54 protein-coding genes and 1 tRNA gene (1 of these 55 only partly in view) are annotated in these 56,355 nt (G+C 63.8%); 19 read left to right on the top strand and 36 right to left on the bottom strand.

Annotation, left to right across the window (positions count from 1 at the left end; genetic code table 11):
- The 18 genes from nuoH to DDE20_RS16245 form a co-directional block, all read right to left on the bottom strand.
- A protein-coding gene (gene nuoH / locus DDE20_RS16330; protein ID WP_116559595.1) for an NADH-quinone oxidoreductase subunit NuoH crosses the window boundary here: on the bottom strand, positions 1-307 show its 5' portion. Its footprint begins 734 nt before the window's first position; only the first 307 of its 1,041 coding nucleotides appear in the window; the start codon lies at positions 305-307; its stop codon lies beyond the left edge, outside the window.
- Positions 308-316: 9 nt separating this feature from the next.
- On the bottom strand, positions 317-736 hold the full coding sequence (locus DDE20_RS16325; protein WP_116559638.1) for a hypothetical protein: 420 nt from the start codon (positions 734-736) through the stop codon (positions 317-319).
- Positions 737-743: 7 nt separating this feature from the next.
- The gene (gene nuoG, locus DDE20_RS16320) at positions 744-2,765 is read right to left on the bottom strand and encodes an NADH-quinone oxidoreductase subunit NuoG (RefSeq protein WP_116559594.1); all 2,022 of its coding nucleotides are present in this window, start codon (positions 2,763-2,765) and stop codon (positions 744-746) included.
- A gap of 3 nt (positions 2,766-2,768) precedes the next feature.
- On the bottom strand, positions 2,769-3,215 hold the full coding sequence (locus tag DDE20_RS16315; RefSeq protein WP_116559593.1) for a DUF5333 domain-containing protein: 447 nt from the start codon (positions 3,213-3,215) through the stop codon (positions 2,769-2,771).
- A 220-nt stretch (positions 3,216-3,435) separates the two neighbouring features.
- Complete coding sequence (nuoF, locus tag DDE20_RS16305; RefSeq protein ID WP_116559591.1) at positions 3,436-4,734, bottom strand: NADH-quinone oxidoreductase subunit NuoF; 1,299 nt, start codon at positions 4,732-4,734, stop codon at positions 3,436-3,438.
- Between the two features lie 3 nt (positions 4,735-4,737).
- Positions 4,738-4,971 (bottom strand): DUF5337 family protein, encoded by a 234-nt coding sequence (locus DDE20_RS16300; RefSeq protein WP_116559590.1) that lies wholly within the window; start codon positions 4,969-4,971, stop codon positions 4,738-4,740.
- Between the two features lie 46 nt (positions 4,972-5,017).
- Positions 5,018-6,271 carry an NADH-quinone oxidoreductase subunit E gene (locus DDE20_RS16295; protein ID WP_116559589.1) on the bottom strand — a complete coding sequence of 418 codons (1,254 nt, stop codon included), beginning with the start codon at positions 6,269-6,271 and terminating at the stop codon, positions 5,018-5,020.
- Positions 6,272-6,343: 72 nt separating this feature from the next.
- Positions 6,344-6,484: a hypothetical protein gene (locus DDE20_RS19060; protein ID WP_165814541.1), complete on the bottom strand. Its 141-nt coding sequence runs from the start codon at positions 6,482-6,484 to the stop codon at positions 6,344-6,346.
- Positions 6,481-7,131, bottom strand: a complete 651-nt coding sequence (locus tag DDE20_RS16290; protein WP_116559588.1) for a hypothetical protein — start codon at positions 7,129-7,131, stop codon at positions 6,481-6,483. The genes DDE20_RS19060 and DDE20_RS16290 overlap by 4 nt, the downstream gene beginning before the upstream one ends.
- Positions 7,132-7,133: 2 nt before the next feature.
- Positions 7,134-8,357, bottom strand: a complete 1,224-nt coding sequence (locus tag DDE20_RS16285; RefSeq protein WP_116559587.1) for an NADH-quinone oxidoreductase subunit D — start codon at positions 8,355-8,357, stop codon at positions 7,134-7,136.
- Positions 8,354-8,971: an NADH-quinone oxidoreductase subunit C gene (locus DDE20_RS16280; protein WP_116559586.1), complete on the bottom strand. Its 618-nt coding sequence runs from the start codon at positions 8,969-8,971 to the stop codon at positions 8,354-8,356. The genes DDE20_RS16285 and DDE20_RS16280 overlap by 4 nt, the downstream gene beginning before the upstream one ends.
- Positions 8,972-8,981: 10 nt before the next feature.
- Positions 8,982-9,527, bottom strand: coding sequence for a NuoB/complex I 20 kDa subunit family protein (locus tag DDE20_RS16275; protein ID WP_116559585.1), 546 nt, complete (start codon positions 9,525-9,527; stop codon positions 8,982-8,984).
- Positions 9,518-9,883: an NADH-quinone oxidoreductase subunit A gene (locus tag DDE20_RS16270; protein WP_116559584.1), complete on the bottom strand. Its 366-nt coding sequence runs from the start codon at positions 9,881-9,883 to the stop codon at positions 9,518-9,520. Before DDE20_RS16270 ends, DDE20_RS16275 begins: the two co-directional genes overlap by 10 nt.
- Before the next feature lie 453 nt (positions 9,884-10,336).
- On the bottom strand, positions 10,337-11,122 hold the full coding sequence (locus DDE20_RS16265) for a crotonase/enoyl-CoA hydratase family protein (RefSeq protein WP_116559583.1): 786 nt from the start codon (positions 11,120-11,122) through the stop codon (positions 10,337-10,339).
- Positions 11,119-11,988 carry a hydroxymethylglutaryl-CoA lyase gene (locus tag DDE20_RS16260; RefSeq protein WP_276308538.1) on the bottom strand — a complete coding sequence of 290 codons (870 nt, stop codon included), beginning with the start codon at positions 11,986-11,988 and terminating at the stop codon, positions 11,119-11,121. Before DDE20_RS16260 ends, DDE20_RS16265 begins: the two co-directional genes overlap by 4 nt.
- Complete coding sequence (locus tag DDE20_RS16255; protein ID WP_116559581.1) at positions 11,981-12,634, bottom strand: glutathione S-transferase family protein; 654 nt, start codon at positions 12,632-12,634, stop codon at positions 11,981-11,983. The genes DDE20_RS16260 and DDE20_RS16255 overlap by 8 nt, the downstream gene beginning before the upstream one ends.
- A 120-nt stretch (positions 12,635-12,754) precedes the next feature.
- Positions 12,755-15,298, bottom strand: a complete 2,544-nt coding sequence (locus DDE20_RS16250; RefSeq protein WP_116559580.1) for a penicillin-binding protein 1A — start codon at positions 15,296-15,298, stop codon at positions 12,755-12,757.
- 133 nt (positions 15,299-15,431) lie between these two features.
- The gene (locus tag DDE20_RS16245; RefSeq protein WP_240608147.1) at positions 15,432-16,739 is read right to left on the bottom strand and encodes an N-acetylmuramoyl-L-alanine amidase family protein; all 1,308 of its coding nucleotides are present in this window, start codon (positions 16,737-16,739) and stop codon (positions 15,432-15,434) included.
- Positions 16,740-17,435: 696 nt separating this feature from the next.
- Between DDE20_RS16245 and DDE20_RS16240 the strand changes: the two genes are divergently transcribed.
- Positions 17,436-18,260, top strand: coding sequence for a DsbA family protein (locus tag DDE20_RS16240; protein ID WP_116559579.1), 825 nt, complete (start codon positions 17,436-17,438; stop codon positions 18,258-18,260).
- Between the two features lie 718 nt (positions 18,261-18,978).
- Here the strand turns inward: DDE20_RS16240 and infC are convergent.
- Positions 18,979-19,434: a translation initiation factor IF-3 gene (gene infC / locus DDE20_RS16235; protein ID WP_240608146.1), complete on the bottom strand. Its 456-nt coding sequence runs from the start codon at positions 19,432-19,434 to the stop codon at positions 18,979-18,981.
- Between the two features lie 278 nt (positions 19,435-19,712).
- Here infC and DDE20_RS16230 point away from each other — a divergent pair, with 278 nt between their 5' ends.
- Positions 19,713-20,681: a hypothetical protein gene (locus DDE20_RS16230; protein WP_116559577.1), complete on the top strand. Its 969-nt coding sequence runs from the start codon at positions 19,713-19,715 to the stop codon at positions 20,679-20,681.
- Positions 20,682-20,978: 297 nt separating this feature from the next.
- On the opposite strand, the gene DDE20_RS16225 is transcribed toward DDE20_RS16230, so the two are convergent.
- From DDE20_RS16225 to DDE20_RS16215, 3 genes are all read right to left on the bottom strand, one after another.
- Positions 20,979-21,815, bottom strand: a complete 837-nt coding sequence (locus DDE20_RS16225) for a ferredoxin--NADP reductase (RefSeq protein ID WP_116559576.1) — start codon at positions 21,813-21,815, stop codon at positions 20,979-20,981.
- Positions 21,816-21,956: 141 nt separating this feature from the next.
- On the bottom strand, positions 21,957-22,394 hold the full coding sequence (locus tag DDE20_RS16220; RefSeq protein WP_116559575.1) for a DUF934 domain-containing protein: 438 nt from the start codon (positions 22,392-22,394) through the stop codon (positions 21,957-21,959).
- 140 nt (positions 22,395-22,534) lie between these two features.
- Positions 22,535-24,160: a GMC family oxidoreductase gene (locus DDE20_RS16215; RefSeq protein ID WP_116559574.1), complete on the bottom strand. Its 1,626-nt coding sequence runs from the start codon at positions 24,158-24,160 to the stop codon at positions 22,535-22,537.
- A gap of 158 nt (positions 24,161-24,318) precedes the next feature.
- On the opposite strand from DDE20_RS16215, the gene DDE20_RS16210 reads away from it, so the two are divergent.
- Positions 24,319-24,789: an Lrp/AsnC family transcriptional regulator gene (locus DDE20_RS16210; protein ID WP_116559573.1), complete on the top strand. Its 471-nt coding sequence runs from the start codon at positions 24,319-24,321 to the stop codon at positions 24,787-24,789.
- A gap of 132 nt (positions 24,790-24,921) precedes the next feature.
- Here DDE20_RS16210 and DDE20_RS16205 read toward each other — a convergent pair whose 3' ends face one another.
- Positions 24,922-25,230: a DUF4389 domain-containing protein gene (locus tag DDE20_RS16205; RefSeq protein ID WP_165814540.1), complete on the bottom strand. Its 309-nt coding sequence runs from the start codon at positions 25,228-25,230 to the stop codon at positions 24,922-24,924.
- Between the two features lie 182 nt (positions 25,231-25,412).
- Here DDE20_RS16205 and DDE20_RS16200 point away from each other — a divergent pair, with 182 nt between their 5' ends.
- From DDE20_RS16200 to DDE20_RS16175, 6 genes are all read left to right on the top strand, one after another.
- Positions 25,413-25,613 (top strand): hypothetical protein, encoded by a 201-nt coding sequence (locus DDE20_RS16200; protein WP_116559571.1) that lies wholly within the window; start codon positions 25,413-25,415, stop codon positions 25,611-25,613.
- Between the two features lie 231 nt (positions 25,614-25,844).
- Positions 25,845-26,453, top strand: coding sequence for a class I SAM-dependent methyltransferase (locus DDE20_RS16195; protein ID WP_116559636.1), 609 nt, complete (start codon positions 25,845-25,847; stop codon positions 26,451-26,453).
- A gap of 179 nt (positions 26,454-26,632) precedes the next feature.
- Entirely contained in the window at positions 26,633-27,049 is a 417-nt protein-coding gene (locus DDE20_RS16190) for a hypothetical protein (RefSeq protein WP_116559570.1), read from the top strand.
- A gap of 104 nt (positions 27,050-27,153) precedes the next feature.
- Positions 27,154-28,146 (top strand): LysR family transcriptional regulator, encoded by a 993-nt coding sequence (locus DDE20_RS16185; RefSeq protein ID WP_116559569.1) that lies wholly within the window; start codon positions 27,154-27,156, stop codon positions 28,144-28,146.
- A 27-nt stretch (positions 28,147-28,173) separates the two neighbouring features.
- On the top strand, positions 28,174-28,947 hold the full coding sequence (locus DDE20_RS16180; RefSeq protein WP_116559568.1) for a VOC family protein: 774 nt from the start codon (positions 28,174-28,176) through the stop codon (positions 28,945-28,947).
- Positions 28,948-29,065: 118 nt separating this feature from the next.
- The gene (locus DDE20_RS16175; RefSeq protein ID WP_205961691.1) at positions 29,066-29,557 is read left to right on the top strand and encodes a VOC family protein; all 492 of its coding nucleotides are present in this window, start codon (positions 29,066-29,068) and stop codon (positions 29,555-29,557) included.
- A gap of 119 nt (positions 29,558-29,676) precedes the next feature.
- Here the strand turns inward: DDE20_RS16175 and guaB are convergent, their stop codons facing one another.
- From guaB to DDE20_RS16155, 4 genes are all read right to left on the bottom strand, one after another.
- Positions 29,677-31,125, bottom strand: coding sequence for an IMP dehydrogenase (guaB, locus tag DDE20_RS16170; protein WP_116559566.1), 1,449 nt, complete (start codon positions 31,123-31,125; stop codon positions 29,677-29,679).
- A 132-nt stretch (positions 31,126-31,257) separates the two neighbouring features.
- Positions 31,258-32,337, bottom strand: a complete 1,080-nt coding sequence (rsgA, locus tag DDE20_RS16165; RefSeq protein WP_116559635.1) for a ribosome small subunit-dependent GTPase A — start codon at positions 32,335-32,337, stop codon at positions 31,258-31,260.
- A 123-nt stretch (positions 32,338-32,460) separates the two neighbouring features.
- A complete protein-coding gene (locus tag DDE20_RS16160) occupies positions 32,461-32,745 on the bottom strand; it encodes a hypothetical protein (protein WP_116559565.1) in 285 nt (94 codons plus the stop codon).
- Between the two features lie 612 nt (positions 32,746-33,357).
- Entirely contained in the window at positions 33,358-35,553 is a 2,196-nt protein-coding gene (locus tag DDE20_RS16155) for an NADP-dependent isocitrate dehydrogenase (RefSeq protein WP_116559564.1), read from the bottom strand.
- Positions 35,554-36,066: 513 nt separating this feature from the next.
- Here DDE20_RS16155 and DDE20_RS16150 point away from each other — a divergent pair.
- The 4 genes from DDE20_RS16150 to DDE20_RS16135 all read left to right on the top strand — a co-directional run bounded on the left by DDE20_RS16150 (position 36,067) and on the right by DDE20_RS16135 (position 42,744).
- The gene (locus tag DDE20_RS16150; protein WP_116559563.1) at positions 36,067-36,396 is read left to right on the top strand and encodes a DMT family transporter; all 330 of its coding nucleotides are present in this window, start codon (positions 36,067-36,069) and stop codon (positions 36,394-36,396) included.
- A gap of 227 nt (positions 36,397-36,623) precedes the next feature.
- Positions 36,624-38,444, top strand: coding sequence for a translational GTPase TypA (gene typA, locus DDE20_RS16145; protein WP_116559562.1), 1,821 nt, complete (start codon positions 36,624-36,626; stop codon positions 38,442-38,444).
- Positions 38,445-38,795: 351 nt separating this feature from the next.
- Positions 38,796-39,212, top strand: a complete 417-nt coding sequence (locus DDE20_RS16140; RefSeq protein ID WP_116559561.1) for a hypothetical protein — start codon at positions 38,796-38,798, stop codon at positions 39,210-39,212.
- 88 nt (positions 39,213-39,300) lie between these two features.
- Positions 39,301-42,744: a pyruvate carboxylase gene (locus tag DDE20_RS16135; RefSeq protein WP_116559560.1), complete on the top strand. Its 3,444-nt coding sequence runs from the start codon at positions 39,301-39,303 to the stop codon at positions 42,742-42,744.
- Positions 42,745-42,844: 100 nt separating this feature from the next.
- Here the strand turns inward: DDE20_RS16135 and DDE20_RS16130 are convergent, their stop codons facing one another.
- Positions 42,845-43,369, bottom strand: coding sequence for an alkylphosphonate utilization protein (locus tag DDE20_RS16130; protein ID WP_116559559.1), 525 nt, complete (start codon positions 43,367-43,369; stop codon positions 42,845-42,847).
- 347 nt (positions 43,370-43,716) lie between these two features.
- Here DDE20_RS16130 and DDE20_RS16125 point away from each other — a divergent pair.
- Positions 43,717-43,791, top strand: a tRNA-Gly gene (locus tag DDE20_RS16125).
- Positions 43,792-43,900: 109 nt separating this feature from the next.
- Here DDE20_RS16125 and DDE20_RS16120 read toward each other — a convergent pair.
- The gene (locus tag DDE20_RS16120; protein WP_116559558.1) at positions 43,901-44,572 is read right to left on the bottom strand and encodes a glutathione S-transferase; all 672 of its coding nucleotides are present in this window, start codon (positions 44,570-44,572) and stop codon (positions 43,901-43,903) included.
- A 321-nt stretch (positions 44,573-44,893) separates the two neighbouring features.
- Here DDE20_RS16120 and DDE20_RS16110 point away from each other — a divergent pair, with 321 nt between their 5' ends.
- Positions 44,894-45,559, top strand: a complete 666-nt coding sequence (locus DDE20_RS16110) for a GntR family transcriptional regulator (protein ID WP_116559556.1) — start codon at positions 44,894-44,896, stop codon at positions 45,557-45,559.
- Positions 45,560-45,632: 73 nt separating this feature from the next.
- Here the strand turns inward: DDE20_RS16110 and DDE20_RS16105 are convergent, their stop codons facing one another.
- The 6 genes from DDE20_RS16105 to DDE20_RS16080 form a co-directional block, all read right to left on the bottom strand.
- On the bottom strand, positions 45,633-46,499 hold the full coding sequence (locus DDE20_RS16105) for a dioxygenase family protein (protein WP_116559555.1): 867 nt from the start codon (positions 46,497-46,499) through the stop codon (positions 45,633-45,635).
- Positions 46,500-46,523: 24 nt separating this feature from the next.
- Complete coding sequence (locus tag DDE20_RS16100; RefSeq protein ID WP_116559554.1) at positions 46,524-47,840, bottom strand: TRAP transporter large permease; 1,317 nt, start codon at positions 47,838-47,840, stop codon at positions 46,524-46,526.
- The gene (locus tag DDE20_RS16095; RefSeq protein WP_240608145.1) at positions 47,837-48,403 is read right to left on the bottom strand and encodes a TRAP transporter small permease; all 567 of its coding nucleotides are present in this window, start codon (positions 48,401-48,403) and stop codon (positions 47,837-47,839) included. Before DDE20_RS16095 ends, DDE20_RS16100 begins: the two co-directional genes overlap by 4 nt.
- 3 nt (positions 48,404-48,406) lie before the next feature.
- Positions 48,407-49,495, bottom strand: coding sequence for a C4-dicarboxylate TRAP transporter substrate-binding protein (locus tag DDE20_RS16090; protein ID WP_240608144.1), 1,089 nt, complete (start codon positions 49,493-49,495; stop codon positions 48,407-48,409).
- Positions 49,496-49,572: 77 nt separating this feature from the next.
- Positions 49,573-50,244, bottom strand: coding sequence for a malonic semialdehyde reductase (locus DDE20_RS16085; RefSeq protein WP_116559552.1), 672 nt, complete (start codon positions 50,242-50,244; stop codon positions 49,573-49,575).
- Positions 50,241-51,119, bottom strand: coding sequence for a fumarylacetoacetate hydrolase family protein (locus DDE20_RS16080; protein WP_116559551.1), 879 nt, complete (start codon positions 51,117-51,119; stop codon positions 50,241-50,243). Before DDE20_RS16080 ends, DDE20_RS16085 begins: the two co-directional genes overlap by 4 nt.
- A 104-nt stretch (positions 51,120-51,223) precedes the next feature.
- Between DDE20_RS16080 and DDE20_RS16075 the strand changes: the two genes are divergently transcribed.
- The 3 genes from DDE20_RS16075 to DDE20_RS16065 are packed head-to-tail and all read left to right on the top strand — an operon-like array spanning position 51,224 to position 54,370.
- Positions 51,224-52,543 (top strand): malonyl-CoA decarboxylase domain-containing protein, encoded by a 1,320-nt coding sequence (locus DDE20_RS16075; protein WP_116559633.1) that lies wholly within the window; start codon positions 51,224-51,226, stop codon positions 52,541-52,543.
- Entirely contained in the window at positions 52,521-53,990 is a 1,470-nt protein-coding gene (locus DDE20_RS16070) for an AMP-binding protein (protein WP_116559550.1), read from the top strand. Before DDE20_RS16075 ends, DDE20_RS16070 begins: the two co-directional genes overlap by 23 nt.
- Entirely contained in the window at positions 53,987-54,370 is a 384-nt protein-coding gene (locus tag DDE20_RS16065; RefSeq protein ID WP_116559549.1) for a YciI family protein, read from the top strand. Before DDE20_RS16070 ends, DDE20_RS16065 begins: the two co-directional genes overlap by 4 nt.
- A 65-nt stretch (positions 54,371-54,435) precedes the next feature.
- On the opposite strand, the gene DDE20_RS16060 is transcribed toward DDE20_RS16065, so the two are convergent.
- On the bottom strand, positions 54,436-55,188 hold the full coding sequence (locus tag DDE20_RS16060; RefSeq protein ID WP_116559548.1) for an IclR family transcriptional regulator: 753 nt from the start codon (positions 55,186-55,188) through the stop codon (positions 54,436-54,438).
- Between the two features lie 178 nt (positions 55,189-55,366).
- On the opposite strand from DDE20_RS16060, the gene DDE20_RS16055 reads away from it, so the two are divergent.
- A complete protein-coding gene (locus DDE20_RS16055; protein ID WP_116559547.1) occupies positions 55,367-56,203 on the top strand; it encodes a cyclase family protein in 837 nt (278 codons plus the stop codon).
- Positions 56,204-56,355: the final 152 nt, after the last annotated feature.

Genomic DNA, 56,355 nt, shown 5'->3' with positions numbered 1-56,355 from the left:
TCACCGCCCAGACGACCATGGCCATGACAAAGGTGATCATCGGCGCCAAAAGGAACACCGCGCGGTCAATACCGGCGGGAAACACCACCTCTTTGACCATATATTTGATAAAGTCGGCAAAGCTTTGCAGCAGGCCGAAGGGGCCGACCACGTTGGGCCCGCGGCGCAGCATCACCGCCGCCCAGACCTTGCGGTCGGCATACATGAGGAACGCCAGCGCCAGCAATAGCGGCACCACGACCAGCAGGACTTGCCCGGCGGTCAGGAGGAGAATCCCCAGATTGGTGTTGGTAAAGAAGTCAGCCATATCTTGTCCTCAGACCGTCGGTATCCCCTGCTCCGTGCAATCGGCCACCGTCACTTCGGCGTCAATCGTCCGGAACCCACGGGGCAGTGCGGGCGAGACGGTATAAACCGCATCGGCCCGCCAAAGACCACCCTGTTCTGTTACATTGGTGCGCACATGGCGCGCGAATCCGTAGCCCCTGATCAGGGCGTATTGTGCTGCTGCACATCTGGCGTAGGCGATCGGGTCGCGCTGGTCCTCGGCGCCTTCCATGGCGACGATGAAATTGACCAGATCCTGTTCGAGCAGGCGGGTTTGCACCCCGCGATAGACCGCGTTTTCCGGCGCGCCCAGCACCCGATCATCCGGCTGGCTTGCCGCCGTGACACAGCCCGCCAGCCCGCTCAGGGCCAGCGCTGTCACGATCAGTAAAGGGGCGCGGCGGCTCATGTTCATCTCACTCGGCTGCCATCGGCTTGTCGGCGCGAGCAATCGCCAGCGCGCTGAGTTCGGCCATCAGGGTCGAGGCCCGTGCAATCGGGTTGGTCAGGAAGAAATCATGGATGGCAGGGCGGAAAGATGCATCCCCCAGCGTGTCCAGCGGTTCCGCCTGCCAGTCGTTTTCCGGCACCATATCAATCAGTTCGAGATGCGGCACCTCTGCGATCATCGCCTTGCGCAGCGCGGCGAGGCTATCCCAGGGCAGGGTTTGACCGGCTTCGGCAGACAAAGCGCGCAGCACCGCCCAGTTTTCTTTGGCGTCGCCCGGTGCGAAACCGGCGCGGACCGCGAGTTGCGGGCGGCCTTCGGTGTTGACGAAAATTCCGCCCTCTTCGGGGTAAGCGGCGGCGGGCAGGATCACATCGGCGCGGTGGGCGCCGCGGTCGCCGTGGCTGCCTTGGTAGATGACAAAGGGACCGGCATCGATATCGAGTTCATCGGCGCCCATGTTGAAGATCACATCGGCGCCCTCGGTCGCGGCCTGCAAGCCGCCCTCGGTGACAGCACCGACATCCAGCGCGCCGACACGGCCCGCGGCGGTGTGCAGCACCATGAATTTGCTCTCGGTCAGCTCGGCGAATTTCATTGCATGGGCGAGCACGGCAGCGCCGTCAGCCTCACGCAAGGCGCCCTGCCCGACGATCACCAGCGTCTCTTTGCCGAGCGCGTCGTCATGCGAGCCGGTGCTGAGTTTCGCCAAGCCGTCGCGGCCGGTGCCGAGGTGGTGGTAGTCATAGGTCAGATCGGCAGCCTCGCCGACAACGCCGATTTTCGCGCCGTTCAGCCAAGCCTTGCGGATGCGGGCGTTGAGCACCGGCGATTCAAGCCGCGGGTTGGTGCCGATCAGCATAATTGCCTTGGCGGTATCGATATCCTCGATCAGCGCATTGCCCACGTAGCCCGAGCGGTTGCCAGCGGGCAAACGTGCGCCGTCGGTGCGGCATTCCACCGAACCGCCGAGCGATTCCACCAGCGTTTTCAACGAATAGGCCGCCTCGGTGGTGGCGAGATCGCCGACCAGACCGGTGAGCTTCTTGGCGCCCTTCATCGCGGTGGCGGCGGCGGCCAAGGCCTCGCCCCAAGTTGCGCGGCGCAGCTTGCCGTTCTCGCGGATGAACGGGGTATCAAGGCGCTGGCGGCGCAGACCGTCCCAGACGAAACGGGTCTTGTCCGAGATCCATTCCTCGTTCACCCCGTCATGGTTGCGCGGCAGAATGCGCATCACTTCGCGACCCTTGGTGTCGATGCGGATGCTGGCGCCGAGCGCGTCCATCACGTCGATCGACTCGGTCTTGGTCAGCTCCCACGGGCGGGCGGTGAAAGCATAGGGTTTCGAGGTCAGCGCGCCGACCGGGCAAAGGTCAATGATATTGCCCTGCAGGTTCGAATCGATCACCGCATCGAGGTAGGTGGTGATCTCGGCATCCTCGCCGCGACCGGTCTGGCCCATCACCGAAACGCCCGCCACTTCGGTGGTGAAACGCACGCAGCGGGTGCAGGAGATACAGCGGGTCATCGTGGTGTCGATCAGCGGCCCGAGATCCATGTCTTCCGAGGCGCGCTTGGGCTCACGGTAGCGGCTGAAATCGACGCCGTAAGCCATTGCTTGGTCTTGCAGATCGCATTCGCCGCCCTGATCGCAAATCGGGCAATCGAGCGGGTGGTTGATCAGCAGAAACTCCATCACCCCTTCGCGGGCCTTTTTGACCATCGGCGAATTGGTGCGGACGACCGGCGGCTGGCCCTCGGGACCGGGGCGCAGATCCTTGACCTGCATGGCGCAGGAGGCGGCGGGTTTGGGCGGCCCGCCGACCACTTCGACAAGACACATGCGGCAGTTGCCGGCAATCGACAGACGCTCATGGTAACAAAAGCGCGGGATTTCGATCCCGGCCTCGTCACAGGCTTGGATCAGGGTCATCGCGGGATGAACCTCGATCTCGCGGTCGTCGATAATGATCTTGCGAAGCTCTGCCATGGCTTACCTTGCTCTCAAAAGTGTGCCCGCACGGGTTCCGGCCGCGATTTCGGCCTCTCCTAGCGCGCAAAACGTCTCGGGCGCGTCAAGCTGCACCCCATTTTGGTCGAAATACTGCATGACCCAGGTCCGCAGTAGCTCTTGATTCGCCTCGTCACGCCGGAACGTGTCGATCTGGTCGCGGGAATAGCCGTAATCGCGCGCCTTGCCGTAAAGGTCATACAGAAACCGCGTCGCGCGGAAGGTGCGCGCATCCATACGGGCGCATTCGTTGCGGATCTGGTCGGCCACAGCGACCGAAAACAGCCCGCTCCAGATGTAGTCATCGGCCATCAAGGTGGCGTTGACCTCTGCCTGCGGGGTGGTCTGCGCTTGCGCAGATGTCACTGCCAGCGAAAGGGCCAAGGTTGCGGTCGCCAATGTGGTCGGCAAGAAAGTTCCGAGTTTCATATGTTCTCTCCAATCCGCGGCAGATGCCGCAATCGGTTGAAAACATACTGCGCTTTGCCCTCTCCGTTGACCGCGCGCGCGGTCAATTGATCGTGTGAGCGCAGAGCCCCCCCCGCATCGGCGGGTTTCCGCACCGATGGCACAGCAGATGCGCCCGCCACGGGCAGAAACCCGTGGCCGGTCGGCATTTTGCTGGAGGTTGAGGGAGCGAAAAACATGGTTACTCCGCTGCCAGAGCCGAGGTGCGGCCGGCTTTTTGGTCTTTGATACGGTCTTCGATCACATCGCGGAAGTTGCGGATCAGACCCTGAACCGGCCAAGCCGCGGCATCGCCAAGGGCGCAGATCGTGTGGCCCTCGACCTGTTTGGTCACATCCAGAAGCATGTCGATTTCCTCGACCTCGGCCTCGCCGCGCACCAGACGGTCCATGACGCGCATCATCCAGCCGGTGCCTTCGCGGCAGGGCGTGCACTGGCCGCAGCTTTCGTGCTTGTAGAAGGCAGAAAGCCGCCAGATCGCTTTGATGATGTCGGTCTGTTTGTCCATCACGATCACCGCCGCGGTGCCAAGGCCCGACTGCAGTTCATTGCGCAGATAGTCGAAATCCATCACCGCGTCGCGCATATGCTCACCGCGCACCACCGGCACCGAGGAACCACCGGGGATCACCGCCAGAAGGTTATCCCAACCGCCGCGAATGCCGCCGCAATGCTTTTCGATCAGTTCTTCAAAGCTGATCGACATCGCCTCTTCGACGACGCAGGGGTTGTTGACATGGCCCGAGATCGCAAACAGCTTGGTGCCCGCGTTATTGGGGCGGCCAAAACCGGCGAACCACGCGCCGCCACGGCGCAGAATGGTCGGCACCACAGCGATGGATTCGACGTTGTTCACCGTCGTCGGGCAACCATACAGGCCAGCACCGGCAGGGAACGGCGGTTTCATCCGCGGCATGCCCTTGCGGCCCTCAAGCGACTCCAACAGCGCGGTTTCCTCGCCGCAGATATAGGCGCCCGCACCGTGGTGCAGGTAGATATCAAAGTCCCAGCCCGATTTGGCGGCGTTCTTGCCGACCAGACCGGCGTCGTAAGCCTCATCAATCGCGGCCTGCAGCGCCTCGCGCTCGCGGATATATTCGCCGCGCAGGTAGATGTAGCAGGCGTTGGCGTTCATCGCGAAGGAGGCGATCAGGCAGCCCTCGATCAGCGTATGCGGATCATGGCGCATGATCTCGCGGTCCTTACAGGTGCCCGGCTCGGATTCGTCGGCGTTGACCACCAGATAGGAGGGGCGACCGTCGCTTTCCTTGGGCATGAACGACCATTTCAGGCCGGTCGGGAACCCTGCCCCGCCGCGCCCGCGCAGACCCGAGGTTTTCATCTCGGAGACGATCCAGTCACGACCCTTGGCCATGATATCCTTGGTGCCATCCCACGCGCCACGAGACATCGCGCCCTTGAGGCTGCGATCATACATCCCGTAGAGATTCGTGAAGATCCGGTCCTGATCCTTCAGCATCGCTCAATCCTTAACATCGGGGTCTCTGTCGTTCCGGCTTGACCGCCAGAGCCCATAAATCAGCCACAACGCCATCCCGAATCCGGCAAGTGCCGCCAGATCAAAGAGCGCGAGGGTGCGCTGAGACCAGCCCAGCTTATCCCCCACGGCCAGAAGGATCAGATACACCGCGCAGACGCCGGCAATCAGCAGCGCAATTGCGCGCCCTTGCCGTCCCCGTGGTGTCTCATCCTTCATAGCGCCTTTTCAACTCCTTAGCACAGCGCGCCCGCGGGCCTATGCCTTAATAGACATCGCCTTTATCGACGCGCTTCGAAAATTCGGTGTCCTCGCCCGCGGCCAGTTGGCGCGCCTGTTCGACCCAGTTGTCACGGGTCACGCGGCCTTTGAAACCAGCGAGATTGTCATCGACCCATGCGACCTCGGCGGGGGTCCATGCGGCAATCTGGTCAAAGTGGTAAAAGCCCAGCTCGTTGCAGACCTGCTCCATCTTCGGGCCGACGCCTTTGATCCGCTTGAGATCATCGGCACCGCCTTCGCGCGCGGCTTGCAGCGCGGCGGGGCGCGTCGCCTCGCCTGCGGGCACCGGTTCGGGCGTGCCATCGGGAGCCGGTGTCGCCTTGGCTTCGGGCGTCACCTCGGGCTTGGCCGCGGATTGCGCGGCGGCATCGGCCTCGGGCTCAACCGCGGCGGCGGCGGCTTCGGGCTGGGCGGGTTTCTGACCGGCTTTCTCGGCGGGGATGGTGGCGGATTTCTCGTCCAGCGGGGCTTTGCCCAGACGGCTCGAGACCGGCTTGCCATCGGCGCGTTCAGATTTCGGCTTTTTCGCCGCACCATCCAGCCACGGGGTCAGGATCGGCACTTCGGTGCCGTCGATCCGCTTGACCGTATCACCCAGATCCAGCGCACGGGCGACCGAGGCATTGGCGCTCTCGACACGCTCGCCTTCGGTGAGGCTGGTGATCCCGGCCAGAGGCTCGGAGGTGAAACGGCCGTTTTGCGGGCCGGGTGTCGGCACGCGGCCTGCGTCCAGCTCATCGAGAATACGGTTGAGGCTCTCGACGGTCAGATCCTCGTAGTAATCCTTGCCGATCTGCGCCACCGGCGCATTCGAGCAGGCGCCGATGCATTCGACCTCTTCCCAGCTGAACTTGCCATCCGCCGAGAGCGCCAGCGGCTCGGGCGAGATCCGCTCTTTGCAGACGCTGACCAGATCCTCGGCACCGCAGATCATGCAGCTGGTGGTGCCGCAAATCTGGATATGGGCGACGGTGCCGGTGGGCGCCAGTTTGAACTGGAAGTAGAAAGTCGCCACTTCGAGCGCGCGGATATAGGCCATGCCCAACATATCCGCGATGCTTTCGATCGCCGGACGGGTCAGCCAGCCCTCTTGCTCATGGGCGCGCCAGAACAGCGGGATGATCGCCGAGGCCTGACGGCCCTCGGGATATTTGGTGATCTGCGCCTCGGCCCATGCCTGATTGGCAGGGGTAAAGGCGAAACTCTCGGGTTGATGCGGATGGAGACGGCGGAGCATAGCGTCAGTTCTGCCCTTTCTGGGACGTCACAGAGACATCGGAATTGCGTCGAAATACCAGGGGTTTACACATCAGTCGCGCGCCCCCGTCGAATGAGTGTCGCGCTCTATGCGGATCTGTTGGCGCGTGGCGGCAGGCTGGCTGGCGATGAGTGTCGCAGCAAACAGCAGGGCGGCGGTGATTGCGAGAATGGTCATTGCGATCAAAGTCATTGCGTCACCTCTTCGGCTGCGGTCTGGTTATGCGCCAGATGCCATGCGGCCAGCGCGGCCTCCAGCGTGGCGCTGTCATCCACCGGATCGGCGGCGCAGAGCGGCGCCGAGAGGTTCACCTGCGAGGCGTCCTCGCTCAGATCGGCAAGCCCGCCCTCAAGCATCACGGTGACGATATCGCGCGAGATCTCGGGGCTGAACCCGTGACCGGGCAGGATATCCCCCGCCTGCGCATCCGACATGCCGCAATCATTGTCGCGCAAGACGGCGACAAATTCGGCGCCGCGCGCAGGGGTGAAATCAGGCTCCCATGGCTGCAGCGTGGCCTCTTGGCTGGCGAAGGCCGAGACGATCAGCGCCATCGAGTCGCTGCCCTGCGCGGTGCAGAGCTGCTCGGAAAGGATCAGATGCTCAAGGTCATCGGACACCCGCACCAGTTCGGCGCCATACAGGATATCGACAAAGCTCTGCACTTCGATCGCGTCGAGGCCCAGCGGCTCGAGCGCGGCGGGCGCCTGCTGGCCGGCCATCTCGCAGCCGTTGTCGCGCACCGCATCGACCAGAATCGCCGCCCGCTCGGGCGAGAAAGCCGCCGCGGGCGCCGACAGTCCGGCGGTCAATGCGATCGCCGCGAGGGGCGCTGCCAATCTCACCGGTCCACCTCGCCGAACACGATATCCATACTGCCGAGGATCGCCGAGACATCGGCCAGCATATGACCTTTGGCCATGTGATCCATCGCCTGCAGGTGCAGGAAACCGGGCGCGCGCAGCTTGGCGCGGTAGGGTTTATTGGTGCCATCGGCGACCAGATAGACGCCGAATTCGCCCTTGGGGGCCTCAACCGCGGCGTAAACCTCGCCGGCGGGCACGTGGAAGCCCTCGGTATAAAGTTTGAAGTGATGGATCAGCGCTTCCATCGAGGTCTTCATGTCACCGCGTTTCGGCGGCGTGATCTTGCCGCGGGCCATCACATCGCCCTGCCCCTCGGGGGCGCGCAGTTTGGCAATCGCCTGCCGGATGATCGAGGTCGATTCGCGCATCTCGGCCATGCGGCAGAGATAGCGGTCATAACAATCGCCGTTCTTGCCCACAGGGATTTTGAAGTCGAATTCGTCATAGCATTCATAGGGTTGCGCGCGGCGCAAATCCCAAGCCAGACCCGAGCCACGGACCATGACGCCCGAGAATCCCCAATCGGTGATCTCTTCTTCCGAGACCACACCGATATCGGCGTTGCGCTGTTTGAAAATCCGGTTTTCGGTCAGCAGCGTGTCGATATCATCAAGTTTCTGGGGGAATTCCTCGGCCCATTTCTCGATGTCGTTGATCAGCGCGGGCGGCAGATCCTGATGCACACCACCGGGGCGGAAATAGGCGGCATGCAGCCGCGCCCCCGAGGCACGCTCGTAGAAATCCATCAGCTTTTCACGCTCGTTGAACCCCCAGAGCGGCGGCGTCAACGCGCCAACGTCCATCGCCTGCGTGGTCACGTTCAACAGGTGGTTGAGCACCCGCCCGATTTCCGAATAGAGCACGCGGATCAGGCTGGCGCGGCGCGGCACCTCGGTGCCGGTGAGCCGCTCGAGGGCCAGACACCAAGCGTGCTCCTGATTCATCGGCGCCACATAGTCGAGCCGGTCCAGATAGGGCAGGTTCTGCAGATAGGTGCGGCTTTCCATCAGCTTTTCGGTGCCGCGGTGCAACAACCCGATATGCGGGTCGCAACGCTCGACGATCTCGCCGTCAAGCTCGAGCACCAGACGCAGCACGCCGTGTGCCGCAGGGTGCTGCGGGCCGAAGTTGATGTTGAAATTGCGGATTTTCTGCTCACCGGTCAGCGTATCGGTGAAGCCTTTGGTTCCGTCCATCATTTCGCCGCCCCCTTCTCGTCACCGGGCAGAATGTAATTCGCGCCTTCCCATGGCGACATAAAGTCGAACTGGCGATAGTCCTGCGGCAGGCTGACCGGTTCATAGACCACGCGTTTGGCGTCCTCGTCATAGCGGACTTCGACATAGCCGGTGGTCGGGAAATCCTTGCGCAGCGGATGGCCGCGGAACCCGTAGTCGGTGAGGATGCGGCGCAGGTCGGGATGGCCCGAATAGAGGATGCCGAACATATCGAACACCTCGCGCTCGAACCAATTGGCCGAGGGGTGGATATCGGTAATCGAGGCGATCATCTCATCCTCGCGCACCGCCGATTTGATGCGGATGCGCTGGTTCCGATACATCGACAGGAAATGATACACCACATCGAACCGCTGGCGGCGCTGCGGGTAATCGACGGCAGTGATGTCGATCAGCGTCGAGAACCGGCAGGTCTCATCGGTCTTCAGGAAGCGCACGAAGTCGGCGATCGAGCTGGCGGTGACGGTCACCGTCAACTCGCCGAAAGCCACCGACACCTCTAGCACGGCGTCGGGCTGTTTGACTTCGATATAGGCGCCCAGTTCTTTCAGGGCGTGATCTTGGGCGTCGGACATACGCGCCTCCTCAGCGGATCAAAGTGCCAGTGCGGCGGATTTTCCGCTGCAACTGCATAATGCCATACATCAGGGCTTCGGCGGTCGGCGGGCAGCCGGGAACATAGATGTCCACCGGCACGATCCGGTCACAGCCGCGCACCACCGAGTAGGAATAGTGGTAATAGCCGCCGCCATTGGCGCAGGAGCCCATCGAGATCACATAGCGCGGCTCGGGCATCTGGTCGTAGACCTTGCGCAGCGCCGGTGCCATCTTGTTGGTCAGCGTGCCGGCAACGATCATCAGGTCCGACTGGCGCGGGCTGGCGCGCGGCGCGGTGCCGTAACGCTCGAGGTCGTAACGCGGCATCGAGGCGTGCATCATCTCGACCGCGCAGCAGGCCAGACCAAAGGTCATCCAGTGCATCGAGCCATTGCGCGCCCAATTGATGATATCGGCGGTGGTGGTCAGCAGGAAGCCCTTGTCCTGCAACTCGGTGTTCAGGGCCTGGGTGGCAACCTCACGGTCGGCACCGGCGGTATTGGCCCCAGTCTGAAGCGCGTTGGTCACTCCCATTCCAGAGCCCCCTTCTTCCATTCGTATGCAAAGCCGACGGTCAGCACGCCCAGAAACACCATCATCGACCAGAACGCGGTCATGCTGATATCGGCAAAGGCCACCGCCCAGGGAAACAGAAACGCGATCTCGAGGTCGAAAATGATGAACAGGATCGCGACCAGATAGAAGCGCACATCGAATTTCATCCGCGCATCGTCAAAGGCGTTAAACCCGCATTCATAGGCCGAGACCTTTTCCGGGTCGGGATTGCGCACGGCGATGATCATGGCCGAGAGCATCAGCACAAGTCCAAGCCCGATGGCGATCACAAGAAAAACGATGATGGGAAGGTAGTCTCGGAGAAGATCGTCCACCGTTGGCTCCTTTAGCGCAGTTTGCACCGGTAAACCGGCGTCCTAGGCTGCTCAATTTAGCTTGTTGCACCGTTTACTCTGGCAGGCACACGGGGTCAACCGAAGGTCCGGCGCGTCAGGGCCAATAAAAGCCCCGATTGCAGGGCATTCTATCGCGCCGCGCGGCGCATCGCGACTCATTTGCGCGGCGGTGCTGGCGTGCGGGTAGTTCCGGGGCGGATTTGGCGCGGATTCGGGCGGAATATATGGGCATGGGCGCGGCGGGATGCGGGGATTTGCCGCGCGGGCTGGCGCTATTGGCGCCGGATTATGCACTTGCGGCATGGCTGCGCGCCCTGCCCGCGCCATGGCAGATGATTCGCGTAAAGATATATGAAAACTATATGGTTTTCGCCGCAGCATGCGCGCGTGATTCGACCCCGCGCGCGGTGCGGCGCGCGCGGGGCTTGTTGGTTAACGCAGCCAGTCGGGTTTGCGCTTGTCAAAGAAGGCCGAGATCCCCTCGGCGGCCTCGGGGCTTTCCCAGCGCGCGACCAATGCCTTGATCGACTGCGCCACATCATCCGCGCCGATACCGCCGCCCAATTGCAGGGCCAGCGCTTTGGCCGAGGCCACCGCGCCGGGGGCGCAGGACAGATAGGGTTTGACCTCCCCCTCAACGGCGGCGTCGAGGGCATCGGGGGCGACGGCTTTGGCCAGCAGCCCCAGCGTCACCGCCTCCTCGGCGCCAAAGAGACGCGCCGACATGAACACGCGGCGCGCCATCGCCTCGCCCATACGGGCCAGCACATAGGGGCCGATGGTCGCGGGGATCAGCCCGAGACGGGTTTCGGTCAGGCCGAATTTCGCGCCCTCAACCCCGATGGCCACGTCACAGACCGAGATCAGCCCGATGCCGCCGCCGAACGCCTGCCCCTGTATCCGCCCGATCAGGGGTTTCGACAGCGAATTCAGCGCACCCAGCATCCCCGCCAGTTGCCCCGCCTGTGCGGCGCGCGTGGCGCTATCGGCTTTCATCTGTTCCTGCATCCAGCCCAGATCGCCGCCAGCGCAGAAACTCGCCCCTTCGCCGGTCAGCACCACCACGCGCACCGCGTCGTCGCTGTCCAATTGTGCCGCCGCGCGGGTTAGTTCCTCGATCATCAGCGCCGACATCGAATTATGTTTGTCGGGCCGGTGCAGCGTCAATGTCGCCACGCCGCGCGCGTCCAGCTCGAGTTTGATTGTCTCCCAGCTCATGCGGATTCCCTCATTTTACGTGCCATATCAGCGGCTTGATTGATGATCTGCGCGTCCAATCCGGTGCGGTAGCCCAAGGATTCGATGCGCGCCATGGCGGCTTCGGTGGCGACATTGCCCTGCGCGCCGGGCGCATAGGGGCAGCCGCCCAAACCACCGACCGCCGCGTCAAACACCCGCAAGCCAAGCGCCAGCGCCGCCTCGATATTGTCGCAGGCGCGGCCCGATGTGTCGTGGAAATGCCCTGCCAGCCGCGCGGCGGGGACTTTTGCCAGCACCGCTTGCAGCATCGCGGTCAGGCTCTCGGGCGTGGCTTGCCCGATGGTGTCGCCTAGGCTGATCTCGTAGCAGCCCAATGCGTCGAGTTTCTCGGCCAGATCGGCGACGGCTGCGGGCGGGGTCGGCCCGTCAAACGGGCAGTCGGTGACGCAGCTGATATAGCCGCGCACCGGAATGCCGTCGGTTTTGGCGGCCTCGATGATCGGCAGGAAGCGTTCAATCGACTCGGCGATGGTGCAGTTGAGATTGGCCTTGGAGAAGCCTTCCGAGGCGGAGGCAAAGACCGCGATCTCATCGGCTTTGGCGGCCTTCGCGCCCTCATAACCGCGCATATTGGGCGTCAGCGCGGCATAGGAGACGCCCGATGCGCGGGTGATACCGGCCAGCACCTGCGCCGAATCCGCCATTTGCGGCACCCATTTCGGGCTGACGAAACTGGCAACCTCAAGCCGTTTGAAACCGGCGCGCGACAGCAGATCGACCAGCGCGATTTTCTCGGCGGTGGGGATCATGCGCTTTTCGTTCTGCAAGCCGTCGCGGGGGCCGACCTCGAAAATCTCGACATAAGTCTGGGGGCTGTCAGCCACGGGCGTCTCCATAGGTGTCATGTAAATACAGTTCCGCCGGACCATCCGCCGCCAGTGCCGCCTGATAGGCGGGGCGTGCGGTCAGGCGCTGGTGCCACGCCTGCACGCGGGGCAGACCGGTCAGCGGCACAAAGCGGCGGGCGAGATCGGTGGAACTGCCGATCATCACATCCGCGGCGCTGAACCCGCCGTGCAGGATATAGTCCTGATCACCGAGCGCGGCCTCGATGCCTTCAAGCGTGCGGCGCAGGCGCAGGGCTTCGAGACGCTGCACCACCGGGCTGCGATCCTCGCGGCGCAAGACGATATGATGAAAGGTGAGCTGCGCCAGATGCTGGGCGATGGTCTCGCCGTAATGCAGCCACTCAAGGTATTGGCCGCGCTCACTATGACCGGCGGCGCGGCCCAGAGCGGGGGCGCGGGTCTCGACCAGATATTCCAGAATCGCGGCGGATTCGAACAGCACCTGATCGTCGACTTCCACCACCGGCACGCGGCCTGCGGGCGAGAGCGCCAGAAACGCCGGATCGCGCAGACCCTTGCCGCCAAAGCTGTGATAAGTGACGTGATGGGCGAGACCGGCCTCATGGAGGAACCACAGGATGCGAAAGCTGCGGCTCTGCGGCGCGTGGTGCAATGTGATCATGGCTCTCCCCCTCTGCGCCCAAGTTTGCACCGCTGTTTCGCCCGCCGCACGCCCCGCCTGCAAGTGTGACGCAGCGGCGCGCAATGGGTCAAAGCGCCAGCGCTCGCGGCTTATCGCAGGTTAATAGAGCCCGCCGGAGCTGAGCGTGCCAAAGCTGGAGCCTTCGCGCAAGATCACCCCGCCGCTGTCATCCTCGACCACTTCACTGCCGATCTCGACCCCGTCCTCGGTGACCAGCGGCCCGTCGAGCGGCTCGGGCGAGAATACCGGCAGCGAGCCGCCGATCATAAAGCCGCCGTCGATCAGCGCGTCGACACCGAACACCGGCTCTTCGCCGTCGCGGAAGTATTCGGCCACCACATCCGCGCCCGAGGCATCATCGCCCATACGCTCGCCGGTGAAGCGGTTGATGCGGATGAAATGCCCGCCCGGGGGAACCTCGAAACGACCCCCGCCGAATTCCTCGACCGCGTGGCGCATGAAATCGGTGAACACCGGCGCGCAGGTGCCGCCGCCCGAGACGCCGCGGCCCAAGGACCGCGGGCGGTCAAAGCCGATGTAGCAACCGGCGACGATATTGGAGGTATAGCCGACAAACCAGACGTCGCGGGTGTCATTGGTGGTGCCGGTCTTGCCGGCCACCGGCACCGGCAGGCGCACCCGTGTGGCGGTGCCGCGCTGGACCACGCCCTGCATCATCGAGGTAAGCTGGTAGGCGGTGATCGGGTCCATCACGCGTTGGCGGTTGGAGGCAATCCACGGCGCTTGACCGGGGGGCAGATCGGGCTCGGAGCATTCGACGCATTGGCGCTGGTCATGGCGGTAGACGGTGCGGCCCCAGCGGTCCTGCACGCGGTCCACCAGCGTCGGCTCGACCCGCTCGCCGCCATTGGCGAACATTGCATAGGCGGCAACCATGCGAAACAGCGAGGTTTCCTGCGCGCCCAGCGAGTTGGCGAGGAAGGGCTGCATGCGGTCGTAAACGCCGAAACGCTCGGCATAACCGGCGACCACATCCATGCCGACCTCTTGCGCCAGCCGCACGGTCATCAGGTTGCGCGATTGCTCGATGCCCATGCGCACCGGCGTCGGGCCGTAAAACTCACGCGAGGCGTTTTGCGGGCGCCAGATACCGTCGCCGGTGTCGATCTCGATCGGCGCGTCAATGACGATGGTGGCGGGGGTGAAGCCGGAATCGAGCGCGGCGGCATAGACAAAGGGTTTGAACGCCGAACCGGGCTGGCGGCGCGCCTGGGTGGCGCGGTTGAAGCCCGATTGCTGATAGGAAAACCCGCCCTGAATGGCGATCACCCGGCCGGTGTTGACGTCCATTGCCATGAAGGCGCCCTGCACTTCGGGCACCTGCCGCAGCGACCAGCGCATAAAACTGCCGTCCTCATCCGAGGTGATCGCGCGCACATGCACCACATCGCCGACTTGCAGCGTGTCCGACATCGAACCGGGCAGCCAGTCGATATCGGGGCGATCCACCTGCCCGATCTCGCGCTGGCCCTCGATGCCCAGACGGGCGCGGTCGGCGGTCACATCCAGCACCACGGCGGGATACCACGGGTTGCCCAGCGTGATATCGCGGGCCACATCGGCGGCGGCGAGGGCCTCGCGCCATGTCGCCTCATCGGCCAGCACTTCGGGCTCGAAGCGGATGCCGGTGCCACGCCATGTGCCGCGGCTGCGGTCATAGGACTCCAAAGCGCGCTGCAGAGCATGGGCGGCATGGACCTGCAATTGCGGGTGCACGGTGGCGCGGATCGACAGGCCGCCGGTGAAGAATTCCTCTTCGCCGAAGGACGAGGACAACTGCCGGCGGATTTCATCGGTGAAATAGTCGCGCTCGGGCAGGCTTTCGCGGAACGACTCGATATCGCCGCTTTGCACAGTATCAAGCGGTTGCGCGCGTGCCGCCTCGGCCTCGGCCTCGGTGATATAGTCGTTGTCGACCATCTGCCCGATGATCCAGTTGCGCCGCTCGGTCACCCGCTCGCGGGCGCGCACCGGATGGTATTCAGAGGGCGCTTGCGGCAGCGCGGCAAGGAAGGCCATTTCCTCGATGGTCAGGTCTTCGAGGGTCTTGTTGAAATAGGTCTGCGCGGCGGCGGCGACGCCAAAGGAGTTCTGGCCGAGGAAAATCTCGTTGAGATAAAGCTCGAGGATCTGGTCCTTGCTCAGCGATTGCTCGACCCGCCACGCCAGAATGATCTCGCGGATTTTACGCTCGATGGTGCGGTCCGAGGACAAAAGGAAGTTCTTCATCACCTGCTGGGTGATCGTCGAAGCGCCGCGCACATTCTGCCCGCGCGAGGTGATCGCATCGCGCAGGGCCGAGACCATGGCCAGCGGGTTGAACCCCTCGTGTTCATAGAACAGCCGGTCTTCGGCCGAGATAAAGGCGGCGCGGACCAGCGGCGGGATGTCCTCGATGGGGGTGAACAACCGGCGTTCGCGGGCGAATTCGTCGATCAACCGCCCCTCGCCCGAGTAGATCCGGCTGATCGTCGGCGGGCTGTAATTGGCCAGTTGCTCGGTCGAGGGCAGATCATGGGTATAGACCCAGACCACGCCGCCGACAGTCAGCGCGCCGAAAAACAGGCCCAGCACGATGAAACTGAACAGGCTACCGAAGAAGGACAGGATCGCTCGGGTCATATACCGCTCTGGTTGCGCCACAATTTTGGCTCTGCGCTGTCTATAGGGGCAAGCGGCCCTCGGGTCAAAAGCTTGCGCCACGTCACCGGCGGAAATCGCGCAGAGGTGATGGGGTGTGGTGGTTTGGCGGGGTTTAGCGGCGGCGGAGTGCGGCCTGTGTCGCCTCCTCGGCCACCCAAGCATCCAGTCCGGTGATCAGCGCCTGCGCCATCTGCGCCCGCCAGCGCCGGTCGCGCAGCCGTTCGCGGTCGGTGGCATTGGACAGAAACCCGACCTCGATCAGCGCCGAGGGCACCGAAGGCGATTTCAGCACCGAAAACGCCGCCTGTTGCCACGGATGCCGGTGCATGCGGATATCGCGCCCCTCGATCGCCTCGACCAGCGCCCGCGCCAGCCGCTCGGTGGCGGGCGAGGTCTCGACGCGGGCCAGTTCCATCAGCACCGCGGCGACGGTCTCATCGGTGCCGGTCAGATCGACGCCGCCGCCAAGGATATCGTCGCGGTCATGGCGCTCGGCCAGCGCCGCCGAGGCTTCGTCCGTGGCATCCTCGGACAGCGTATAGATGGTGGCGCCGCGCGCCTGCTGGCCCTCGAGCGCATCGGCATGGAGCGAGAGAAACACATCGGCGCGGGTGGAATGGGCGACGGTGATCCGCGCCTCGAGCGAGACAAAGACATCCGAATCGCGGGTCATCACCACCTCATAGCGCCCGGTGCGGCGCAAGGCGGCGGCCAGCTCGCGGGCAAAGCGCAGCATCAGATGGGATTCGGTGACGCCTTGGTAGCTGGCGCCGGGATCAACGCCGCCATGGCCGGGATCGAGCACCACGCGGGTGAGACGCTGGCCAAGCGGCACGCGCGGCGCGGTCTCGGTGAGCGCCGTGTCGGGCGTCGCTGGGGTGACCTGACCGAGGGTGGCGGCTTGGGCGGCGAAGTCTTCGTCACTGAGCGGCGTGAGTTGCAGCGAGAGCAGCGCGCCGGCGGTCTCGCTGCCCTGCCCCGTCGTTGGCGCGGTGCCGTCAAGGCTGCGCAATTCGGCCTGCGCAAACCCCATCGGGCGGGTCAGCTCAATAACCAAACGGCTCCAGCCGCTGCCGGTCTGGCCGACGCGCAGAGCGGCGACGGCACCGCTGAGGGGCAGTGAGGCGGGGTCAAAGCCGCTCCAGTCGACGGTGTGGAAATCGACCACCGCGCGGGGTGGATCCTGCATCAGCCGCGTGCGCCAGGGCACCGGCTGGGTCAGCGGCAGCTGGAGCGCGACGCTGCGCCAACCGGTCTCGAGCTGCAGCGGTCCGGCGACCCGCGCGAGAGCGGCGCGGTTTTGGCTGTGGTCCTGGGCATGGATTTGGGCGTGGAGCGGTGTGGCAAGCATGAGCAGCACGCCGAATAGCCCCGCCAGCGCCCGCCGGATGGTCACTCTTGCCCGAAATTCAACCTGCATGCGCCGCCCTCCTCTACCCGCCCTCCCTAGCGCGATTACCGGTGGGGAGGGAAGCCGGAGGCTGCGGCATACGCATTTTTGATACGGTGAGTTTCTTGCCTGTGGCGCATCGCCCCCTGTTTGGCCCGTGGCCACCACGGGCCGCGCCCGACCCTCCCCACGGGAGGGCGCACTGGCGAGGTCACGGGCAGCACGTCCGACAGTTCAGCTTGCAAGCGCCCGCGTTGTGGCAAAGGGGTTTGCGCCCGCCCAGGGTCGGTCGCGGCCCTTTCCGCAGTGTATTGGATGTGGAGGTGGGGCGATATTCTCGCCAAACAACACCAGTTGATTTCTGCGGATCATTCCCCACCCGACACGCCCGTGGGCACCACGGGCCGCGCCCGACCCTCCCCCCGGGAGGGCGCACTGGCGATGGCAGCGACAGCGCGACCGACAGTTCAGCTTTCGAGCGTCCACTTTGTGGCACCGGCATTGGCGCCCACCCAGGGTCGGGCGCGGCCCTTTGCGCTCGGCTCGGGCGGTTGGCGGCAGGGTGGCGCAGAGCCGTCTTCGTCATTGCGACCGTCATGCACCTTGGCAGGGAGTCAGCCACGCGGCTTCACGTTTGGGTCAGAATTTCCGCCCCTTTACGATCAGGGCTTGATCTTGCCCTCGCCAAGCGCCCACACTCCGCGACCAATTCAATAAGGAGTGCGCATGTCCCGCCTGTCCAACCCCTTCGTGGCCCTGCCCACTATCCTGCCGACCGCCCTAACCACCTCGCTGTCGCTGACCACCTCGCTGTCGCTGGCCGCCGCGCTGTTTCTCAGCACCGCCCCGCTGGCGGCGCAAACCGCGCCGGCCACGGACGCCGAACGCGTCGCTTTTGGCGAGGCTGTGCGCGCCTATCTGCTCGACAACCCCGAGGTGATCTTTGAGGCGGTGGCCGAATTCGAGCGCCGCACCGCCGAGGCGCAATCGGGGATGGACGCCACGCTGGTCGAGATCAACGCCGATGATATTTACCACGACAGCCATTCCTATGTCGGCGGCAATCCCGATGGTGACCTGACGCTGGTCGAGTTCATGGACTACCAGTGCAGCTTTTGCCGCCGCGCCTATCCGCAGGTGGTGGATTTCATCGAGGGTGACAGCAATATCCGCCTCGTGATCAAGGAGTTCCCGATCCTCGGGCCGCAGTCCGAAGTGATGAGCCGCTTTGCCGTGACCGCGCTGCAATTGGGCTCGGATGCGCAGTATCTTGAGGGGCATGAGCGGCTGGTGGCCTGGGACGGGGAATTCTCGCAGACCAGCGCGCGGTTGCTGGCCGATGAGCTGGGGCTCGATCCCGAGGCGGTGCTGGCGCATATGGATAGCGCCGAGGTCGATGCGGTGCTGCAGGAAAACCGCGCGCTGGCGCAGCGGCTGCAGATCAGCGGCACGCCAACCTTTGTCATGGGGGCTGGCGCGGCGGGGGAACTCTTGCGCGGCTTCATGCCCGCCGACCAGATGAGCGAGATCGCCGCGCAATTGCGCGGGTGAGTGCAGCGGCCTTGTAAGGGCTGGTCTCGTGAGTTGCAGAACGCCGCCCCAAAATGGGCGGCGTTTGTAATTGGAGACCCTCCGTTTTAGCCGTCCCGCCCGGGGGCACCCCGGGCCGCGCCCGACCCTCCCCCCGGGAGGGCGCCTTGGCGACATCCTTCACCGCGCATCCGGCATCTATGCTTTTGGGCGCAGTCTGCTGCCGGACCGATACCAGCGCCCTCCCAGGATCGGGCGCCGCCCTTTTTGCGTTGCGGAGGGCTTGAAACACAACGCGCTTCAAGGGATGCCAGCCTCCATATGGCGAACCGCATGCAGCTTGATGCCCGCTTTCACCGGCAGCGCTTAGACTGCAGCCTTTAGCAGAGCAACATTCCCCGACTGTCACGCCCGTGGGAAACACAGGCCGCGCCCGACCCTCCCCATGGGAGGGCGCCTTGGTGAGGTCTTGAGGGGTTTCACCGACATCAATGCTTTGAAGCGCAGCGCTTTGTGGAAAGCGCGCGGGCGCCCTCCCAGGGTCGGGCGCGTCCCTTTGCGCATGGCATTAAGGTTGGTCAGCAGTCTTGCGGCCTGACAACCGTCTCTTGCAACCTAGCTGATCCACCCGCAGGGCATGGGCGCGACCCTATGCGCTTTGAGCCGCCGAGGGGTTCACAAAAGCAAAACGCCGCCCATCTCGGGGCGGCGTTGTCATTCGGATCACTTGCACCTGAGATCAGCGCGGGCCGATCATCATCACCATCTGGCGGCCCTCAAGCTTGGGCATATTCTCGACCTTGCCGATCTCGGCCACATCCGCGGCAATCTTGCGCAGCAGTTCTGCGCCCAATTGCTGGTGCGCCATCTCGCGCCCGCGGAACCGCAGCGTGACCTTCACCTTGTCGCCGTCTTCCAGAAACTTGAACACATTGCGCATCTTGACGTCATAGTCATGCGTGTCGGTTCCGGGCCGGAACTTGACCTCTTTGATATCAATGGTCTTTTGCTTTTTACGGGCTTCGGCTTCGCGTTTTTGCTGTTCATACTTGAACTTGCCGAAATCCATGATCTTGCAAACCGGCGGGGCCGCGTTTGGCGAGATTTCCACAAGATCCAGTCCGGCTTCTTGTGCAAGCTGCAAGCCCTGCGCCGGTGTGACAACACCGATGTTTTCGCCTTCCGCGCCAATCAAGCGGATTTCGGTCGCCCGAATCCGTTCGTTGCTGCGGGGTCCGGTGTCACGGCTGGGCGGGGCATTATGAGGTCTGCGGGCTATGGTTCAATTCCTTTGTTTATGGGTCGTCGCGCGGGAAAATAGCCCCGCGGGCGGTGTTGTGCAAGGTGCCATTGCGCCATGGCGCGCTTTGACCCCCCTGTTTGGCGCGATATAACGCCGATTTGCGGGACGCAGCATTGCGCCGCTTCCAAAACACCGGTAATTCCCAAAAAACACATGGCGGAGGACCACCCATGAAAAAGACCTTAATCATCGCGGCGATTGTTCTGGCGGCAGGTATTGGCATCTGGGTTGCGCAAAAAGATCCCGCGCCCGCACCGGTGACGGTTGCCGAAACCGAAGAGGCCTCGATCGAGGCGCCGGCAGAGGTGGTGGTCGAAGAGACCCCAGAAGAAGAAGCTGCAGAAGAAGAAGCCGCAGAGACCCCGGCGGCTTTGGTGGATCAGGTGACCGAGGCTGCCGAAGACGCCGCCGAGGCGGTTGAAGAGGCAATGGGCGACGCAGTGAATGACGCGCAAACCGCGGTGGGCGAGATGATCGACGGGGCCGAAGAGCTGACCGGTGACGCTTCGGATGCGGCGGATGCGGCGGGGGATGCTGCGGGTGATATGGCCGGTGATATGGCTGATGACGCCGCAGAGGCCACCTCGGAGGCTGCCGACGCGACGATGGAGGCCGCTGAAGAGACCGGCGATGCCGCTGCCGAGATGGCTGGTGACGCCACCGAGGCAACCATGGAGGCCGCCGAGGAAGCCTCGGATACCGCCGCCGAGATCACCGAGGGCGCGGCCGAGATGACCGAAGAGGCTGCCGACACTACGGTAGAGGCTGGCGCAGATGCTGCCGGTGACGCGGGTGGCGATGTGGCCGAGACCGCGATGGAGGCCGCCGAGGAAACCTCGGACGCAGCCGCCGAAATCACCGAGCGGTCGGCTGATATGGCTGAGGGCGCTGATGCCGGGGCTGAGGCAAGTGCGGAAGCGGGTGCTGAAGCCGGTGTTGAAGCGGGGGCAGAGACCAGCATGGCGGAACTCTTCTCGCCCGAGGGGTTTGACTTCGATCAGGCGATGGCGGCGATTGACGCCTCGGACCTGTCGGAACTGCGCAAAACCGTGGCCCGCGGGGCGCTGGAAGGCGCACGCGACAACCCCGAGCTGCTGGACGGCGCCCTGACCCGCGTGCGCGGCTTCCTCGGCCTGTAAGCGCCAAGGCGGAAATGACAAAGGCCCTCGCGTTTCGCGGGGGCCTTTTGCTTTGCATCTCTCACCAGCGAGATAAAGTAACGATCGCTGCTTCGAGGTTCAAAACACTCTCGCGAGAGCATCTTTCGGTTGCGCCCGTGGGCACCACGGGCCGCGCCCGACCCTCCCCCGGGGAGGGCGCATTGGCGATGTCACCCGCAGCTCGGACGACGTGGGTGCGTTTAAGCGAGGCCCTCAAAGGCAAGGCGGCGCGCGCCCACCCAGGGTCGGGCGCGTCCCTTTACGCCGAAGACCGGGTTATTCCCCCACAAACGCCTTCTCGACCACAAACTCGGCAGGGTCCGAATTCGCACCCTCGCGCAATCCCCAGCCCTCCATCAGCGTCTTGATATCCAGATTGAACCCCAGCGAACCGCAGACCATCACCCGGTCGGCCTCAGGCGTCAGCGGGCCGGCAAGATCCAGATCCTCGAACACTTTGCCCGAGGCCAGATTGTCGGTGATCCGCCCCATGAACGGGGTCTCTTCGCGGGTCGTCGTCGGGTAATATTGCAGCTTGCCCTCGACCATCTCGCCGATCAGGGGATCCTCGCGCAGCGCGGCAATCAACTGCCGCCCGTATTCCAGATCTGCGGCGTCGCGGCAGGTGTGCATCACCACCACCGACTCGTATTTCTCATAGGTCTCGGGGTCGCGGGTCAGGCTGGCGAAAGGGGCAAACCCGGTGCCGGTGGCCAAAAGCCAGAGCCGCTTGCCCGGCAGGAGCGCATCATGCACCAAAGTGCCGACGGGCTTGGGCCGCAGGATGATCTCGTCGCCGACGCCGATATGCTGCAGCTTCGAGGTCAGCGGCCCGTCCTGCACCTTGATCGAATAGAACTCCAGTTCGTCATCCCAGGACGGCGAGGCGATCGAATAGGCGCGCAGCAAGGGCTTGCCATTGTCGCCCATCAACCCCAGCATGACAAACTCGCCCGAGCGGAAGCGCAGGCTTTGCGGCCGCGTGCAGCGGAACGAAAACAGGCTCTCGGTCCAATGCTGCACCTGGGTAACGGTCTGCGCATCGGGCAGGGTTTTCGCACGGGGCGCAGGCGCAGCGGCGGCGGTGGCGGGCGCAGGGGTGGTGTCTGGCATGAAATGGAACCTCGATTGGAATGAACACCGTCTATAGCGGTCTTACTTAATGCGGAACCCCCGCGATGTCACCGGTGCTGCAGCTGCGGCATAATGCGGGGGGGTGGTTTCGGCGGGCCTCGTCGCGGCAGTGAGCGCGGCTCAACCGGTAAAGGGGCTGCGGGCGATGCCCTCGGGCGCCCAAGTGTCGAAAAACCGCCAATGCTCGCGGGGCTGGCGTTGGGCTTGGTGGCGGTCGAGTTCCACTTCGGAAAACCCCGCCCGCCGCGCCAGCGTGTAAAACCGCGCCAGCACCGCACCATGGGCGCGCAACCGGCCCCTATAGCCCTCCGCGCGCAGCGTCTCGGCCAGTTCCAACGCCTCGGTATCGCCGAAATGACGCAGCCGCAGGCGGATCATCCCGCATCTGGGCAGCGCTGCCCGCAACCGCTGCCAATCGCGCGGCGAAAGCTCTGCCGAGCGCAGGTCAATGCCCAGCCGCCAGCCGCCATCCGCCGCATCCGAAAGCGCGGCCAGCGGCACATAACCATGCCGCCAATCATCCGGCGCGAAGCCCTCATCTGTCACCAATATCGCCATATCCCTACTCCGCCTCGGGTCACTGCAAGGGCAGAATGCGCGCCCAAAGCGCGGCGCACCATGACACGGATCAAATAACGGGGGTCAAATGGCGCGGGTCAAAAAGCGGGGGCATATATGGCGCAGATACCGGAGCAAATTCACCCCGCAGAGGGCGCGGTCGCCAAGATCCGCTGCGCGCCCAGCCAGCCGATCAGGATCGCCGGTGCATTGGTATTGCCGCCGATCAGCGTCGGAAAGGCCGCGGCATCGCAGACCCGCAGCCCGTCGATCCCATGCACCCGCAGATCGCCATCAACCACCGAGCTGGCCGGATCGCGCCCCATCCGCGCGGTGCAGGAAGGGTGGAATACGGTGCCCGAGCGTTGGCGGAAATCCTCGACCAGCGCGTCATCACCCGCGACCTGCGGACCGGGGCGCAGCTCCTCGGCGATCAGCGTCTTGAGCGGCGCCTGTTCGGCAATCCGGCGCAGCATTTTCACCGCCGCCAGCATCTCGCTGACATCCTGCGGGGTCGAGAAGACATTGCCGTGGATACGCGGCGGGGCCAGCGGATCGGCGGAGGCCAGTTCCACAGACCCGCGACTGCTCGGGCGGCAGTTCGACAGGCCGATCGAGAGGCCGGGGAACGGATCAGGGGTCAGCACCGGCCGCGTCTCGCCGCGCGGGATCAGCGTCGAGAAGGCCTGGAAATAAAGCTGCATATTGGGCCGCTCCAGCGCCGGATCGGTCTTGAAAAACCCGCCCGCATGGTTGATCGACACGCCCAAAGGTCCGCCGCCGGTCAGCAGATATTGCAGCCCGACACGGGCCTTGCCCCACCACGGGCGCAGGATCTGGTTTAGCGTCGGGACCGTCATCCGGTAGGTGTAATTGATCCCCTGATGGTCATTGAGATGCGCGCCGACATTCGGTTGATCAAGCCGCACCTCAATGCCCTGATCGCGCAGCATCTGCGCCGGACCAATCCCCGAGAGCATCAGGAGCTGCGGCGTATTGATCGCGCCACCGGCAAGGATCACCTCGCCGCCCAGCGCCCGCAGCAATTTGCCCTTCCACAGGTATTCCACACCAATCGCGCGCCGCCCCTCGATCAGCACACGCGTTACCTGCGCGCCCGTGCGCAGCGCCACGCGCCCCGTGGCCAGTGCCGGACGCAAGAAGGCCCGCGCCGCCGAATTGCGTCGCCCGCCCTTGATCGTTAGCTGGTAGATGCCCGCGCCCTCTTGCTGCGCGCCGTTGAAATCGGGGGTGCGCGGCAGGCCAGCGGATTCGCAGGCCTGCAGGAAGGGCGCGACCAGCGGGTGCGCATGGGCTTTATTCGAGCGGATATGCAGCGGCCCGCCCTGCCCGCGCCAGTGATCGCCGCCATCGGCGCAATCCTCGATCTGCCGGTAGGCGCGCAACACCGCCTCCCAGCCCCAGTCGCTGCGGCCCGTGGCACGCTGCCAATCGGCGTAATCCCCCGCATGGCCGCGCACCCAGACCATCGCGTTGATCGAGGAGGAGCCGCCCAAGATCTTGCCCCGCGGCCAGTAATCGCTCTGCCCGTTCAAGCCCGCGTCGGGCTCGGTGCGGTAGCCCCAGTTGACCTTTGGGTCATAGAAGGTCTTGCCGTAACCCAGAGGCATCTGCACGAAAAACCGCCGGTCACTGCCGCCCGCCTCCAGCACCAACACCCGCTTGCCCGCAGTGGCGAGCCGCTCGGCCAGAACCGAGCCCGCCGAGCCCGCGCCCACAATGATATACTCGAATGCGCCGTCCATTGCCGCCTCCCGCCGCGGGTCTCTCCGGCACAGTCAAAACCCAGCACCCCTCAACACGCAAGAGCCGATATCAAAGCGCCAGCAAACGCCAGCACGCGCCGATGCTGGACGCTGTGGCCGATGGACGCTAAAACAGCGCCGACGCCATAGGACATGCCATGACCCGCCCAGACCTCGACCCGCTCGACCGCAAAATTCTGATCGAGTTGCAAGACGACGCCAGCCAGTCGCTAGACGATATCGCCCGCAAGGTCGGCTCGTCGAAAACGCCGGTCTGGAACCGTATCCGCAAGATGCGCGAGGCCGGGGTGATCGGCCGCCAAACGGTGCTTTTGGATCCCGAGGCGCTGGGGCTCGAGGCCTGTTTCTTCGTGCTGGTGCGCACTTCGGAGCATGATCAGGAGTGGCAAGACCGGTTTCTCGCCTCGGTGCGCCGCCGCCCCGAGGTGCAAGAGGCGCATCGCCTCGCCGGTGACATCGACTATATCCTCAAGGTGCGGGTCAAAAACGCCCGCGCCTATGACGTCTTTTATCAGGGCCTGATCCGCGATGTGAAAATCCACAATGTCACCGCGCTCCTGTCGATGGAAGAAATCAAATCCACCACCATCCTGCCGGTCACCCCCTAAGCCCCCACTTTATGCTTTAAATATCCTCGGGGGATCCCAAGGGGGTGGAAAACCCCCTTGGTGGCGTGTGGGGCCACCCCCACCGGCGCGCGGGGGCTCGATGCCCCCAAGCGCCGCCCTAACAGCCCCCCCTCAAGACCCCATCGGCGTCCAGGGCCAGGGCTTCTGGTCACTCGCCGCCGATTGATAGCGCGCCGCTTTCGCCACCCAGGCCCCGACCATTGATCCGAAATCGCCCAGTTCCTCATTCGGCTGGCCCTTATTGGCGATCATGATCAGCACCTGCAGTGCCGCCACCGCCAGCAGGATCGACTGCGCGCCGCTGATCATCAGGGTGATCACGATGATCCACAGAATGCGCGGCCATAACTCGCGCGGGCCGGGGTCGAAGCCCTCCTCCTCTTCGTCCAGATGCGGGTGCTGGTCATCGCGCTGCGCCATGGGGCCTCCGGGGTCTTGGGTGATGGTTTGAGCCGAATAGTGAACCGAGTCTTGCTGCCCTCCCATGGTGCAATGCGCCAAGGGGCTAGGGCAAGGGCCAAGGACAGCGGCTAAGGGCGGGGGGTTGCGCGAGCGGGGCTGGATTTGCATGATGGCCCCCTCGGAAGGTTACCGGAGGTCCTATGGCGCGCCATCACCTGATGAAAACCAATAGGGGACGCGCGCGGCGCGCGCTGCACCGGCGGCTGCGCGAAGAAGACCCCGATCACCGCCCGCCTGCAAAGATGTCCGCCAAAGAGGTCTGGCGCGAGCGGTTGTTGCTGTTCGGGCTGTTTCTGGCGTTCATCGCGCTGATTGTGATTGCCGCGATCTGGGATATCTAGCGCCTTGGGCCTTACGCGATCCGCGCAATCGAAGTGAGGCAGGATTGCCGGTCAGATGCGATGCGGCAACCGTGTGACTGGCGCGCCGCTGAAACCGCCTGACCTGCCCCGGCCAATGGACATTCTCCCCCGCGATGCCCTATGGACAAACCGCGCGTGGCAAGGGTCTGCGCGCGGTATTGAACATGGGCGCGGGGCGGGTTTGCACCGCAGGGTGATGGGAGGATGACGATGTCTTCTACAGGGTCTTCCCCCGCGCTGCGCGTGGATTTCACCTCGGGCGCGGTGGCGCACCGGCTGCGCTTTGGCGGCGGGCGCGGGCAGGATCTGGCCAAGGCGATGGGGTTGCGGCGCGGCAACACCCCGCAGATTGTCGATGCCACCGCCGGTCTGGGCCGTGATGCGTTTTTGCTGGCCTCTCTGGGCGCCGAAGTGACCATGATCGAACGCTCCGCACAGATGCATGCGCTGATTGCCGACGCGATGGCGCGGGCGGTGCAGGAGGGCGGGGTTTTCGCCGAGATCATGGCACGGATGGCGCTGATCCAAGGCGACTCCAAAGAGTTGTTGCCCGCGCTTGCCCCCGAGGCGGTGCTGATCGACCCGATGCACCCGCCCAGCCGCAAATCCGCCTTGGTCAAACGCGAATTGCGCGAGGTGCGGGCGATTGTCGGCAGTGACGAGGATGCGGCGGATCTGATGCGCGTGGCGCTGGCGGCGGCGCGCAAACGGGTGGTGCTGAAATGGCCCGCCAAGGCCGATCCGATCGCGGGTATCCGCGCGCCCTCGCATCAGATCCTTGGCAAATCAACGCGTTATGATGTCTTCATGACCGGCTGACACCGGCACCTAGGCGCGCAATCCACCGCGCGAATAGATATCATACAGATAATCAATTTCTCCACCCCGCCCGCCTGCGCTAGATTTATCCGGTGCAAGGCCCGCGCATTGCTGCGGAGCCGCATCCGAACCCGCAAGGCGGTGCTGCCTTGCGGCGTCGCGCAACAAGGAGGCACGTGATGACCAGACTTCCGACCTTATTCTACGCCACCGCCGCAATCTGCGCCCTGATCGGCATGGCTTGGGGCATCCAGATGTCGGCCAGCCATAACCATCTTTTGGCTCCCGCCCATGGCCATCTCAATCTGATCGGCTTTGTCGCGATGGCGATTTTCGGCACCTATTACGCGCTCAGCCCGCAGGCCGCCGAGACCCGTCTGGCGGGCGCGCATTACGCGCTCTCGCTCGCCGCGGTGGTGCTGCTGGTCCCCGGTATTGCGCTGGCGATCACCGAACGCACCGAGGTTCTGGCGCAGATCGGCTCGCTGGTGGCGCTGCTTGCAATGCTGCTTTTTGCCTATATTGTGCTGCGCCACGGCGTCGGCGCTGCCAGCTCGCCACGTGCAACCACCCCGCGCGCCACACCCGCCGAATAGCCGCTTTGCCGCTAAAGCGGGCGCATGGTGGATCGCGATCCGCCGCAGGAAACGGGTGACAAATCCCGAATTTCGCGTCAAACTCGGCGCGAAAGCGGGGGAGGATGAACCTAGCGGCCTTTGATCTCAATCTGCTGAAAGTGCTCGACGCGCTGTTGATTGAAGGATCGACCACGCGGGCGGCGGCCCGTGTCGGCCTGTCGCAACCGGCGGTCTCGGCGGCGCTGGGGCGGTTGCGGGCGGCGCTGAACGAGCCCCTGTTTGTGCGCGAGGGCGGCGCCCTGCATCCCACGGAATTCGCCCGCGCCCTGCGTGAACCCCTGCGCAGCCATCTGAGCGCGCTGGAACAGACGCTTGCCGGTGCCGGTCCCTTCGATCCGGCGAACTGCACCGCCGCGTTTCGCATTTCGGGGTCGGATTTCTTTTCGGTGATGCTACTGCCTGAACTGATGGAGCGGCTGGGCCAAGCCGCGCCCGGAATGCAGTTGAATTTCGTCGATCTGGTCCATGAGGGCAATCTGCACGAGATCGGGCGGATGGATGTCGATATCGCCCTGCCCTGCACCCATAGTATCCCGCCCAAGATCATCGCCGAGCCGCTGTTCTGGGCGGATTGGCTGGTGATCGCGCGCAGGGGCCATCCGCGGCTGGCTCGGGCGGGGATCGGCGATGGCGATGGGATCCCGATCGAGATGTATTGCCAGTTGGACCATATGGCCTTTGCCCCTGCCGGTCGCCACGCCAGTTTTGAGGATCAGGTGCTGGCGACCATGGGCCATAGACGGCGCGTCAGCCTCTCGGTCAGCGGTTTTCGCGATCTTTACGAGACCGTCGCCGGTAGCGATCTGCTGGCGATCCTGCCCGGCACATTGGCGCGGGCAGTGACCCCGCGCTACGGGTTGACGCTGCACCCGCTGCCCTTTGCACTGGAACCGGCGCTGCTCTGGGTGGCGTGGAGCCGCTGGCATGATCACGACCCTGCCCATCGCTGGCTGCGTGGCCAGATCGCCGATCTGCTGCGCCACCTCAATGATGTCGAGCGTCCGCTGCCCCGCCCTGCAGGCGGCGCCGCGCTGCCCGCCCAAGCCGCCGAATAATCCCATCCCAGCAGAAAGGCCTCCAAGATGAGCGATCCCCATGGCACCCCGATCTGGTATGAATTGATCACCGGCAACCCCGATGCGGTGCAGGATTTCTACGCTGCCGTTATGGGGTGGGGTTTTGCGCCGATGCCCGGCGGCGCGATGGATTACCGCGTCGCCTCGGCCTCGGGCGCGGATATCGCGGGGCTGTTGCGCACCCCACCCGAGGCGCAGGGCATGCCGGATATGTGGTTCTTCTATGTCGGGGTCGAGGATGTCGATGACGCCGCCGCCAAGGTCATCGACTTGGGCGGGCAGGTCAATATTCCGCCCACCGACATCCCCGGCGTCGGGCGGTTTGCCTTTTGCTCGGATCCGCAGGGCGCGGCGTTCTATGTGATGCGCGGCAGTTCCGGCGAGACCAGCACCGCCTTTGCCCCGACGCGCGCGGGCCATGGCTGCTGGAATGAATTGGTCACCAGCGATCCGGTGGCGGCGTTGGCGTTCTACAGCGCGCTGTTCGGCTGGGAGCATGGCGGGGCGATGTCGATGGGCCCGGTGGGGGAGTATACCTTTATCAACCACCACGGCGAGATGATCGGCGCGGTGATGGCGCTGCCCGAGGGCCAGACCCGCCCCTATTGGAATTTCGCCCTGCAGGTCGGCGATATCGACGCAGCGAAAGCGGCGGTAGAGGCAGGCGGCGGCCAGACCCGTATCGGCCCCACCGAATTGCCCGATGACAGCGGCTGGCTGTTGCAATGCGACGATCCCACTGGCGCCAATATCATGTTTTTGGGCGCTAAATCCGCTTAAGGGTGCGTTGCCCCCGCTTGGCGCGATGGTTTTGCACAGCGGCCACCCCCCTCCCCCCAGCCGCCCAACGCGCGACAGCGACCCACTGCGACAGGCTTTAACCAAAGGAGCGCAGCATTTGACCCAGACCCAGAAAATCGCCCCCTGCCTATGGTTCGACGGTCAGGCGCTGGAGGCGGCGGAATTCTATACCTCGGTCTTCGCCAACTCGCGGATCGACCATATCATGCGCTCGGGCCATGACTGGCCGGCGGGCAAGGCGGGCGATGTGATACTGGTGGAATTCACCCTCGACGGGGTCGCCCATCAGGCGCTCAACGGCGGGCCGAGCCAGACCTTCAGCGAGGCGGTCTCGCTCTCGGTGGTCTGCGAGGATCAGGCGGAGTTGGACCGGATCTGGAACGGGCTGCTGGCGGGCGGCGGCGAGGAGGTGCAATGCGGCTGGCTCAGGGACCGGTTCGGCATGCGCTGGCAATTGGTGCCGCGCATCTATTGGCAGATGATCCATGAAGGCACGCAAGAGCAGGTGACGCGGGTGATGGCGGCGATGTTCGCGATGGTGAAATTCGACATTGCCGCGCTGGAGGAGGCGTTCGACGCGGGCGCATGAGCGCCCTGCCCGTCCCTTGTCGCGCGCTTTGAACGAGGCCCACAGATGCAAGACCGCGCATAGAAAAACGCCGGAATGATCCCTCACTCCGGCGTCTAATTCAGTCTCTGCGCTGCGTGTCAGCCCATCCGGTAGTTCGGGCTTTCGCGGGTGATCTGCACGTCATGCACATGGCTTTCCTTGAGCCCCGCGCCGGTGATGCGGACGAATTCGCATTTGCGGCGCATCTCGTCGACGGTGGCATTGCCGGTATAGCCCATCGCCGCGCGCAAGCCCCCGACCATCTGGTGGATGACGCCGCCGACCGGCCCCTTATAGGGCACCTGCCCCTCGATACCCTCGGGCACCAGCTTGTCCGAGGCCGCGTCTTTCTGGAAATAGCGATCCGCCGAGCCGCGTGCCATCGCGCCGAGCGATCCCATACCACGGTAGCTTTTGTAGCTGCGGCCCTGAAACAGCACCACTTCGCCCGGCGCTTCTTCGGTCCCGGCAATGGCCGAGCCGACCATCGCGCAGGAGGCGCCAGCGGCGATGGCTTTGGCGAAATCGCCGGAGAATTTGATCCCGCCGTCAGCGATGATCGGGATATCGCCTGCGGCCTCGACGCTGTCCATGATCGCGGTCAGTTGCGGCACGCCGACACCGGCGACAATCCGCGTGGTGCAGATCGAGCCCGGCCCGATGCCGACCTTGACCGCATCGGCGCCAGCGTCGATCAGCGCCTTGGTGCCCGCCGCCGTGGCGACGTTGCCCGCGACGACCTGCACGCTTGACGACAGCGCCTTGACCCGCTCGACCGCCTCGGCGACCGAGGCCGAATGCCCGTGCGCGGTGTCGATCACCAGAAGGTCCACGCCCGCCTCGATCAGCGCCGCGCTGCGTTCATAGCCCGCGTCGCCCACGGTCGAGGCCGCGGCCACCCGCAGGCGCCCCAGATCATCCTTGCAGGCCATCGGGTTGAGCACCGATTTCTCGGTGTCTTTGAGGGTCAACAGACCGGTCAACTCGCCCGCGGCATTGGTGACCAAGAGTTTCTCGATGCGCCGCGCGTGCATCAGCGAGCGTGCTTCTTCGCGGTCGGCGGGTTCATGCATGACCACCAGATCCTGATTGGTCATCATCGCATGGACCGGCGTTTTCGGGTCCGAGACAAAGCGCATATCGCGGTTGGTGACGATGCCGAGCACGCGGCCCTGCGCGTCAACCACAGGAAAGCCGGTGACCTTGAAACGGTCGGCCAAAGCTTGCGCGTCCTCAAGCGTCTGGTCGGGGCGCAGGGTGATCGGGTTGTAAACGATACCGGACTCGAACCGTTTGACGCGGCGCACTTCTTCGGCCTGTTCGTCAACGCCGAGATTGCGGTGCACCACCCCCATGCCGCCGGTCTGCGCCATGGCAATCGCCATCCGCGCCTCGGTCACCGTATCCATCGCCGAGGACAGAAGCGGAATGTTCAACCGGATGGATTTGGTCACATGGGTCGAGACGTCGGCCGTGGACGGCAGCACCGTCGAGGCCGCCGGGACCAAGAGAACGTCATCAAAGGTTAGGGCCTCGCGGATACGCATGATCTGCTCCTGCTGGGTTGGAGTCGTCGCTTGGCACGGCCCTATCGCATGGGTGCGGGGGAATGAAAAGAGCAAAGACGACATCCGGGGTCACGTGGCGTCAGCCTGGCGGCAATGCGGGTGCCACCCCCTCTAGCGGCGTTTGCCCTTGAGGGTGGTTTTGATCATCTTGCCCAAGGCTTTATCCTTGGCGCGTTTCTCGACCAGGCTCATCGCGTTATGGGCCTCTTCCTGCACCAGTTTCTTCCAGCGCTCGACCCGCTGCGCATCGATCTCGCCGCGCGCGATCGCCGCTTTGACCGCGCAGCCCGGCTCGGCCTCATGGGCGCAATCATTGAACCGGCAGTGTTCCGAGAGGTCGGAGAGATCGGCAAAGACGATCTCGAGCCCGTCTTTGACATCGGCCAGTGACAGCTCCCGCATGCCCGGCGTATCGACCAGCCAGGCGCCGCTGGCCAGTTGATAAAGTTCGCGCGCCGAGGTCGTATGGCGGCCCTTGGCGTCATCCTCGCGGATGCCTTGGGTGACGATGCTCTCCTCGCCGGTCAGGGTTTTGACCAGCGTCGATTTGCCCACCCCAGAGGAGCCGACAAAGACCACCGTCTGCCCCGCGCCGCACCATGGCAGCAGCCGGTTTGCCCCCGCTTCGGTCTTGGCGTTGACGCATTCGACGACAATCGAGCGGTCGAGCGCCTGCGCCTGTTCAACATAAGCCTCGGGGTCATCGGCGAGATCGGGTTTGGTCAGCACAAACACCGGCGTGACCTCTGCCTGCCGCGCCAGGGTCAGATAGCGTTCCAGCCGCGCGACGTTGAAATCCTGATTGCACGAGGTGACGATGAACACCGTATCGACATTCGCCGCGATCAGCTGCACCGCGCGACCCGTCCCCGGCGAGCGGCGTTTGAACAGGCTGAAGCGTTCGAGCATATGGCGCGCGGTGGGCAATTCGGAATCCAGCAGCAGCCAGTCGCCGATGGTGGCATTGGCGCCGTCGCCGCCCTCGGGATCAACAAACGGCGGCAGCGCGGTATCGACATCCGGCCCGAGCACATGCAGCCCCGAGCGGCGCACCGAGGTCACCCGCGCGGGGCGCAGGCCGGTCAATGCTTCATCCTCGTTAAGCTGTTGTTGGAAATGCGATTTCCACCCGAGCCCGCGCAGCGTGACCGCTGCCGCTTGTGGATCGGATCGCTTGGTGTCTGCGCTCATTCCTGCCTGCTTCGCTTGCGATTCGCGCCGGTATTCGGCTGCGCTTTGCGCATGATAAACCATCCCGCTTGCGCTGGTAGTGGAAATTCATCACCGCGCGGGCGGCTGCGCGGAGTGCGGGCGTTAGTCGTCGGGGTTCCAGTTGGCATAGTCATGGCTGCAGGATGGCGCGCAGGTTCCGGCCTCGCGGCGGCAGTCCTCGACCACCTGCCCGCAGCCGTTGTAATCCGCGCAGCCGCTGCCCGAGAACACCCCGTCATAGATCGCCTGCAGCGCGTGACCGGCGCAGAACTCGTATTCTTCGCAGATGGTGGTGCAATTGGTCTCCTCGGCCAAAGCCGCCGGTGGGATCAGCAGTGTCGCCCCGAGAGCCGCCGCCAAGATGCAGGAAAGGCTTGTGAATTTCATCATCGCATCCTTTGTCCGAAAGGTGCGACCGAAAGCGTCCCCGCCGCACCGGTGCAGCAAGGGGAGAGTTTACGCGGGTTGGGGCGTTGGAACAATGAAAACTGCGGCGTGCTGAATATCCCTTTGCGCGGGCGTCAGCCCAGGCCGCGCCCGACCCTCCCCCCGGGAGGGCGCCTTGGCGATGTCATCCGCTGCTCACCCGACATTAATGCTTTGAAGCGCGGCGCTCTGCTTCAAGGCTGCGCGCGCCCACCCAGGGTCGGGCGCGGCCCGGGGTGCCCCCGTGCCTGACAGGTGGAAAATGTTGATCCGCCACCCAGAGACATTTGCCCCAGCGCACCCGCTCACCGCAATGCGCAAAGGGACGCGCCCGACCCTGGGTGGGCGCAGGATACCTCTCCACTACCGTCTGCACTCAAAGCACGCATGCCGCCTGAGCCACTCACCACTTCGCCAAGGCGCCCTCCCGGGGGGAGGGTCGGGCGCGGCCCGTGGGTCCCACGGGCGGGACGGCTGAACCGTGGCGCATGAGATGAACTCGCAAAACAGGTCGCCAAACGCATAAGGGCGGCCCACTCGGACCGCCCTCATAATTCGTGTCAAATCAACCGCTTACCCGATGATCGCGTTCAGCGTCGCCGACGGCCGCATGATCGCCGCCACTTTCGCCGGATCAGCGTGATAATAGCCGCCCATATCCGCGGGCTTGCCCTCATCGGCCTTCAACTCGGCAAGGATCTTTGCCTCATTCTCGGCCAGCGCCTTGGCCACGGGGCCAAAATGCGCCGCCAGTTCCGCGTCATCACCCTGCGCCGCCAGAGCCTCGGCCCAGTAGCGCGCGAACCAGTAATGCGAGGTCCGGGTGTCGTTCTGCCCGACGCGGTGCTGCGGTGAGTCGTTGTTATCCAGCAGTTGCTGCGTTGCCGCATCGACCGCCGCACCGAGCACACCAGCCTTCGAGCGTCCCTTTTCTTCGGCGAGGAAGTTAAAGCTCTCGCCCAGCGCGCAGAACTCGCCAAGGCTGTCCCAGCGCAGGTGGTTTTCTTCCGTCACCTGCTCGACATGTTTCGGCGCCGAACCGCCGGCACCGGTCTCGAACAGCCCGCCGCCCTGCATCAGCTTGACGATCGACAGCATCTTGGCCGAGGTGCCCAGTTCCAAAATCGGGAACAGGTCGGTCAGATAGTCGCGCAGCACGTTGCCGGTGATGGTCACGCAGTCCTTACCCGCGCGCATGGTTTCAAAGCTGAACCGCGTCGCTTCGCGCGGCGCCATGATCGGGATCTCGATCCCCGCCTCTTTCAGCGCCGGTTCCACGTATTTGATCAGCTCGGCGTCATGGGCACGGTTTGCGTCCAGCCAGAAGGCGCCCGCACCAGTGGCTTTGAACCGCGCAATCCCCAGTTTGATCCAGTCGAGGATCGGGGCTTTTTTGGCGGTCGAGGAGCGCCAGATATCGCCCGCCTCGACAGCATGCTCATGCAGCACATCGCCCGAGGCCAACACGATGCGGATGGTGCCATCGGCGGGCGCTTCAAAGGTCGTCGGGTGGCTGCCGTATTCCTCGGCCTTTTGCGCCATCAAGCCGACGTTCGACACCGCGCCACAGGTGGTGACATCCAGCTTGCCGGTCTCTTTGAAGTAATTGATCGTCTCGTCATAGACGCCGGCATAGCAATTGTCGGGGATGCAGCATTTGGTGTCGGCGGGTTCGCCATCCGGGCCCCAGCCCTTGCCACCGGCTTTGATCACCGAGGGCATCGAGGCGTCGATGATCACATCCGAGGGCACATGCAGGTTGCTGATGCCGCGGTCGGAATTGACCATATACATGCCCGGGCGTGCCTTCAGAGTGGCGGCCAGATCGGCCTCCAGATCGGCATCACCGGCAATCCGCGCTTCCAGATCACCGATGCCGGAATTCGGGTTCCAGCCCAGCGCATCGAGTTTCGCGCCGTGTTTGGCGATGAAATCCTCAAGGAAGACGCTGACGAAATGGCCAAAGATGATCGGGTCCGAGACCTTCATCATCGTGGCTTTCAGGTGCACCGAGAACAACACATCCGGCGCCGTCGAGGCGATTTCTGCGGCGATGAATTTGCGCAGCGCCTTGGCCGACATGAAGGTCGCGTCAACCACCTCGCCCTCAAGATAGGAGAGCCCGTCTTTCAACACCGTCTCGGCACCATCGGCACCGGTAAAGGTGATTTTCGCAGCACCGGCCTGCGCCGCGCTGATCGTGTCGGATTTCTCGTTGGCGTAGAAATCATTGCCCGACATCGAGGCGACATGGGTCTTGCTGTCCGAGGACCATTCGCCCATCCGGTGCGGGTTGGCCTGCGCATAGGCTTTGACGGCCTTGGCGGAACGACGGTCCGAGTTGCCCTCGCGGAGCACCGGATTCACCGCCGAGCCTTTGACGCTGTCATAGCGCGCTTTGGCGTCGCGCTCGGCGTCGGTCTCGGGCTCTTCTGGGTAATCGGGCAGCGCATAGCCCTGCGACTGCAATTCCTTGATCGTCGCCACCAGCTGCGGCACCGAGGCCGAGATATTCGGCAGTTTGATCACATTCGCATCGGGGGTTTTCACCAATTCACCGAGTGCCGCCAGATCATCGCTGACCCGCTGCTGTTCCGTCAGATGATCGGCAAACACCGCCAGCACGCGACCGGCCAATGAGATATCGCGGGTTTCCATCGAGATCCCGGCGGGCGCGGCAAAGGCGCGGATGATCGGCTCGAGCGAGGCGCGGGCCAGTTCGGGAGCCTCGTCAACCTTGGTGTAAATAATGTCAGGGGTCTGTGCCATGGTCACATCCTTATGCTAGCGCCCGATGCGGCGCGTGTATCGGTCGGTGGCGGCGGCCTGCGGCGGGTCCGCGGGTCGGGCCTTGAAACGATGATCGCAGCGCAAGACCCGAGGCGTCACGCCGCGACCCGCGCTCCGTTGGCCGCTATCTCGCCTATCGCGGGGCATTCGTCAAGGCAATTGTGTGCAATGGTATACAAACGCCACTTCGCCACCGGCACCCCCCCGCAATCCGCCCGTAATGACGCGCAACCGCTGCGCCATAGGCCCCACTTTATGCCTTAAATATCCAACTCCCAAGACCACAATAAGCGCCGCATCGGATAAGTCCTGCGCAGCGCCCTCCACGGGGGCGCGGGGGCGCAGCCACCGCCGGGCGCGCGGGGTTCGATGCCCCGCGCGCCCGCCCCGATAGCACCAGCGCCCGAGATACGCCGCGCAGAACCGGCTTTCCCCCGCCCCGAGAACCTGCCAGACAGTCGCCAGATGAGTCACAGCCCAAGGACGCGCCCCATGCATTGGTTTCTTCTCGCGATTGCCATTGTTTTTGAAACCATCGGCACCACGGCGCTGAAAGCCTCGGACGGGTTCGCCAGGTTCTGGCCGACGACGATTTCCATCGCCACCTATATCGTGTCTTTCTACCTGCTGTCCTTGGTCTTGCGGGTGATTCCGGTGGGGATTGCCTATGCAATCTGGTCGGGATTCGGGATTTTCCTGATCGCGGTGATCGGGTTTTTCGTGTTCAACCAGCGACTCGACGGGCCGGCGCTTTTGGGTCTGGCGCTGATCATCGCGGGGATTTTAGTGATCAACTTGTTTTCCGCCGCCGCCCCGCATTAAGATAGCGCAACGGCGCAGATCGGGCGCAACGGCCCGGCTGGCGTCACAAACCGCCCAGGGACCACCCCAACCGGGACCGCCCAACCGGCAAATCTGCCGCGCCTGCCGCTTAATCGGCGCTCAAACGCCGCCATATCGCGTGCGACGTCACGCAATTTGCGCTGCGCACTGGTCAAGACCGGATTTTTCCTCTATCGCGCGTGCAACATAACGGGAAAAAACGACACATGGACCTTCGCAATATCGCGATTATCGCGCACGTTGACCACGGCAAGACCACATTGGTTGACGAGCTTTTGAAACAATCCGGCACCTATCGCACCGGCCAGGCCACCACCGACCGGGTGATGGATTCGGGCGATATCGAGCGTGAGCGCGGGATCACCATCCTTGCCAAAGCCACCTCGGTCGAGTGGAAATCCTCGCGGATCAACATCGTTGACACGCCGGGTCACGCCGATTTCGGCGGCGAGGTCGAGCGAATCTTAAGCATGGTGGACGGGGTTTGCCTGCTGGTTGACGCCGCCGAGGGCCCGATGCCGCAGACCAAATTCGTCACCGCCAAGGCGCTGGCGCTGGGGCTGCGTCCGATTGTGGTGCTCAATAAAGTCGACAAACCCGCCGCCGAGCCCGACCGCGCGCTCAACGAGGTGTTCGACCTGTTCGCCAATCTCGGCGCCGATGACGACCAGCTGGATTTTCCGGTGCTCTATGCCTCGGGGATCAACGGTTGGTGTGACACGGATCTTGACGGTCCGCGTGCGAATATGGATGCGCTGTTTGATCTGGTGCTCAGCCATGTGCCCGCGCCCAAGCAGCTGGCGCGCCGCAATGATGATTTCACCATGCTGGCGACCACCCTCTCGGCGGATCCGTTTCTGGGTCGCATCCTGACCGGACGGGTCGAGACCGGCACGCTGAAAGTCGGCGAATCGATCAAGGCCCTGTCGCGCGAGAGCGAGCGGATCGAGCAGTTCCGCGTCTCGAAAATCCTCGCCTTCCGCGGTCTTGGCCAGCAGCCGATCGAAGAGGCCATCGCCGGTGACATCGTCACCATCGCCGGCATGTCGAAAGCCACCGTCGCCGATACGCTCTGCGCGCTCAGCGTCGATACCGCCCTGCCCGCCCAGCCGATTGACCCGCCGACGATCAGCGTCACCTTCGGGATCAACGACAGCCCCTTGGCCGGTAAAGACGGCAATAAGGTGCAAAGCCGGGTGATCCGCGAGCGTCTTCTGAAAGAGGCCGAGGTCAATGTCGCGATCAAGATCGAGGACACGCCGGGCGGCGAGGCCTTCATCGTCTCGGGGCGCGGCGAATTGCAGATGGGTGTGTTGATTGAAAACATGCGCCGCGAGGGTTTCGAGCTGTCGATCAGCCGCCCGCAGGTGATTTTCCGCGAAGAGGACGGCGTGCGCGTCGAGCCGATCGAAGAGGTCACCATTGACGTGGACGATGAGCACACCGGTGCGGTGATCGAAAAGCTCACCGGCCCGCGTCGTGGCGAGTTGACCGAGATGAAACCCGCCGGTGTTGGCAAGACCCGCATCATCGCGCAGGTGCCCAGCCGCGGCCTGATCGGCTATCACGGCGAGTTTCTGACCGACACCCGCGGCACCGGCGTTCTCAACCGCGTGTTCCATGAATGGGCGCCCTATAAGGGCAGCATTCAGGGCCGTCGTCAGGGCGTGCTGATCTCGATGGAAAACGGCGTTTCGGTGGCCTATGCGCTGTGGAACCTCGAGGACCGCGGCAAGATGTTCATCGGCGCGCAAGAGCAGATCTACACCGGTATGATCATCGGCGAGCACAGCCGCGAGAACGACCTAGAGGTGAACCCGCTGAAGGGTAAGAAACTGACCAACGTGCGCGCCTCGGGCACCGATGAAGCGGTGCGCCTGACGCCGCCGGTGGTGATGACGCTGGAACAGGCGATTGCCTATATCGACGATGACGAGCTGGTCGAGGTGACGCCGAAGTCGATCCGCCTGCGCAAGCGCTATCTCGACCCGCATGAGCGCAAACGCCATTCCCGCGCCGCTGGCTGAGGCTGGCGAGAGCGGAGAGAATTTGAATGGCCGGTCCCTAGGGGTCGGCCATTTTTCTTTCTATGCACCGGTTACCAAGGCCAATTTTTCTGTCTGTTTCGCCCGGGGGAACCCCGGGCCGCGCCCGATCCTCCCCCCGGGAGGGCGCATTGGCGATGTCCCTCACTGCGCACCCCACATCAGTGCTTTCACGCGCAGCGCTTCACTCCAATCTCTCATCCGCCCACCCAAGGTCGGGCGCGTCCCTTCGCGCTTTGCTTTGAGCACCGCCCCCCCCAATCCACCCGCGATATCGCGCTTGGCGCATGGCTATCACCGCGCTAGGCTTTCCCCTTTGCCAGAGGACCGCCCATGCTGATCCGCCAGATTGCCCTGCCCCTATGCCTCCTGCTCGCGCCGCTGCCCCTCGCGGCACAAGACGGCCCCAGCGGTATCGCCTTTGTGCAAGCGCCGGAAATGTCCTCGGGCATGGCGCTGGCCCAAACCCCCGCCGAGGGCTTCGCCGCTGCCACCGCGGAATGCACCGCGGGCGGCGCCGAAGCCGCGGATTGCATCCCGACCAATTGGTGCCAACCCGCGGGCTTTTCGATCGACCTTTTCGTGATGCACACCGAGGGTTTGCACTGGCATGAGGTCACTTGCGGCCTGCCCACCGCAGAGATCGCCCGCACCACCGCTACCGCGATTTGCACCCAAGGCGCGCGTCCATGGATCGCCGATTGCCAGCTGGTGCAGATCTATGATCGCGACGGCCAGCCGCAAATGTGACAAAATCCAACATAACCTTTGCTGCAGCGCAGTAATTGGGCTAGCAATACCGCAAAACGATCCCCGACAACAGCGGAGCCGCAGCATTATGTCCAGCTTTAACAAGATCTTAGTCGCCAATCGCGGCGAAATTGCCATCCGCATTATGCGCGCCGCCAATGAGCTGGGCAAACGCACCATCGCGGTCTATGCCGAAGAGGACAAGCTGGGCCTGCACCGGTTCAAGGCCGATGAGGCTTATCGGATCGGCGAAGGCATGGGGCCGGTCGCCGCCTATCTGTCGATCCCCGAGATCATCCGCGTCGCCAAACAGGCGGGCGCCGATGCGATCCATCCGGGCTATGGGCTGCTGTCCGAGAACCCCGAGCTGATCGACGCCTGCACCGCTGCCGGCATCACCTTCATCGGCCCGCGCGCCGACACCATGCGCGCGCTTGGCGATAAGGCCAGCGCGCGGCAGGTGGCGATCGAGGCGGGCGTGCCGGTGATCCCCGCGACCGAGGTGCTCGGCGAGGATATGGAGGCGGTCCGCAAGATGGCCGAGGCGGTGGGCTATCCCCTGATGCTCAAGGCCAGCCACGGCGGCGGCGGGCGCGGCATGCGCGCGATCAGCGGCCCCGAGGAGTTGGACACCAAGGTGCGCGAAGGCCGCCGCGAGGCCGAGGCTGCCTTTGGCAATGGCGAGGGGTTTCTGGAGAAGATGATCCAGCGCGCCCGCCACGTCGAAGTGCAATTGCTCGGCGACACCCATGGCAATCTGTATCATCTGTTTGAGCGCGATTGCACCGTGCAGCGCCGCAACCAGAAGGTCGTCGAGCGCGCCCCCGCCCCCTATTTGAGCGATGCCCAGCGTGCCGAAGTCTGCGAGTTGGCGCTGAAAATCGGCCGCAGCGTCGGCTATCAGAACGCCGGAACCGTCGAATTCCTGATGGATATCGACAGTGAAGAGTTCTATTTCATCGAAGTGAACCCGCGTGTGCAGGTCGAGCATACGGTGACCGAGGAAGTCACCGGCATCGACATCGTCAAGGCGCAGATCCGCATTGCCGAGGGTGCGACGCTGGATGTCGCCACCGGCACGCCAACGCAAGATGACGTGCGGCTCTCGGGCCACGCGCTGCAATGCCGCGTCACCACCGAAGATCCGCTGAACAATTTCATTCCCGATTACGGGCGCATCACCGCCTACCGCTCGGCCACCGGCATGGGCATCCGGCTCGACGGTGGCACCGCCTATACCGGCGGGGTGATCACACGGTTTTACGACTCGCTCTTGGTGAAGGTCACCGCTTGGGCGCCGACCCCGTCCGAGGCGATTGCGCGGATGGACCGTGCGCTGCGCGAATTCCGTATCCGCGGGGTTTCGACCAATATCGCCTTTGTCGAAAACTTGCTGAAACACCCCGTGTTTCTGGACGATCAGGCGACGACGAAATTCATCGACACCACGCCCGAGCTGTTTGAATTCACCAAACGCCGCGACCGTGCCACCAAGATATTGGTCTATCTGGCGGATATCACCGTCAACGGCCACCCCGAGACCGCCGGACGCCCGCGCCCTGCCGCGCAACCGCGCCCGCCGCAGCCACCGGCGCCGCTGGTCGATGCGCCGCCCGCGGGCACCAAAACCCTGCTCGATGCCCAAGGCGCCACCGCGCTGGCGGCATGGATGAAGGACCAAAAGCGGCTGTTGATCACCGACACCACCATGCGCGACGCCCATCAATCGCTGCTGGCGACACGGATGCGCTCGATCGACATGATCCGCGTGGCGCCAAGCTATGCGACCAATCTTTCGGGGCTGTTCAGCATGGAATGCTGGGGCGGCGCGACCTTTGATGTGGCCTATCGGTTCTTGCAGGAATGCCCGTGGCAGCGGCTGCGCGATCTGCGCGCGGCGATGCCGAACCTGCTGACACAGATGCTGCTGCGCGCCTCGAATGGCGTCGGCTACACCAATTACCCCGATAATGTGGTGCAAAGTTTCGTTGCCCGCGCCGCCGAGACCGGGGTTGATGTCTTCCGCGTGTTCGACAGTCTGAACTGGGTGGAAAACATGCGTCCGGCGATGGATGCGGTGATCGAGACCGGCAAGATTTGCGAGGGCACGATCTGCTATACCGGCGATCTTCTGGACCCCGCGCAGAGCAAATACACGGTGAATTACTATGTGAAAATGGCCCGCGAACTCGAGGCTTCGGGCGCGCATATCCTCGGCGTCAAGGATATGGCTGGCGTGCTCAAGGCACCGGCGGCGAAAGTGTTGTTCTCTGCGCTGAAGGATGCGGTTGATCTACCGATCCATTTCCACACCCATGACACCTCGGGCGCGGCGATCTCGACGATATTGGCCGCCGCCGATGCCGGTGTTGACGCGGTCGATGCGGCAATGGATGCGCTTTCGGGCAATACCAGCCAGCCAACACTGGGTTCGGTGGTCGAAGCGCTGCGCCATACCGAACGCGACACCGGCCTCGATATGGGCGCGATCCGCGACATCTCCGACTATTGGGAGCAGGTGCGCGCGCATTATCTGGCCTTTGAAACCGGCCAGCAGGCGCCCAGTTCCGAGGTCTATCTGCATGAAATGCCCGGCGGCCAGTTCACCAACCTGAAGGCACAGGCCCGCGCCTTGGGGCTGGAGGAACGCTGGCCCGAGGTCGCCCGCGCCTATGCCGAGGCGAACCAGATCTTCGGCGATATCGTCAAGGTGACGCCCTCGTCCAAGGTTGTCGGCGATATGGCGCTGATGATGGTGACACAGGGGCTCAGCCGCAAGGATGTCGAGGATCCGGCGCGCGAAATGTCCTTCCCGGATTCGGTGGTCGATATGCTCAAGGGCAATCTGGGCCAACCCGAGGGCGGCTGGCCGCAGGCGATCACCGCGAAAGTGCTCAAGGGCGAGACCCCATCAACCGAGCGGCCCGGCAAGCATCTGCCGCCCCTCGATCTTGAGGCCGAACGCGCGTCGCTCTCGCAGCAATTGGACGGCGCCGAGATTGATGACGAGGATCTCAACGGCTATCTGATGTATCCCAAGGTCTTTCTCGATTACATGGAGCGCCACGGAAATTACGGGCCGGTGCGGAGCCTGCCGACGTGGAATTTCTTTTACGGGATGGAGCCGACCGAGCAGATCTCGGCCGAGATTGATCCGGGGAAAACGCTGGAAATCCAGATGGTTGCCATTGGCGACACGATGGATGACGGCGAGGCGAAAGTGTTCTTTGAACTCAACGGCCAGCCGCGCACCATTCGCGTGCCAAACCGCAAGGTCAAAGCCACGCAGGCGGTGCGCGCCAAGGCCGATGCCGCCAATCCCGATCATGTCGGCGCGCCGATGCCGGGCTCGATTGCCTCGATCGCGGTGAGCGTCGGACAGAAGGTTGCGGCGGGCGATCTGCTGCTGACCATCGAGGCGATGAAGATGGAGACCGGCCTGCACGCCGAGCGCGCGGGACAGCTCAAAGCGCTGCATGTGCAGCCGGGCGACCAGATCGACGCCAAGGATATGTTGGTTGAATTCGAGTGACCCGCGAGGGTCTATGAACACGGCGCCGGGCCATGACAGTCACCCGTCAGGCCCGGCGCAATCTGGTCAGTATCGTGCCGGTCAGTATCGCGCGGGATGATTAGCGCTTTTTGACGAATTCGGTCAGGATCACGATCCGCTGCCCGTCAACGCGGCCCTCAATATGACCGGCGTTATCGTCCACCAAGGTGATCCCGCGCACGGCGGTGCCGCGTTTGGCGGTGAAGCCGCCGCCCTTGACCGGCAGATCCTTGATCAGGACCACCGTGTCACCTGTGGCCAGCACCGCGCCATTGGCGTCGCGGTGCACCAAGGCCTCGGGCGCATCCGCCCAGGACTGCGCCTCATCACTCAGATACATCGTCTCGCGCAGATCGCTGGCCCAAGGCTCCTCAATCGCGCCCAGTTTGCGCCAGACAGCGAATTGCACCGCGGGCACCTCGGACCAGGCCGCGCCTTGCAGGCACTGCCAATGCGCGGGGCTATCGGGCGCGCTGTCGCCGCGGCAGATCGCGCAGAGCAGCAGCGGACCGGCGGGCGGCTGTTCCAGCGCCGCAAGCCCCTCGGTCACCCCACAAAATTCACACGCCCCATTCGCACGGGCGTTCAAATCGACATCCGTCATTTCAGTCTCCGGAAACATGCGGCCAAAAGGCGCCGCACCCCCAGAGATAGCGATATTCCCCGCGGCCCCAAGCCCCTTTCCCGGCCTGCGCCCGCTTTCTTTGCCCTTATCGCAGGTTAGAGCGCAAAACTTACCATCCGGTTACCAGCCGCCGCCCTGCCCCCCTGCAGGCGGTGCTCGCGATTCCATCCCGCCCCCTGCCCCGCGCCGCGCCAGAGGCCACGATTTCACCGGTTTTGCAGGTATTTCTTGGGGAATTCCAAATAGTTGCGAAAAAAGATGCAGAAGATGCAAATTGCCTCTTGCAGCCCCCAGCGGCTTTGCGTAGAACCCGCCTCACAGAGAGAGCGGGCGTAGCTCAGGGGTAGAGCATAACCTTGCCAAGGTTAGGGTCGGGCGTTCGAATCGCCTCGCCCGCTCCAATTTGACCACATCACCCCAATGTGGTTCACGACAAGGCTGCCTTCGGGCGGCCTTTCGTCGTTTTGGGCTTCGCGTTTGAAATTGGCTGTTTGAGGGGCGGCCTGAACCCTAGCCGCCGAACCAGAGCGGCGCGTCTTCGGGGCGCCATGGCGGGGGTTTCACCATCACCCGGCCGAAGTCTTCACTGTTTGTAAAGGCGTCCAGCCATAGGATCAGATTCGGCCAGGGTTGCGCGTCGAACCAGGGTCGGTCGATATTGGCGAATTGGCGCACAAACGGCAGGATCGCCAGATCCGCCACGCGCCAGCGCGCACCGAATAGTGCCTCCTGCCCCGCAAGCTGCGCGTCAAGATCATAGAGAAACGCCGAGGCTTTTTCCCGCTCGGCGTCGGGATCAAGATCAGGATAGCGCACTGCGTATTTGGTGTGATCGAGGGCGGTTTTGAACGGGCCGTCATTCGTGGCGATCAACTGCCACCCCGCCTCTGGCATATCCAAGAGGCCATGGGGGTCTTGTTGCTTGAGCGCCCAGATCATGATGTCGAGGCTTTCGTCAATCACCGGTTCAGGCACGGATTCGGGCACGGATTCAGGCGCAGGGCTGGGCAGCCGCAAACATGGCACCGTCGCCGAGGGCGAGGTGGCCAGAAACGCCTCGGGCTTGTCGCGCAGGAGGATTTCGCGCAGTTCGACCTGCAGGCCGGATGCCTGAACCGCCAGCCGCGCGCGCATCGCATAGGGGCAGCGCCGAAAGCTCCATAAAATCGGATGATCTGTCATGGCCGGACGCTACCGAGGCCGGGGTGTGAAAGTCAAACGAAACCCCGGTTTTCGCGCGGGATATGGGGGAGATCAGCGGGTTAGCCCCGCTTTGCCGCATACCGATACGGCGCGGGAATGCGGATGCGGTGCAGCGGGGAACGGGCCGGCGGAGAGCGGTTATTCTTGCGCTTTTCGCACGGCAAAGCGCCCAACACGCGAATTGCAGCGGCCAGCGGGGAAAAGATTGAAACGCAGGAGGAATTATCGCTTATTTGGCGGGATATCGATATTGTCTGGCGGGGGTTTCATGCCTAAAAAGGGGGACCTAAGGAGGCCCGCATGGACGAACACCGCTCTCTAACCTCTCGCGCGCATCACCGCATTCGCGAAATGGTGCTGTCGGGGGAATTGGCGCCCGGCGCGCGTATCCAGATCGAGAGCCTGCGCGAAAAACTGGATATGGGCGCCAGTCCGGTGCGTGAGGCGCTGAGCATTCTGTCGTCGGAACAACTGGTTGTGCGCAATGAGCAGCGCGGCTTCTGGGCGCCCAAGATCAGCGCGGCGGATTTCGCGATCCTGTTGGATACGCGGTGCCGCGTTGAGGGGATCGCGCTGGCCGATGCGATTGCCCAAGGCGGGGCGGAATGGGAGGAACGCATCGTGATGCTGCGCCACCGGTTGAATACGCTGGACCGGATCACACGTGCCGATGACTGGGAGGCCGCGCACCGCGAATTTCATGCGGCGCTGATTTCCGCCTGTCCCTCGGGCTATTTGCTGAATTTCTGCGCCCAGCTTTACGATCTGGCAGTGCGCTACCGCAATGTCGCGCGGTTGGTGGCCTATCCCGAGCGGCGGATTGCCGATGAGCACTCGGAACTGGTCGACGCGGCCTTGGCGCGCGACACCTCACGCGCGGTCGGGCTGCTCAATGATCACTACCGCAAGACCGGCGAGTTTCTGTTTAAAGAACTGTCAAAACAAGAAGATAGCGCGGTGAAATAGAGCGGCCGCCCTAATGTGGTGCGGGCGGCCCTGATCGCGGTAAATGCGCGCGGACGCTGGCGCCTTGCGCCGGTCAGGCCGGTGGCAGTACGAAGTCGAACTCCACGCTGCTGAACCCCTCATCCAGCCGGTCCCGCGCTTCGATATCTGCGGGCAAAGCGGCGCGCGTGCCGGGCTGGAATTCCATCACCAAATCTTCGCGCACCCCGAAGACTGCATCCTCATCCAGATAGGGGTCGTCGCTGGGAAAGACCTCGGTCACCAGACTGCGATAGCCCGCGGCCTCGATGATGAAATGCAGATGCGAGGGGCGCCAGGCGTGGCGGCCGGTGGCATTCAGGATGTCGCCTGCAGGGCCATCGGTGGGCACCAGATAGGGCGTCGGGCGGATCGTCGAGACCGCATAGCGCCCGTCGGCGCCGGTCGTCATCGCCATGCGCAGATTATAGTCGGGCTGGGTGGCATCCTGCCCCGAGTAAAGCCCGTTGTCAGCGGTTTGCCAGAGTTCAATCACCGCCCCCTCAATCGGCGCCCCCGCTTGATCGCGGACCACGCCCTGCACCACCACTTGCTGCCCCGCGTTGTCGCCGATCAGATCGCCGCCCACCGGCAGTTGCGGCGCGCCGAGCACATGGAACGGGCCGAGCACCGAGGAACTGGTGCAGTCATCGGGCGAATTGATCATATCGACGAGGGAGCTGAGCCCCAGCACATCCGAGAGCAGCACGAATTCATTGCGCTCGGCGTCCGAAATCTCGCCAGCGCGGGTCAATAGCTCCAGCCCCTTGCGCCATTCGCTATGGGTCAGCCCGACCTCTGTGGCAAAGGCGTGCAGATGTTTGACCAGCGCACCGAGCACCTCTTGCACCCTTGGGTCGGTGTCAGGGCCGGACAGGTTCAAGAGCAGATCGGTGAGGGTTTCAGAGGTGACATTGCGCATGGGTTTTCCTTAGGCAGTCAGAAGTTACGGCAGCAACACCGTGGAAAGGATGGGAAATTCGATCAGCACCAGCAGCACGCAGAGCATCACCGCGGCGAAGGGCAAGGCGCCCATGAACACATCCTTGAGCGAAATCGTGGGGTCACTGATCGTGCTTTTGATCACAAAACACGAGATCCCCAAGGGCGGGGTCAACAGGCCGATCTCGGCGCCGATGACCACGATAATGCCGAACCAGACCAGATTGACGCCCAGCGGCTCGACGATCGGCAGGAACAGCGGCACCACGATCAGGATGATCGAAGCGGTGTCTAACAGGGTGCCGAGAAACAGCATCAGGAGCACCAGCATCACCATCACCGCGGCGAATCCCAGTTGATAGGTTTCCAGAAAATCACCCAGCGCATTGGGCACCCCGGCGATGCCGAGCATGCGGCTGTACATCGAGGCGGCGGTGATCAGGAACAGGATCGCGGCGGTGATATGGCCGGTCTCCAGCAAGGCGTTCCAGAAGCTTTTGAGGTTGATCTTGCCCCGCGCAATCGCCAGCACCAGACCCAGCGCCGCCCCCGCCGCTCCGGCCTCAACGGGCGTCAGCCAGCCGGTATAGATGCCGCCCAGAACCGTGATCACCAACCCGACGAGGGGCAACGACAGCATCAGCAGTTGCGCAGCACTCATCAAATCCTCGGGGGCCTTATTCACCGCGCCTTCATTCACCACGAACCGCGGCCAGAGTCGGGCCATCACCCAGATCGCAAGGATATAGGCGCCCGACAACATGATCCCCGGAATGATCCCCGCAAGGAACATATGGCCGACCGATTGCTCGGCGACGATCGCATAGATGATCAGCATCGCCGAGGGCGGAATGATCATCCCCAGCACCGAAGACCCTGCCACAACGCCAACCGCGAAGCGCTTGTTATAGTTCAGTTTCATCATCTCGGGCACGGCGACTTTGGTAAACACCGAGGCCGAGGCAATCGAGCTGCCGGTCACCGCCGCGAACAGCGCATTGGCGCCGACCGTGGCCATGCCGACACCGCCGGTGATCCTGTAAAACACCGTATTCATCACCCGGTAGACATCCTCGCCCATCCCCGCCTTGGAGACGATCAGCCCCATAAAGGTAAACAGCGGGATGGTGGCAAAGGAATACTGGGTGACGGAATCGCCAACCGCGATTTTCAACAGCGCCAAGGGCAGTTGGAAACTGTCGCGCAGGATCCAGATGGTGACAAACGAGACCATCCCCAAGGCGATGGGGATATAGACCCCGAGGTAGATCATGACGACCATCGCCACGACCGAGATCAGGCCAATCTCGAAGGGGCTCATGCGCCGGACTCCTCAAGGTGCAGATGTTCAGGACGGCGTTTTCCGGTGATCGCCTTGGTGGCAAAAATCGCCGAGGACAGGGTGCTCGAGACCAGAATGGCCAGATGGATCGGCCAATAGGGCGCGGTGAAAATCCCCGGCGTGCCGAAAAACGCGCCGCTGCCCCAAGAGCGCTGCAGCTCGGGCCAGATGGCAAAGGCGATCAGCCCCATAAAGATGCAAGACGCGCTGTCGATGATCCGCGCGATCACCCGCGCGGCGCGGGGCCGATCCATCGCCAGCACCGCCAGAGCGCCATCCGAACGGGTCAGCCGGTTGATGCGGATCACGTCCGGCAGCTGCAGGAACACGATCATCACCATCAGGAATTGCACCATCTCATAGGTGCCGGGGAATGGCGCGTTGAACAGGTTGCGCGAGACCACATCCGAGTTGATCATCACCACCAGCGCCAACACGACCAAAGTGCCGGTCGCATTGAGCGCTTTGGCGATCACCGAGAACACGCGCGACAGCATATTGATGCCGCGCATGATCCCGTCGCTGTCTTGCGGGCCCCGCAAGGATCAGGCCTCGGTCGACCAGTTGCGCGCCGGTGTCTCGCCCGCCGCAATCAGCTTGTTGATATAGGCGTCCAGCATCGCCGAGCCGTTTTTACCCGCGTCATCAAGCCCCTGTGCCCATTCCTGCGCGATATTGGGCATTGCCGCCGCCCAGGAGGCGCGGTCTGCGTCCGACAGATCGGTGATCGTGCCACCAGCCTCGACAAAGGCGGCCTCAGAGACCGAGGCTTGCTCCATCGCGACCTCGGCCATACGGTCGCGGTAGTCGATGGCGACCTCTTGCAGCACTGCCTGCACCTCGGGCGAGAGCGTGGCCCAGAAGTCGGCGTTGACGGTCAGGGATTTGGTGTTCACCGAGCCCAGATTGGCGCGCAGCATATGCGGGGCGACCTCGGCGATGGCGAAAGTATTGGCGGCCTCGGGCCAGAGCATCGCCGCCTCGGTGACACCGGTCTGCACCATATTGTAGAAATCGGTCAGCCCGCCGCGCACGCCCACGGCGCCGTCCAGCCCCTCGAGATAGCGCAGGTTATAGCCCGCCCCCGCGACCCGCAGATCGGCCATATCCGCCAGCGTGTTGATCGGCCGCGTGCTGAACATCTGGTAGCTATCGAGCACCACGCCGGTGGCCAGATAGACCTGATTTTCGCTGGCAAATTCTTCGCGCATATCGGGGAATTCATTGGCGATCTCGTCAATCGCGCGGGCGACAATTGCGGCGTTGCTGGAGATAAAAGGCGTCACCGCGGCAATCGCCTGCGAGGGCAGCTCCGAGGCGTGGAAAATCGTCGTGACGATCCCCATATCGCCAAGCCCCAGCCGCAGCCCTTCCAGCACGCCGCGCGGATTGACGATCGAGCCGCCATAGCTTTCCTGGAAATCAAACACCTCCAGCCCCGCCTCTTCGAGCCGGCGGTTGACCTCGGGCAGGAAGAAATTGCTCAGCTCTACCAGCCACATAGAGCGTTCGGGATAGCCGTCGATGACGGTGGCCATCCGTCCCGCTGCCAAGGCGGGCAGTCCGAAACACGCCAGACCCGCGCTCGCGGCGGTGCTGGCCAGTAAAGTGCGACGATTGAGTTTCATGGTCATGGTCTGGACCTCCCGTTCCAGTCGTTTCTGGGCGAATTACCCCACTCACTTGCGCCCTCCCACGACGCCCCTCCCCGTCACATGATCCTGCACGCCTCCTCAAACGGCAGGCGGGGAAGTTTCGGAAAAATCGCCGTTTCATCGGCATATCCGAGGTTCAATAGAAAATTCGACCGCAGCGTGGTGCCGCTGAACAATTCGCGGTCCACCGCAGCATTGTCAAAGCCCGACATCGGCCCGCAATCGAGCCCCATCGCCCGCGCCGCGATCATCATATAGCCGCCCTGCAGGGTGGCATTGCGCGCGGCGGTCTCGCGGATATAGGCGGATTTGCCGCGAAACAGCGGTTTGCGGTCTTCATGCGGAAACAAGACATCGAGGCGCTCCCAGAACGCCAAATCCTCGGCAATCACCACCGTCACCGGCGCGCTGAGCATCTTGGCGACATTCTTGGGTTTGAGCGCGGGGGTCAATTTGGCCTTGCCCTCGGGCGAGGTGATGAAAAAGAACCGCGCGGGCGAGCAATTCATGCTGGTCGCGCCCATCTTGGTGATCTCGTAAAGGCGGCGCAACTGCGCCTCGCTGACCGGCCGGTCCTGCCATGCGTAATGCGAGCGCGCTTTGGTCAGGATCAGATCAATCGCATCTTCATCCAGATGCGGTATCCGCGCGCGCAACTCGCGGATTTCCGCCTGCGCGGCCTCGCGCGGATCCGCCTCGGGGCATGGTTTCGGGGCCGAGGCATTCATGCGGTCACGGCCTTTTCGCGCGCCAATGCAGCCTCGGAGACCACCGGATTGCGGCAGGTTCCGATGCCCTCGATCTCGACCTCGATCACATCGCCGTCTTTCATCCAGACCTGCGGCCTGCGCGCATGGCCAACGCCGGGCGGGGTGCCGAAAGCGATCATATCGCCGGGCTCTAACGTCATGATTTCAGAGACAATCGCAATCGTGCGCGCCGCCGGAAAGATCATATCCGAGGTGTTGCTGTCCTGCATGATCCGCCCGTTCAAACGCGTGCGAATGGCCAGCCCGCTGGCGCCCGCGGGCAGCTCATCGGGGGTCACCACAATCGGACCCAATGCGCCAGTGCCGTCGAAATTCTTGCCCGCGGTCCATTGATGGGTCTTGCGCTGGTAGTCGCGGATCGAGCCGTCGTTAAAGGTGGTGTAGCCAAAAACATGATCCAGCGCGTCAGCCTCGGCGATATGGCGCCCGCCCTTGCCGATGATGATCATCAATTCGGTTTCATAGTCGAATGTCTCGGAGGCCTCGGGCAGCACCATCGGCGCCTGTGCAGGCACCATCGAGGTGGCGGCGCGCAGGAACATCGCCGGATAATCGGGTACATCATAGCCGCCTTCGCGGGCATGTTCGGCGTAGTTCAGGCCAAGGCAGACAATCTTGCCGGGCCGCGCGATGGGCAGCGACGGCGTCACATCCGTGACTGCCACGCTGGCCGCATTCGCCGCCGGTTCCGGCAGCGCACCGCCTTTGGCAACGCTCTGGATCAGCGCCGTCAGATCCCCTGCCCCGTCTTGCACCAGCGTGGCGCGCTCTCCGGTCACGGCAAAGACCGAGGGCGTCGTCGCGCCTGCAAGGGTTCCGGTCAGCAGCTTCATGGCAGTCTCTCCTTCATGCGTCTTCTTTTGTTACGCCGAAGAAAAACGAGTTGTCAACTTAAAGTCGATTTTTTATGTTGATCACGAAATTTGAGGTGCGCAACATGGTCCGAGACACATCCTTTGCCGGTTTTCTGAGAAATCTCGTCGGGCCGAATGTGGTGCCGCGGCTCTGGGGGGATACGCTCAATTCCGCGCAGAATGATCCGATAAAGCTGAGCCACACGCTGCTGACCGCGCGCGGTCAGGCCTCGGGCGTGGCGATCGCCGACCGGGTGTTGACGCTGATCGAAACCGCCGATGCCGAGGGGTTACAGCGCTATCTCGCAGCGCTGCGCGATGAATTCGAGGTTGATCTGGGCGCGGTTCTGCAAGCCGCCACAAGTGCCAAAGACCCCGAGGCGGGCACCGCCGCGCTGATTGCCCTGCAACAGGCTGCCGAGCCGCCCCGGCAAGAGCTGTTTCGCCGCCTCAACGCCGCGCCGCGGGGCACCGAGCGGCTGGTGGCGTTTCGCTGCAATCTGCTGGCGGCGCTGCGCGAGGACGCCTCGCTGGCGCCGATTGATGCGGACCTACGGCATCTGTTGCGAAGTTGGTTCAACCGCGGGTTTCTGGTGCCCGCGCGCATCGACTGGCACAGCCCCGCCGATCTGCTGGAGAAAATCATCGCCTATGAGGCGGTGCATAGGATCGATACATGGGAGGATCTGCGCGCGCGGCTGGTGCCTGCCGACCGGCGCTGTTTTGCGTTTTTCCATCCCGCCCTGCCCGGCGAGCCGCTGATTTTCGTCGAAGTGGCGCTGACCCGCGGGCTGGTCGGCGCCATCGACACGATCCTCTCCGCGCCGCGCGACACCCTGCAGGCCGAGGATGCCGATACGGCGATTTTCTACTCGATCTCGAATTGTCAGGCGGGGCTGGCGGGGATTTCCTTTGGCGCCTTCCTGATCAAACAGGTCGCCTCGGACCTCAAAGCCGACCTGCCCAATCTCAAGCGTTTCGCCACCCTCTCGCCGATGCCCGGCTTTGCCCGCTGGACCCAAAAGCAGGGGATCGCGCCCGAGTATCTGGCCGAGGGGCACGAGGCCCTGCCCATCGCCGCAGCCGCCTATCTGGCCGAGGCCAAGGACGGCGCCAACCGTCCGCTCGATCCGGTGGCGCGGTTTCATCTGGGCAATGGCGCCGAGCTGCACCGGATTAACCCCGGCGGCGACCTCTCGGCCAAGGGGCGCGCGCAAAGCCACGGGGTGATGGTGAATTACCTTTACGAACTCGAGCAAGTCGAATCCCGTCACGAAGCCTTTTCCGCCAGCGGCGAGATCACCCTCTCGCGCCATGTGCGCGCCTTGGTCAACCGCCCCCGGATCTGGGACACCGCAGACAGCACGCAAGGACGCAAAGATGCCAAGCAACCCGATTCATGAGACATTCCTAAACGGTCAGCCCGCAAAGGCGCCGTTTCTGGAAACGCCTGACGGGCGGCAGATGTCCTATGCGCAATTGCGGCAAGAGGTCGCGCAGACCGCCGCCGCCCTGCAATCCGAGGGCGTGACGCCGGGGGACCGCGTGCTTTGCCAGATCGCGAAATCGCCCGAGGCGCTGGTGCTCTATCTGGCGACGGTCGCTGCAGGTGGCGTGTTTGTGCCGCTCAACACCGCCTATACGCCCGCGGAACTGGCCTATTTCATCGAGGATGCGGCGCCTGCGCTGTTGATTATCGACGCCAGCACCGAGGCGGCACGCGCCGTTGCCGAAGTGCAGAACCTGCGCTGTGTCACGCCCGAGGCGCTGAAGGCGGCGCAAGTGTCCCCCTTGGCGGCACCCGTGCCGCGCGCGCCGGATGATCTGGCGGCGATCCTCTATACCTCGGGCACCACGGGCCGCTCGAAAGGTGCGATGCTCAGCCATGACAATCTGATCTCCAACGCCAAAGCGCTATGTGATCACTGGCAGTTCACCGCTTCGGATGTGCTGTTGCATGCGCTGCCGGTGTTCCACACCCACGGGCTGTTTGTCGCCACCAATACCCTGCTCCTCTCCGGCGCGCGGATGATCTTTCATGGTGCCTTCGACATCGACCAGATCGCCGAAGACTTGCGCCGCGCCAGCGTGATTATGGGGGTACCGACCTTCTACAGCCGGATGCTGGCCGATCCGCGCTTCACCCGTGAGAGCATGGCGCATATGCGGCTGGTGATCTCGGGCTCGGCACCGTTGTTGGCCGATACGCATGCCGCATTCGAGGCGCGCACCGGCCATGCGATCCTCGAGCGCTACGGCATGACCGAGACCAATATGATCACCTCGAACCCTTATCTCGGCCCTCGCCGCGCGGGCACCGTGGGCCAGCCGCTGCAAGGGGTCTCGGTGCGCCTCGCCACGCCCGACGCGCAGGGCATCGGCGGGATCGAGGTGCGCGGGCCGAATGTCACCCGAGGCTATTGGCAGAATGCCGAGAAAACCGCCGAGAGCTTCACCGCTGATGGTTGGTTCATCACCGGCGATCTGGGGCAATTTGATGAGGGTGGCTATCTGTCGATTGTCGGGCGCGAGAAGGATCTGGTGATCTCGGGCGGGTTCAACATCTATCCCAAGGAGATCGAGAGCCTGATCGACGCCCTGCCCGAGGTGGAGGAAAGCGCGGTGTTTGGCGTCGCGCATGGGGATCTGGGCGAGGTGGTGGCGGCGGCGATTGTGCTGCGCGCGGGCGCGCATCTGGACGCCGAGGCGGTGCTGGCGGCGCTCGGCCCTGAACTTGCGCGGTTCAAACTGCCGCGGGAGTTGCGGTTCGTTAACCAGTTGCCGCGCAACGCCATGGGCAAGGTGCAAAAGGCCGAATTACGCAAGACATTCGAGGGAGAGACGCCATGAATTGGGACGAATACGGAACCGCCTGCCGCGCGCGCGGCTGCCTCGCGCTGGAGGTTTTCGCCTGTATCACCAGCCCCGCCAAGGAGGGCCCGCCCGCGCCCGAGCTACTGGCCGCGCATCTGGCCTATCAAAAAGACCTTGAGGCGCGCGGGGTGCTGTTTCTTGCGGGTCCCTTGTCTGATCCGAGCGGCGCGCAAATGTCCGGCGCGGGGCTGATCATCTATAGAGCCGCCGATATCGCAAAGGCGCGGCAACTGGCCGAGGCGGACCCGATGCATGCCAGCGGCCAGCGCAGGTTCACCCTGCAGGCATGGCGTTTGAACGAGGGCGCGCCGATCCAGGGCCTGCGGCTCTCCGAGCGGAGTTTCGACCGTCTTTGAGCATGCCGCCATAGGCACGCCCTGCCGCCCCCTGCGCCGCGCCGCCGGTTGCGCGCAGGTTGGCCTTAATGAGCCAGTTGCACGCGCAATGTCGCCAGCATGTCGCGCAGTGCCACTTCGACCTGTGGGCGGATTTGCACGAACCGCTGGGTCGGCACCGGCACCGAGATCGCGTAAATCTCGCCGTGGCGGTCGCGCAGCGCCCCGCCCAGCGCCGATATCCCCTCGGTATGCTCATCACTATCGCAGGCCAGACCGGTCTCGCGCACCTCGGCCAGCAGAGCCGCAAAGGCCGGCCAATCGCCCGCGTGATGCCAGCGCTGCCATTCATCCTCGACCATCTGCCGCGCCAGATCCTCGGGTAGCAGCGAGAGCGCCGAGCGCCCGTTGGCGGTGGTGGTCAGCGGAAAGGCATCGCCCACCGAGGAGATCGTGCGCAAACGGTGCATGCCGGGCACCTGATCGAGAAAGATCATCGCCGCGCCGCGCAGAACCGACAGATCCGCGGTTTCGCCCAGCAGCCGCGACAGTTCCGAGAGATGCAGGCGGCATTCCTCGACCACATTATAGCGCGTCGCTTCGGAGAGCGCGGTGATCTCGGGGCCGAGGCGGATACTGCCGCCGGAACTCGAGGCGATGACCAGACGCTCGGCCTGTAGCGCGCCGACGATTCGCTGCACCGTAGAGCGGGGCAATTCCACCCGTTCGGCAATCTGTCCGAGCGACAGCCCATCGGTATCGTCGCGCAAAACCCGGAGAATCGCGGCCGCGCGGGCGATAACCTGAATGCCGGAGCGGGCGGTTCCTTGGTCGTTCATCGGCTAACCCCTTATAAGTGTCTCACAAGGCAATACAGTGAGCGGCAATCACTTTGCAATACGATACAAATGGCAGAATCTGTATTGACCACTATGCGGTGCATCCGTATCGTATCATGAACTGGGAGGGGCGCAACTGCACTGCCCACGCCACCCGACATTCGAGGAGGAAATTGTCATGGTGAAAGTTCGCGGGATCGAGTTCGAGGGTAATCTCGACAACAGCATGGGGCTGGAGTTCTATAACCTCAGCCACCGCTTCGGGTTTCAAAACCCCAATTGGCCGTATTTCGAGGATACCAAAATCGAGCGTATCCACTATATGGCGAAATCCGGTGTGCTCTCGCAGCGCATCACCACCACGATGCATGCGACCACCCATATCGACGCGCCCGCCCATGTGGTGCAGGGCACGCCGTTTATCGACGAGGTGCCGCTGCCGCATTTCTTTGGCTCGGGCATTGTCGTGTCGCTGCCGAAAAAGAAATGGGAGCCGATCACCGCCGAGGATCTGGAGAAAGCCTGCGGCCATGTGATCCGCAAGGGCGATGTGCTGATCATCAACACCGGCTGGCACCATCAATATGAAGACGGCGATTACTTTGCCTATTGCCCCGGGTTCGTGAAATCGGCGGGGGAATGGATGGTCGAGAAAGGCGTCAAGGTTGTCGGCCATGACACCCAGGCCAATGACCACCCGCTGGCCACCGCCATCGGCCCCCAGCGCAACGGTCCGCTGCTGCCGCATCTGGCCGAAGAATACAAAGAATGGTCCGGCGGCATCGATTGGAAAGATGCGTTTCCTGAATGGGAGCCGGTGCATAACGTGTTGTTTAAAAACGGCATTATGGGCATCGAAAATGTCGGTGGTGATCTGGATGCGGTGACCGGCAAACGCTGCACCTTTGCCTTCTTCCCGTGGAATTGGGACCGCGGCGACGGCTGTATCGTGCGGCTGGTGGCGATGATCGACAAGAGCCAGAACTTCCGCATCGAGGCGGGCGAGGAAATCTGAGGCATGTCGGATCGGGCTTTGCCCGATCCGACCGGGGGGGGGGGGGGGGGGGGGGGGGGGGGGGGGGGGGGGGGGGGGGGGGGGGGGGGGGGGGGGGGGGGGGGGGGGGGGGGGGGGGGGGGGGGGGGGGGGGGGGGGGGCGCGGGGGGGGG

It is taken from the genome of Pararhodobacter oceanensis (genome assembly GCF_003076755.1).
Lineage (GTDB): Bacteria > Pseudomonadota > Alphaproteobacteria > Rhodobacterales > Rhodobacteraceae > Pararhodobacter > Pararhodobacter oceanensis.
This window is presented reverse-complemented; position numbering and strand designations above follow the sequence as displayed.

Coding starts and splice junctions, on each gene's coding strand:
- DDE20_RS16130 (WP_116559559.1), bottom strand. CDS start 43,369: ATGACGGATGTCGATTTGAACGCCCGTGCGAATGGGGCGTGTGAATTT.
- DDE20_RS16280 (WP_116559586.1), bottom strand. CDS start 8,971: ATGTCCGACGCCCAAGATCACGCCCTGAAAGAACTGGGCGCCTATATC.
- DDE20_RS16230 (WP_116559577.1), top strand. CDS start 19,713: ATGAAAAAGACCTTAATCATCGCGGCGATTGTTCTGGCGGCAGGTATT.
- DDE20_RS16080 (WP_116559551.1), bottom strand. CDS start 51,119: ATGAAGCTGCTGACCGGAACCCTTGCAGGCGCGACGACGCCCTCGGTC.
- DDE20_RS16140 (WP_116559561.1), top strand. CDS start 38,796: ATGCTGATCCGCCAGATTGCCCTGCCCCTATGCCTCCTGCTCGCGCCG.
- DDE20_RS16220 (WP_116559575.1), bottom strand. CDS start 22,394: ATGGCGATATTGGTGACAGATGAGGGCTTCGCGCCGGATGATTGGCGG.
- DDE20_RS16070 (WP_116559550.1), top strand. CDS start 52,521: ATGCCAAGCAACCCGATTCATGAGACATTCCTAAACGGTCAGCCCGCA.
- nuoG (WP_116559594.1), bottom strand. CDS start 2,765: ATGGCAGAGCTTCGCAAGATCATTATCGACGACCGCGAGATCGAGGTT.
- DDE20_RS16300 (WP_116559590.1), bottom strand. CDS start 4,971: ATGAAGGATGAGACACCACGGGGACGGCAAGGGCGCGCAATTGCGCTG.
- DDE20_RS16295 (WP_116559589.1), bottom strand. CDS start 6,271: ATGCTCCGCCGTCTCCATCCGCATCAACCCGAGAGTTTCGCCTTTACC.
- DDE20_RS16185 (WP_116559569.1), top strand. CDS start 27,154: ATGAACCTAGCGGCCTTTGATCTCAATCTGCTGAAAGTGCTCGACGCG.
- DDE20_RS16085 (WP_116559552.1), bottom strand. CDS start 50,244: ATGAATGCCTCGGCCCCGAAACCATGCCCCGAGGCGGATCCGCGCGAG.
- DDE20_RS16255 (WP_116559581.1), bottom strand. CDS start 12,634: ATGATCACATTGCACCACGCGCCGCAGAGCCGCAGCTTTCGCATCCTG.
- DDE20_RS16190 (WP_116559570.1), top strand. CDS start 26,633: ATGACCAGACTTCCGACCTTATTCTACGCCACCGCCGCAATCTGCGCC.
- DDE20_RS16225 (WP_116559576.1), bottom strand. CDS start 21,815: ATGCCAGACACCACCCCTGCGCCCGCCACCGCCGCCGCTGCGCCTGCG.
- DDE20_RS16135 (WP_116559560.1), top strand. CDS start 39,301: ATGTCCAGCTTTAACAAGATCTTAGTCGCCAATCGCGGCGAAATTGCC.
- DDE20_RS16110 (WP_116559556.1), top strand. CDS start 44,894: ATGGACGAACACCGCTCTCTAACCTCTCGCGCGCATCACCGCATTCGC.
- DDE20_RS16275 (WP_116559585.1), bottom strand. CDS start 9,527: ATGGGAGTGACCAACGCGCTTCAGACTGGGGCCAATACCGCCGGTGCC.
- rsgA (WP_116559635.1), bottom strand. CDS start 32,337: ATGAGCGCAGACACCAAGCGATCCGATCCACAAGCGGCAGCGGTCACG.
- DDE20_RS16315 (WP_116559593.1), bottom strand. CDS start 3,215: ATGAAACTCGGAACTTTCTTGCCGACCACATTGGCGACCGCAACCTTG.
- DDE20_RS16055 (WP_116559547.1), top strand. CDS start 55,367: ATGGTGAAAGTTCGCGGGATCGAGTTCGAGGGTAATCTCGACAACAGC.
- DDE20_RS16250 (WP_116559580.1), bottom strand. CDS start 15,298: ATGACCCGAGCGATCCTGTCCTTCTTCGGTAGCCTGTTCAGTTTCATC.
- DDE20_RS16090 (WP_240608144.1), bottom strand. CDS start 49,495: ATGACCATGAAACTCAATCGTCGCACTTTACTGGCCAGCACCGCCGCG.
- DDE20_RS16075 (WP_116559633.1), top strand. CDS start 51,224: ATGGTCCGAGACACATCCTTTGCCGGTTTTCTGAGAAATCTCGTCGGG.
- DDE20_RS16205 (WP_165814540.1), bottom strand. CDS start 25,230: ATGGCGCAGCGCGATGACCAGCACCCGCATCTGGACGAAGAGGAGGAG.
- nuoF (WP_116559591.1), bottom strand. CDS start 4,734: ATGCTGAAGGATCAGGACCGGATCTTCACGAATCTCTACGGGATGTAT.
- DDE20_RS16240 (WP_116559579.1), top strand. CDS start 17,436: ATGTCCCGCCTGTCCAACCCCTTCGTGGCCCTGCCCACTATCCTGCCG.
- DDE20_RS16160 (WP_116559565.1), bottom strand. CDS start 32,745: ATGAAATTCACAAGCCTTTCCTGCATCTTGGCGGCGGCTCTCGGGGCG.
- DDE20_RS16195 (WP_116559636.1), top strand. CDS start 25,845: ATGTCTTCTACAGGGTCTTCCCCCGCGCTGCGCGTGGATTTCACCTCG.
- typA (WP_116559562.1), top strand. CDS start 36,624: ATGGACCTTCGCAATATCGCGATTATCGCGCACGTTGACCACGGCAAG.
- DDE20_RS16105 (WP_116559555.1), bottom strand. CDS start 46,499: ATGCGCAATGTCACCTCTGAAACCCTCACCGATCTGCTCTTGAACCTG.
- DDE20_RS16155 (WP_116559564.1), bottom strand. CDS start 35,553: ATGGCACAGACCCCTGACATTATTTACACCAAGGTTGACGAGGCTCCC.
- DDE20_RS16100 (WP_116559554.1), bottom strand. CDS start 47,840: ATGAGCCCCTTCGAGATTGGCCTGATCTCGGTCGTGGCGATGGTCGTC.
- DDE20_RS16245 (WP_240608147.1), bottom strand. CDS start 16,739: ATGCAGGTTGAATTTCGGGCAAGAGTGACCATCCGGCGGGCGCTGGCG.
- DDE20_RS16065 (WP_116559549.1), top strand. CDS start 53,987: ATGAATTGGGACGAATACGGAACCGCCTGCCGCGCGCGCGGCTGCCTC.
- DDE20_RS16210 (WP_116559573.1), top strand. CDS start 24,319: ATGACCCGCCCAGACCTCGACCCGCTCGACCGCAAAATTCTGATCGAG.
- DDE20_RS16200 (WP_116559571.1), top strand. CDS start 25,413: ATGGCGCGCCATCACCTGATGAAAACCAATAGGGGACGCGCGCGGCGC.
- DDE20_RS16150 (WP_116559563.1), top strand. CDS start 36,067: ATGCATTGGTTTCTTCTCGCGATTGCCATTGTTTTTGAAACCATCGGC.
- DDE20_RS16060 (WP_116559548.1), bottom strand. CDS start 55,188: ATGAACGACCAAGGAACCGCCCGCTCCGGCATTCAGGTTATCGCCCGC.
- DDE20_RS16285 (WP_116559587.1), bottom strand. CDS start 8,357: ATGATGGACGGAACCAAAGGCTTCACCGATACGCTGACCGGTGAGCAG.
- DDE20_RS19060 (WP_165814541.1), bottom strand. CDS start 6,484: ATGACTTTGATCGCAATGACCATTCTCGCAATCACCGCCGCCCTGCTG.
- DDE20_RS16325 (WP_116559638.1), bottom strand. CDS start 736: ATGAGCCGCCGCGCCCCTTTACTGATCGTGACAGCGCTGGCCCTGAGC.
- guaB (WP_116559566.1), bottom strand. CDS start 31,125: ATGCGTATCCGCGAGGCCCTAACCTTTGATGACGTTCTCTTGGTCCCG.
- DDE20_RS16180 (WP_116559568.1), top strand. CDS start 28,174: ATGAGCGATCCCCATGGCACCCCGATCTGGTATGAATTGATCACCGGC.
- DDE20_RS16265 (WP_116559583.1), bottom strand. CDS start 11,122: ATGAGCTGGGAGACAATCAAACTCGAGCTGGACGCGCGCGGCGTGGCG.
- DDE20_RS16120 (WP_116559558.1), bottom strand. CDS start 44,572: ATGACAGATCATCCGATTTTATGGAGCTTTCGGCGCTGCCCCTATGCG.
- DDE20_RS16215 (WP_116559574.1), bottom strand. CDS start 24,160: ATGGACGGCGCATTCGAGTATATCATTGTGGGCGCGGGCTCGGCGGGC.